At 66.4% G+C, this 56,696-nt stretch carries 53 protein-coding genes (2 of these 53 running past the window's edge); 38 read left to right on the forward strand and 15 right to left on the reverse strand.

Translation table 11 applies throughout. From position 1 onward, the window contains the following. From T331_RS0105475 to mnmE, 13 genes are all read left to right on the forward strand, one after another. A protein-coding gene (locus tag T331_RS0105475) for a class I SAM-dependent methyltransferase (protein ID WP_026439306.1) crosses the window boundary here: on the forward strand, positions 1–1,695 show its 3' portion. Its footprint begins 282 nt before the window's first position; the window shows 1,695 of its 1,977 coding nt (coding positions 283–1,977); the start codon falls outside the window, past its left edge; its stop codon occupies positions 1,693–1,695. 10 nt (positions 1,696–1,705) lie between these two features. Continuing rightward, entirely contained in the window at positions 1,706–2,740 is a 1,035-nt protein-coding gene (locus tag T331_RS0105480; protein ID WP_244876895.1) for a rhamnan synthesis F family protein, read from the forward strand. 56 nt (positions 2,741–2,796) lie between these two features. Continuing rightward, positions 2,797–3,510, forward strand: a complete 714-nt coding sequence (locus T331_RS0105485; RefSeq protein WP_211248679.1) for a lysophospholipid acyltransferase family protein — start codon at positions 2,797–2,799, stop codon at positions 3,508–3,510. Continuing rightward, complete coding sequence (locus T331_RS17440; RefSeq protein WP_051622187.1) at positions 3,507–4,175, forward strand: cupredoxin domain-containing protein; 669 nt, start codon at positions 3,507–3,509, stop codon at positions 4,173–4,175. The genes T331_RS0105485 and T331_RS17440 overlap by 4 nt, the downstream gene beginning before the upstream one ends. A gap of 133 nt (positions 4,176–4,308) precedes the next feature. Next, positions 4,309–5,196 (forward strand): cytochrome c oxidase subunit II, encoded by an 888-nt coding sequence (gene coxB, locus T331_RS17445; protein ID WP_244876896.1) that lies wholly within the window; start codon positions 4,309–4,311, stop codon positions 5,194–5,196. Positions 5,197–5,207: 11 nt separating this feature from the next. Then, positions 5,208–6,806 carry a cytochrome c oxidase subunit I gene (gene ctaD, locus T331_RS0105500; protein ID WP_008494148.1) on the forward strand — a complete coding sequence of 533 codons (1,599 nt, stop codon included), beginning with the start codon at positions 5,208–5,210 and terminating at the stop codon, positions 6,804–6,806. Positions 6,807–6,814: 8 nt separating this feature from the next. Further along, positions 6,815–7,750 carry a heme o synthase gene (locus T331_RS0105505; RefSeq protein WP_026439309.1) on the forward strand — a complete coding sequence of 312 codons (936 nt, stop codon included), beginning with the start codon at positions 6,815–6,817 and terminating at the stop codon, positions 7,748–7,750. Then, complete coding sequence (locus T331_RS0105510; protein ID WP_008494152.1) at positions 7,747–7,950, forward strand: hypothetical protein; 204 nt, start codon at positions 7,747–7,749, stop codon at positions 7,948–7,950. The genes T331_RS0105505 and T331_RS0105510 overlap by 4 nt, the downstream gene beginning before the upstream one ends. A 70-nt stretch (positions 7,951–8,020) precedes the next feature. Continuing rightward, the gene (locus T331_RS0105515; protein WP_026439310.1) at positions 8,021–8,872 is read left to right on the forward strand and encodes a cytochrome c oxidase subunit 3; all 852 of its coding nucleotides are present in this window, start codon (positions 8,021–8,023) and stop codon (positions 8,870–8,872) included. A 3-nt stretch (positions 8,873–8,875) separates the two neighbouring features. After that, the gene (locus tag T331_RS0105520) at positions 8,876–9,559 is read left to right on the forward strand and encodes an SURF1 family protein (RefSeq protein ID WP_008494154.1); all 684 of its coding nucleotides are present in this window, start codon (positions 8,876–8,878) and stop codon (positions 9,557–9,559) included. Then, positions 9,556–11,022 carry a carboxypeptidase M32 gene (locus tag T331_RS0105525; RefSeq protein WP_026439311.1) on the forward strand — a complete coding sequence of 489 codons (1,467 nt, stop codon included), beginning with the start codon at positions 9,556–9,558 and terminating at the stop codon, positions 11,020–11,022. The genes T331_RS0105520 and T331_RS0105525 overlap by 4 nt, the downstream gene beginning before the upstream one ends. After that, complete coding sequence (locus tag T331_RS0105530) at positions 11,022–12,182, forward strand: low temperature requirement protein A (protein ID WP_026439312.1); 1,161 nt, start codon at positions 11,022–11,024, stop codon at positions 12,180–12,182. Before T331_RS0105525 ends, T331_RS0105530 begins: the two co-directional genes overlap by 1 nt. Beyond that, positions 12,179–13,444: a tRNA uridine-5-carboxymethylaminomethyl(34) synthesis GTPase MnmE gene (gene mnmE / locus T331_RS0105535; protein ID WP_026439313.1), complete on the forward strand. Its 1,266-nt coding sequence runs from the start codon at positions 12,179–12,181 to the stop codon at positions 13,442–13,444. Before T331_RS0105530 ends, mnmE begins: the two co-directional genes overlap by 4 nt. Positions 13,445–13,618: 174 nt before the next feature. Here mnmE and T331_RS17450 read toward each other — a convergent pair whose 3' ends face one another. Continuing rightward, positions 13,619–14,776 carry a hypothetical protein gene (locus T331_RS17450; RefSeq protein ID WP_155992621.1) on the reverse strand — a complete coding sequence of 386 codons (1,158 nt, stop codon included), beginning with the start codon at positions 14,774–14,776 and terminating at the stop codon, positions 13,619–13,621. Then, on the reverse strand, positions 14,769–15,479 hold the full coding sequence (locus tag T331_RS0105550) for a dienelactone hydrolase family protein (RefSeq protein WP_008494159.1): 711 nt from the start codon (positions 15,477–15,479) through the stop codon (positions 14,769–14,771). The genes T331_RS17450 and T331_RS0105550 overlap by 8 nt, the downstream gene beginning before the upstream one ends. A gap of 157 nt (positions 15,480–15,636) precedes the next feature. Between T331_RS0105550 and T331_RS0105555 the strand changes: the two genes are divergently transcribed. Then, complete coding sequence (locus T331_RS0105555; RefSeq protein ID WP_155992622.1) at positions 15,637–16,134, forward strand: hypothetical protein; 498 nt, start codon at positions 15,637–15,639, stop codon at positions 16,132–16,134. A gap of 9 nt (positions 16,135–16,143) precedes the next feature. Here T331_RS0105555 and T331_RS19065 read toward each other — a convergent pair whose 3' ends face one another. Together T331_RS19065 and T331_RS0105565 are read right to left on the reverse strand one after the other, a co-directional pair. Further along, a complete protein-coding gene (locus tag T331_RS19065; protein WP_162173879.1) occupies positions 16,144–17,097 on the reverse strand; it encodes a Hint domain-containing protein in 954 nt (317 codons plus the stop codon). Between the two features lie 410 nt (positions 17,098–17,507). Then, positions 17,508–18,629, reverse strand: a complete 1,122-nt coding sequence (locus T331_RS0105565) for a type III PLP-dependent enzyme (RefSeq protein WP_026439315.1) — start codon at positions 18,627–18,629, stop codon at positions 17,508–17,510. 313 nt (positions 18,630–18,942) lie between these two features. On the opposite strand from T331_RS0105565, the gene T331_RS0105570 reads away from it, so the two are divergent. Together T331_RS0105570 and T331_RS0105575 are read left to right on the forward strand one after the other, a co-directional pair. Beyond that, the gene (locus T331_RS0105570) at positions 18,943–19,662 is read left to right on the forward strand and encodes a response regulator (protein ID WP_008494163.1); all 720 of its coding nucleotides are present in this window, start codon (positions 18,943–18,945) and stop codon (positions 19,660–19,662) included. Positions 19,663–19,679: 17 nt separating this feature from the next. Continuing rightward, a complete protein-coding gene (locus T331_RS0105575) occupies positions 19,680–21,152 on the forward strand; it encodes an ATP-binding protein (RefSeq protein ID WP_026439316.1) in 1,473 nt (490 codons plus the stop codon). Between the two features lie 261 nt (positions 21,153–21,413). Here the strand turns inward: T331_RS0105575 and T331_RS0105580 are convergent, their stop codons facing one another. The 3 genes from T331_RS0105580 to T331_RS0105590 form a co-directional block, all read right to left on the reverse strand. After that, positions 21,414–22,943 carry a CHAD domain-containing protein gene (locus T331_RS0105580; RefSeq protein WP_026439317.1) on the reverse strand — a complete coding sequence of 510 codons (1,530 nt, stop codon included), beginning with the start codon at positions 22,941–22,943 and terminating at the stop codon, positions 21,414–21,416. Positions 22,944–23,105: 162 nt separating this feature from the next. Next, on the reverse strand, positions 23,106–23,639 hold the full coding sequence (gene thpR, locus T331_RS0105585) for an RNA 2',3'-cyclic phosphodiesterase (protein ID WP_026439318.1): 534 nt from the start codon (positions 23,637–23,639) through the stop codon (positions 23,106–23,108). Between the two features lie 76 nt (positions 23,640–23,715). Then, entirely contained in the window at positions 23,716–25,482 is a 1,767-nt protein-coding gene (locus tag T331_RS0105590) for an aminopeptidase P family protein (RefSeq protein ID WP_026439319.1), read from the reverse strand. Between the two features lie 170 nt (positions 25,483–25,652). On the opposite strand from T331_RS0105590, the gene T331_RS17460 reads away from it, so the two are divergent. Further along, the gene (locus tag T331_RS17460) at positions 25,653–25,886 is read left to right on the forward strand and encodes a DUF1127 domain-containing protein (protein WP_008494169.1); all 234 of its coding nucleotides are present in this window, start codon (positions 25,653–25,655) and stop codon (positions 25,884–25,886) included. A gap of 188 nt (positions 25,887–26,074) precedes the next feature. Here T331_RS17460 and smc read toward each other — a convergent pair whose 3' ends face one another. Genes smc through T331_RS0105610 form a run of 3 tightly spaced genes read right to left on the reverse strand, consistent with a single transcriptional unit; the run spans position 26,075 to position 30,827 of the window. Further along, positions 26,075–29,605 carry a chromosome segregation protein SMC gene (gene smc, locus T331_RS0105600; protein ID WP_026439320.1) on the reverse strand — a complete coding sequence of 1,177 codons (3,531 nt, stop codon included), beginning with the start codon at positions 29,603–29,605 and terminating at the stop codon, positions 26,075–26,077. A 10-nt stretch (positions 29,606–29,615) separates the two neighbouring features. After that, the gene (locus T331_RS0105605; RefSeq protein ID WP_026439321.1) at positions 29,616–30,233 is read right to left on the reverse strand and encodes a DsbA family protein; all 618 of its coding nucleotides are present in this window, start codon (positions 30,231–30,233) and stop codon (positions 29,616–29,618) included. 60 nt (positions 30,234–30,293) lie between these two features. Then, entirely contained in the window at positions 30,294–30,827 is a 534-nt protein-coding gene (locus tag T331_RS0105610) for a DUF721 domain-containing protein (RefSeq protein WP_244876897.1), read from the reverse strand. Between T331_RS0105610 and mutY the strand changes: the two genes are divergently transcribed. The 3 genes from mutY (at position 30,725) to T331_RS19405 (ending at position 34,383) form a co-directional block, all read left to right on the forward strand. Continuing rightward, positions 30,725–31,786, forward strand: coding sequence for an A/G-specific adenine glycosylase (gene mutY, locus T331_RS0105615; RefSeq protein ID WP_026439323.1), 1,062 nt, complete (start codon positions 30,725–30,727; stop codon positions 31,784–31,786). The two genes, T331_RS0105610 and mutY, sit on opposite strands and share 103 nt — an antisense overlap. After that, entirely contained in the window at positions 31,758–32,789 is a 1,032-nt protein-coding gene (locus tag T331_RS0105620) for a dipeptidase (RefSeq protein ID WP_322786122.1), read from the forward strand. The genes mutY and T331_RS0105620 overlap by 29 nt, the downstream gene beginning before the upstream one ends. A gap of 211 nt (positions 32,790–33,000) precedes the next feature. After that, entirely contained in the window at positions 33,001–34,383 is a 1,383-nt protein-coding gene (locus T331_RS19405) for an ATP-binding protein (protein ID WP_211248680.1), read from the forward strand. Between the two features lie 224 nt (positions 34,384–34,607). Here the strand turns inward: T331_RS19405 and biuH are convergent, their stop codons facing one another. Both biuH and T331_RS0105635 read right to left on the reverse strand, forming a co-directional pair. Then, positions 34,608–35,294 (reverse strand): biuret amidohydrolase, encoded by a 687-nt coding sequence (gene biuH, locus T331_RS0105630; RefSeq protein ID WP_026439325.1) that lies wholly within the window; start codon positions 35,292–35,294, stop codon positions 34,608–34,610. 93 nt (positions 35,295–35,387) lie between these two features. Continuing rightward, entirely contained in the window at positions 35,388–36,290 is a 903-nt protein-coding gene (locus tag T331_RS0105635) for an ROK family protein (RefSeq protein ID WP_026439326.1), read from the reverse strand. 64 nt (positions 36,291–36,354) lie between these two features. Here T331_RS0105635 and T331_RS0105640 point away from each other — a divergent pair, with 64 nt between their 5' ends. The 17 genes from T331_RS0105640 (at position 36,355) to T331_RS17470 (ending at position 51,938) form a co-directional block, all read left to right on the forward strand. After that, complete coding sequence (locus T331_RS0105640) at positions 36,355–36,591, forward strand: sulfurtransferase TusA family protein (RefSeq protein ID WP_035179308.1); 237 nt, start codon at positions 36,355–36,357, stop codon at positions 36,589–36,591. Beyond that, on the forward strand, positions 36,588–37,511 hold the full coding sequence (locus T331_RS0105645) for a histone deacetylase family protein (protein WP_026439328.1): 924 nt from the start codon (positions 36,588–36,590) through the stop codon (positions 37,509–37,511). Before T331_RS0105640 ends, T331_RS0105645 begins: the two co-directional genes overlap by 4 nt. Positions 37,512–37,541: 30 nt before the next feature. Beyond that, positions 37,542–37,778 (forward strand): exodeoxyribonuclease VII small subunit, encoded by a 237-nt coding sequence (locus T331_RS0105650; protein WP_008494182.1) that lies wholly within the window; start codon positions 37,542–37,544, stop codon positions 37,776–37,778. Positions 37,779–37,782: 4 nt separating this feature from the next. After that, positions 37,783–38,694: a polyprenyl synthetase family protein gene (locus T331_RS0105655; RefSeq protein WP_008494183.1), complete on the forward strand. Its 912-nt coding sequence runs from the start codon at positions 37,783–37,785 to the stop codon at positions 38,692–38,694. Positions 38,695–38,862: 168 nt separating this feature from the next. Next, complete coding sequence (xdhA, locus tag T331_RS0105660; RefSeq protein WP_026439330.1) at positions 38,863–40,284, forward strand: xanthine dehydrogenase small subunit; 1,422 nt, start codon at positions 38,863–38,865, stop codon at positions 40,282–40,284. Next, a complete protein-coding gene (gene xdhB / locus T331_RS0105665) occupies positions 40,277–42,592 on the forward strand; it encodes a xanthine dehydrogenase molybdopterin binding subunit (protein ID WP_026439331.1) in 2,316 nt (771 codons plus the stop codon). Before xdhA ends, xdhB begins: the two co-directional genes overlap by 8 nt. Further along, positions 42,585–43,490 carry a xanthine dehydrogenase accessory protein XdhC gene (xdhC, locus tag T331_RS0105670; RefSeq protein WP_026439332.1) on the forward strand — a complete coding sequence of 302 codons (906 nt, stop codon included), beginning with the start codon at positions 42,585–42,587 and terminating at the stop codon, positions 43,488–43,490. The genes xdhB and xdhC overlap by 8 nt, the downstream gene beginning before the upstream one ends. After that, a complete protein-coding gene (locus tag T331_RS0105675) occupies positions 43,487–43,957 on the forward strand; it encodes a nucleoside deaminase (protein ID WP_026439333.1) in 471 nt (156 codons plus the stop codon). The genes xdhC and T331_RS0105675 overlap by 4 nt, the downstream gene beginning before the upstream one ends. Then, positions 43,954–44,616, forward strand: coding sequence for a cysteine hydrolase family protein (locus T331_RS0105680; RefSeq protein ID WP_026439334.1), 663 nt, complete (start codon positions 43,954–43,956; stop codon positions 44,614–44,616). Before T331_RS0105675 ends, T331_RS0105680 begins: the two co-directional genes overlap by 4 nt. Positions 44,617–44,737: 121 nt before the next feature. After that, positions 44,738–46,306 (forward strand): ABC transporter ATP-binding protein, encoded by a 1,569-nt coding sequence (locus T331_RS17465; protein ID WP_051622192.1) that lies wholly within the window; start codon positions 44,738–44,740, stop codon positions 46,304–46,306. Beyond that, on the forward strand, positions 46,290–47,366 hold the full coding sequence (locus tag T331_RS0105690) for an ABC transporter permease (RefSeq protein ID WP_008494193.1): 1,077 nt from the start codon (positions 46,290–46,292) through the stop codon (positions 47,364–47,366). Before T331_RS17465 ends, T331_RS0105690 begins: the two co-directional genes overlap by 17 nt. Beyond that, positions 47,363–48,289, forward strand: a complete 927-nt coding sequence (locus tag T331_RS0105695) for an ABC transporter permease (RefSeq protein ID WP_026439336.1) — start codon at positions 47,363–47,365, stop codon at positions 48,287–48,289. The genes T331_RS0105690 and T331_RS0105695 overlap by 4 nt, the downstream gene beginning before the upstream one ends. A 27-nt stretch (positions 48,290–48,316) precedes the next feature. Continuing rightward, positions 48,317–49,402, forward strand: a complete 1,086-nt coding sequence (locus T331_RS0105700; protein WP_051622193.1) for a BMP family ABC transporter substrate-binding protein — start codon at positions 48,317–48,319, stop codon at positions 49,400–49,402. Next, positions 49,402–49,584: a DUF4089 domain-containing protein gene (locus T331_RS0105705; protein WP_008494196.1), complete on the forward strand. Its 183-nt coding sequence runs from the start codon at positions 49,402–49,404 to the stop codon at positions 49,582–49,584. Before T331_RS0105700 ends, T331_RS0105705 begins: the two co-directional genes overlap by 1 nt. Before the next feature lie 6 nt (positions 49,585–49,590). Then, entirely contained in the window at positions 49,591–50,940 is a 1,350-nt protein-coding gene (locus T331_RS0105710) for an AtzE family amidohydrolase (RefSeq protein ID WP_026439338.1), read from the forward strand. After that, positions 50,910–51,329, forward strand: a complete 420-nt coding sequence (hpxZ, locus tag T331_RS0105715; RefSeq protein WP_244876898.1) for an oxalurate catabolism protein HpxZ — start codon at positions 50,910–50,912, stop codon at positions 51,327–51,329. The genes T331_RS0105710 and hpxZ overlap by 31 nt, the downstream gene beginning before the upstream one ends. After that, positions 51,330–51,938: a TetR/AcrR family transcriptional regulator gene (locus T331_RS17470; protein ID WP_035179314.1), complete on the forward strand. Its 609-nt coding sequence runs from the start codon at positions 51,330–51,332 to the stop codon at positions 51,936–51,938. Positions 51,939–51,942: 4 nt separating this feature from the next. On the opposite strand, the gene T331_RS0105725 is transcribed toward T331_RS17470, so the two are convergent. Continuing rightward, positions 51,943–52,890 carry an NAD(P)H-dependent flavin oxidoreductase gene (locus tag T331_RS0105725; RefSeq protein ID WP_026439340.1) on the reverse strand — a complete coding sequence of 316 codons (948 nt, stop codon included), beginning with the start codon at positions 52,888–52,890 and terminating at the stop codon, positions 51,943–51,945. 158 nt (positions 52,891–53,048) lie between these two features. Here T331_RS0105725 and T331_RS0105730 point away from each other — a divergent pair, with 158 nt between their 5' ends. Beyond that, positions 53,049–54,218, forward strand: a complete 1,170-nt coding sequence (locus T331_RS0105730) for an MFS transporter (RefSeq protein ID WP_240376607.1) — start codon at positions 53,049–53,051, stop codon at positions 54,216–54,218. A gap of 66 nt (positions 54,219–54,284) precedes the next feature. Here T331_RS0105730 and T331_RS0105735 read toward each other — a convergent pair whose 3' ends face one another. Beyond that, positions 54,285–54,797, reverse strand: coding sequence for a hypothetical protein (locus T331_RS0105735; RefSeq protein WP_008494203.1), 513 nt, complete (start codon positions 54,795–54,797; stop codon positions 54,285–54,287). 29 nt (positions 54,798–54,826) lie between these two features. Then, positions 54,827–56,696, reverse strand: partial view of an N-acetylglucosamine-6-phosphate deacetylase gene (gene nagA / locus T331_RS0105740; protein ID WP_026439341.1) — the 3' portion only. It continues 137 nt past the right edge of the window; only the last 1,870 of its 2,007 coding nucleotides appear in the window; its start codon lies beyond the right edge, outside the window; its stop codon occupies positions 54,827–54,829.

The following is a 56,696-nucleotide window of genomic DNA, read 5'->3' on the forward strand; positions in this document are numbered from 1 at the left end:
ACCTGGCCGATCGCCTCGGCGCTGGCGCGTATCGTCAAGCCGGCGGGGGCGAAGGTGCTGGAAGTCGGCGGGGCCTACGGGTTCGGGCTGGATTTCTGCGTGCATGGCAAAGGCTGGCAGGGCGTCGGGTACGATCCTTCGCCGCTGGCGGCGATCGGCGCCAAGGCGCTGGAGCTGCCGGTGATCCAGGGCTTCTTCACCGAGGAGACGCTGAAGGACGGGCCGTGGGATGTCATCGTCGGCACCGAGCTGATCGAGCATATCAACGAGCCGCCGGAATTTCTGCGGCTGATGCGCCGGGCCATCGCCGAGGACGGGGTGCTGATGCTGACCACCCCGGCGGCGGATTTCATCACCCCGGACTTGGCACCGCTGGAGCTGGACGCGCTGATCGTCCCCGCCGCGCATGTGGTGCTGCAGAGTGTCGCGAGCATGGAGCGCGCGCTGCGCGATGCCGGATTCGCGCATGTGGCGGTGCGCCAGAAGCGCTCGGCGCTGGTCGCCTATGCCTCGCCTTCGCCGCTGGCGCTGGATGAGGACCAGGGCGCGGCCTGGCGCGCTTATCGCCGCTATATGGAAGCCCGCGCCGCGCGCGCGCCGGTGGGCAGCGACATCCAGTTCGGCTTTGCCGGAAGGGCGATGTTCGACGCCGCCAACGATGCCGACGAAGCCGCCTGCGAGAGCGCCTGGGCGATGCTGAATGCAGGTGCTGCGGCCCGCTATGGCTACCGGCTGGAGGATCTGACCGCGCTGCCCGATGGGGCGGCGCAGGCGCAGCTCGAAGGGCTGGGCGAAAAAATGCCGCACGGGCTGGGCATGATCCTGTTCGCACGCGCCATGCAGCGCCTGGCCCGCGGCGAGGCCCGCAGCGCGGTGCGCCCGGTGATGGCGCTGGGGCTGCAGGCGGTGGAGGCGCTGCAGGCCGCACTCGGCCGGCGCTCGCTCGGCGATGACCTGCTCTCCTCCAGCATCGGCGATGTATTGCGGCTGGAGCTGCTGCTCTGCGACGCCGAGGCCGGCGCGCCGGGCGTGGCGGCGGCGCTGATCGCGCGTGGCGACCTGATCGGCGGCTGGCGCGGCTTCGTGGCTTTGGTGAATGCCGGGGCCATCGATCAGGCGGCGTCGCTGCGAGCCGGGCTGCTCGGCGCCGCGCCGGGGGCGGATCTGCCCGCCGGTCTGCGCCGCAACGCCCTGCTCAGCCTGGCGAATTTGCATCTCGCCCCGGGCCAGGACGCCGCCGCCGCGCTGCCGGTGGCCGAGATGCTGGCGGCGGCGGGCGAGGATGTGGAGACGCTGCGCCTTGGGGTGTTCGTGCGGCTGGTGAACGCGGCCCGGTATGAGGAGGCGCAGGCGCTGGCGCAGTCGCTTGGCCCCGTACTCGCGGCGTTGCGGCCGCCTTTCTCCCGCGCGGCGCAGGATGCGCTGTTTTCCGTCGGCATGCTTTATCTGCAGCTGCCCGATGGCCAGCGCCGCGCCGCCGCGACCCTGGCCCGGCTGCGAGAGGATCTGCTGACCCAGGCCCCGCCTGGCGGGCCGGCCCACCCGCTCTTCTGGTCAGCTTTGCGCGGCGAAGTCATCGCGCTGTTCAAGCTCGAACGCGGCGAGGAGGCGGTCGGGCTGCTGAAAGCCCATCTGGCCTCCTATGAGGATTCGCCGGAGGATCTGTGGCAGGTGCTGGATGAGCAGAGCGCATGAGGGCTGAGCTGTGAAACGCATCGCCCGCAGGGTGCTGTCCATCGGCCGCTGGTATTTCTGGGTGCCGTTGGCGCGGCTGATCGGCTGGATTCGCTCGCCCCGGCAGACGCTGAGCTCCTGGCCGGAGGCCGGTATCGCGCTCGGCCCGCGCGTGGTGCTGTTCATGCATTATGACGGCCGTGGCGGCGTGCGGGCTCAGGTCTTCAGCTATCTGCGTGCCTTGCGGGCCAGCGGCCGGGATGTGGTCTTCGTCAGCAATGCCGGCAAATTGAACGAGGTGGCCCAGGCAGAGCTGCGCGAGATCTGCGCCGGCATCATCCTGCGCCGCAATGTCGGCTATGATTTCGGCGCCTGGCGCGACGCGATCGACCGCCTCGGCCTGCCGCGCGCGGAGACCGAGGAGGTGATCCTCGCCAATGACAGCGTCTTCGGGCCGCTATTGCCGCTGGGCGATGTGTTGCGCCGGCTGGATTATACCCGCGCCGATATCTGGGGCCTGACCGAGAGCTGGCAGCTGCGCTATCATCTGCAATCCTATTTCCTGGCCTTCGGCCCCGCCGCGCTGCGCGCCAAGGCCTGGCGGAAATTCTGGAACAGCGTGCGCCCGGTGCCGGCGAAGCCGTTTATCGTGCATCGCTACGAGGTCGGGATCACCCAGGCGATGATGAAGGGCGGGCTGCTCTGCGCGGCGCTTTGGCCCTACGAGACGCTGACAAAGATGGTGAGCTTCGAGGTTTTGAAGGCGCTGGTGGCCGATGAGCAGGACGGCAATTTTGTGGACCCGGTGAATGCCGCCAGGCTGTCGCAGGTCCGAAATATCCGCGACAATATCGCGCGGCGGGTGGCGATGAACCCGACCTCCGATCTCTGGCGCCAGCTGCTGCTCACCGGCTTTCCCTTCATCAAGCGCGAGCTGTTGCGCGACAATCCCAGCAAGGTGCAGGATGTCGGGGACTGGAAGGATGTCGTGCGCGACGAGCTGGGCGCGGATCCGGGGCCGATCGAGCAGGATCTGCGGCTGATGCTGAAGGGTGGGGCGCCCTGATCCGGCTGGTCTGCCGGGCTGCTGCGACCCTGCTCTGGACGGTTTTCGCCATCGCCGTGCAGGCGGTGCTGCTGAACCTGCCAGGCCGGGGCAAGGCCTGGTTCGCGCGGCTTTACTGGCGCGGGGTGGCGCGCATCATCGGGCTGGAGCGGCGCTGCCTGGGTGGGCTGAGCCCCAGCCGGCCGACCTTGTTCGTCGCCAATCACTGCTCCTGGCTGGATATCGTGGCGCTGGGGGCAACGCTGCCGGGCTGTTTCATCGCCAAGGGTGAGGTCGCCGGCTGGCCCGGCATCGGGCTCATCGCCAAGCTCGGCCGCACCATCTTCGTCTCCCGCAACCGCGAGACGGTGGCGCAGGAGCAGCGTCTGCTGGAGGCCCGGCTGCAGGCGGGCGATAATATCATCCTCTTCCCCGAAGGCACCACCTCGGACGGCAACCGCGTGCTGCCCTTCGCCTCGGCCTTCTTCACTTTGGCTTTCGGCGCCGCCAAGCCCTGGGTGCAGCCGGTGACCATCGTCTATGACCGGCTGGAGGGCCAGCCCCTCCGCCATGCCGACCGGCCGCGGATCGCCTGGTATGGCGATATGGACCTCGCCCCGCATCTGCTGCCGCTGCTGCGCCGGCGCCGGGTGCGGGCGACCATCCTGCTCGGCGAACCGATGCCCCCGGGCAGCTATGCCAACCGCAAGCAGATGAGTGCGGCGCTGGAGCGCCAGATCAGCGCCAACGCCGCTGCACTGCGCCAGGGCCGGGAGCCGCCGGCGGCGTGAGCGCCAACCAGTTCATGCATCAGGAGCTGGCGCTGCTGCTCGGCTTTGCCGGCTGGCTCATCGTCGCGGTGCTCGGGCTGGCGGTGCTGGCGCTTTGCTATCTGGGCCTGCGCCGCCTGCTGCACAACATCCTCGCCCCGCGCGGCTTCAGCCCGGAAAAAATCACCGCCATCGGCTGGATCGTCGTCCCGCTGGCGGTGCTGCTGGTGCTGGCGATCCCGGCGGCGCGGATGCTCTATCGCGGCGATGAGCCGCCTTATCTCACCGTCAGCGTCACCGCGCATGAATGGTACTGGCATTACGACTATGTCTCCGCTCCCGGCCTGGGCTTCGATAGCCGCGCCGTGCCACGGGAGCGGCTTCCCCCCGGCGCGGTCTATGGCGATATCGCCGATCATCCGCTGGTGGTGCCGGCGGGGGAGAAAATCCGGTTTCTGGTGACCAGCGGCGATGTGATGCACGGGTTCTTCGTCTCGGCGCTGGGGCTGCAGATCTACGCCCTGCCCGGCGCCCTCCTCACCGGCTGGACGGTGATCGCCAGGCCCGGCCTGTATGACGGCCAGAGCAGCCCGATCTGCGGCGACGATCATCAGCCGATGCCGATCCAGATCAAAGCCTTGCCGTTGCCGGCCTATCGGGCCTGGCTGGCGGCGCAACGCGGCTGAGCGAGTGCTGCAAGCCGGGACACTCGCCTATTTCGCTTGATCTCCCCTGCCGCCGCCCGTATCGTTTCCAACATAAGAAGGCTTGGAAACGGCCAATGAAAATAAAGCGGGATGCAGACGCATGAAGCTGAGAGTGAAATCTGCCTTGACGTTGGCAATGCTGGCGGCGGCAAGCGGGCTATGGTGCCACGCTGGCCTGGCCCAGAGTGCCGCCCCGGACCCCACGGCGGCAGCCAATCACTATGTGGACGCGCCGTTCAACTGGCAGCTCTGGTTTCCGGCGGCCGGCAGCCCGATGCAGGCCAAGATCGACTGGCTGATGAAATATGTGCTCTGGATCATGGCCGGGGTGGTGGGTTTCGTCACCATCCTGATGGGCTATGTGATGGTGCGCTACCGCGCCGGGCGCAACCCCAAGCCCAGCCAGACCACCCATAACACCTTGATCGAGATCGTCTGGATCGTGGTGCCCTGCCTGATCCTGGTCGCCATCATCGTGCCCTCGATCAAGCTGATCTATTTCGAGGCGGATGACAGCAACCCGTACATGACCGTCACCGTCACGGCGCATCAGTGGTATTGGGAATATAAGTATGACTCCGTGCCGGGGCTTGATTATACCAGCTACATGATCCCGGATAATGAGATCAAACCCGGCGAGATCCGCCGTTTGTCGGTCGATCACCCGCTGGTGCTGCCGGTGGGCAAGAAGGTGCGCTTTGTCATCACCAGCGCCGATGTGCTGCACGGCTTCTATTTGCCCTCGCTGGGGGTGCAGAAATACGCCATCCCCGGCACCCAGCTCACCAGCTGGACCGAGATCGACAAGCCCGGCACCTATTATGGCCAATGCAACCAGATTTGCGGCCTCAACCATGATGCCATGCCGATCGAGATCAAGGCGGTGCCGCTGGCCGATTACATCGCCTGGACCAAGCAGGCGCTAACCAATTACGCGCAGACTGCGCCGGCCGCCGCCCCCGCCATCCCCCGCACCCTGTTGGCTGACGCCGCGCGCTGAGGAGCCAGAGAATGTCCATTACCGCTGACCAACATGCCCTGCACGCTCACGGCCACCATAAAAAGAGCTTCGCCGCGCGCTGGCTGATGAGCACCAACCACAAGGATATCGGCACGCTCTACATCATCATGGCGTTCATCGGCGGCTGCTTCGGCGGCGTGCTCTCGATGATCATGCGCCAGCAGCTGATGTATCCGCACAACGACATCATCACCAGCGGCAATACCTGGAACGCCATCATCACCGCCCATGGGCTGATCATGATCTTCTGGTTCGTGATGCCGGCTTTGATCGGCGGCATGGGCAACTGGTTCGTGCCGATGATGATCGGCGCGCCGGACATGGCCTTCCCGCGGCTGAATAATATGAGCTTCTGGTTCCTGGTGGCGGGCTTCGTGTTCGTGATGCTGGGGCTGTTCCTGGGCACCGGCACCGGCGCGGGCTGGACGCTCTACCCGCCGCTGGACAATGCCCAGTACTCCCCCGGCGTGGCCACGGATTTCTCGCTGTTCTCGCTGCATCTGGCCGGCATTTCCTCGCTGCTGGGGGCGATCAATTTCATCGCCACCATCCTCAATATGCGTGCCCCGGGCATGACCATGCACAAGATGCCGCTTTTCTGCTGGGCGATCCTGGTCACCGCCTTCCTGCTGCTGCTGGCGATCCCGGTGCTGGCCGGGGCCGTGACCATGCTGATCATGGACCGCAATTTCGGCACCTCCTTCTTCGAGCCTTCCGGCGGCGGTGATCCGGTGCTGTTCCAGCATCTATTCTGGTTCTTCGGCCATCCGGAAGTCTACATCATGATCCTGCCGGCCTTCGGCATCATCAGCCATGTCGTCTCCACCTTCTCCCGCAAGCCGATCTTCGGCTATCTCGGCATGGCCTATGCGATGGTGATCATCGGCTTTGTCGGCTTCGTGGTCTGGGCGCACCATATGTTCGTCTCGGCCATCTCCACCGATAGCCGGGTCTATTTCGAGGTGGCGACGCTGATCATCGCGGTGCCCACCGGCATTAAGGTGTTTTCCTGGATCGCCACCATGTGGGGCGGCTCCATCGAGTTCAAAACCCCGATGCTCTGGGCGCTGGGCTTCATCTTCCTGTTCGTCATTGGCGGGGCGACGGGCGTGGTGCTGGCCAATGCCGGGCTGGATCAGGAGCTGCATAACGACTATTTCCTGATCGCGCATTTCCATTATGTGCTCTCCATGGGGGCCGCCTTCGCCATTTTCGCCGGGTTCTATTTCTGGATCGGCAAGATGAGCGGCCACCAATACCCGGAATTCTGGGGCAAGCTGCATTTCTGGACCTTCTTCATCGGCGTCAATCTCACCTTCTTCCCGCAGCATTTCCTGGGGCTGGCCGGCATGCCGCGCCGCTATCCGGATTATGCGGATGCCTTCGCGGGCTGGAATTTCGTCTCTTCCGTCGGCTCGATGGTCTCGGGTGTTTCAACCCTGATCTTCTTTTATGTGCTTTACGCGGTGTTCACCTCGAAGCAGAAGCTTGCGGATAATTACTGGGGTGAGGGTGCGACGACGCTGGAATGGGCGGTGCCCAGCCCGGCCCCGCACCATACCTTCGAAGATGTGCCGATCATCCGTTAGGAGCCGATTTGTCCGACCACGTCTCTGAGTTCCTGTCCAACAGCCGGGCGGTGCCGCATCTGGGCGCCGAGCCGGCGGACTGGATCGCCCTGCTGAAGCCGCGCGTGGTGTCTCTGGTGGTGTTCACCGGCGCCATCGGGCTGCTGATCGCGCCCGGCCATATCAACCCGCTGATGGCGGCGATCGCGATTTTCTGCATCGCCCTTGGCGCCGGCGCGGCCGGGGCCATCAATATGTGGTATGACCGCGATATCGACGCGATCATGCGCCGCACCACCTCAAGGCCGATCCCGGCGGGCAAGATCTCGGCCGCCGGGGCGCTGGGCTTTGGTATCGTGCTTTCCGTGGTCTCGGTGCTGCTGCTGGCGATGGCGACCAATCTCTGCGCCGCCGGCGTGCTGGCCTTCTCCATCTTCTACTATGCCGTGATCTACACGATCTGGCTCAAGCGCCGCACGCCGCAGAATATCGTCATCGGCGGCGGGGCAGGGGCGTTCCCGGCGGTCATCGGCTGGGCGGCGGTCACCGGCCATATCGGCCTGCTGCCGATGGTGCTGTTCTTCATCGTGTTTTTCTGGACGCCGCCGCATTTCTGGTCCCTCGCCCTCTACGCTTCCACCGATTACGAGAAGGCCGGGGTGCCGATGCTGCCGGTGGTGAAGGGGGCGCGCCATACACGCTGGAACGTGTTCATCTACACGCTGATCCTGTTCCCGCTGGCGCTCTCGCCCTGGTTCATGGGGCTGGCGGGGGCGATTTACGGGCTGACAGCCTTGGTTCTGGGTGGCGCCTTCATCTATTACGCCTGGGGTGTGCTGCGCGACGACCAGGACGAAAAAGGGGTGAGCCTGAGCAAGGATGCCCCGGCCCGCGCCGCCTTCAAATTCTCCATCCTCTATCTCTTCCTGCTGTTTGCCGCCTGCGCGGTGGACCGGCTGGTATGAGCCGCGCCATGGCCCGCAAGCTCGATGAGATGCCCCGGGTGGAGCTTACCGAATCGCATTGGAGCGATGAGCAGAAGGCGGAGTTTCTGCGCCGCCGCCGGGCCAGGAATTTCCTGCTGCTCGCCGCCTTGGGCGGGTTCTGCCTGATCGTCTATGTGATCGCGCTGGTGAAGCTGCACGAATACGGCCAGATGTGGTGACCCGCGCCGATTAAGACACCGCCTAAAAAAGACGCCTCAAGGAAACGCCTCAAGGAAGAAAGGGAAACAGATGAGCGGCTCAATCCATACCGCGACCGACCAGGTGAAGGGCACCGTGCCCCACCCTTACCATCTCGTCGATCCCAGCCTGTGGCCGCTCTTCGGCGCCACCGCGGCGATGATCACCTTCACCGGCATCATCCTGGCGGCGCATTTTCATGATTTCATCGTGCTCGCCATCGGCGGCGTCGCGGATCTCAGCGTGATGTTCCTCTGGTGGCGGGATGTGATCCATGAGGCCCGCACGCCCGGCCTGCACAAGATCGTCACCCAGATGGGCCTGCGCTACGGCATGGCCTTGTTCATCGCCTCGGAGGTGATGTTCTTCGTCTCCTTCTTCTGGAACTATTTCAACTATTTCTTCTACCCGGACAAAATGGGCACTGCCTTCGCGCCGGTCTGGCCGCCGCAAGGGGTGACGACGATCGACCCGTTCGCGATCCCGCTTTTCAATACCATGGTGCTGCTGCTCTCCGGCACCACCATCACCTGGGCGCATCACGCGCTGCTGGAAGGGGATAACAAGAATCTGGTGCGCGGGCTTGGCATCACCATCGTGCTGGGGCTGATGTTCCTCTGCGGCCAGGCTTGGGAATATACCCATTCGCCCTTCCCGTTTTATCATGGCGGCATTTTCGCCTCCTCCTTCTTCATCGCCACCGGGTTTCACGGCGCGCATGTCATCATCGGCACGTTGTTCCTCACCGTCTGCTTCTTCCGGGCGCGGGCCGGGCAGTTCACCAAGGAGCGGCATTTCGGCTTCGAGGCCGCGGCCTGGTACTGGCATTTCGTCGATGTGGTCTGGCTGTTCCTGTTTGTCTGCATCTATTATCTCGGCCGCAGCGCGGTCACGGCGGGATAGTTCTTGCGCCGGCTGATCCTGCCCGCCGCTCTGGGGCTCGCGGCCTTCTGCGCCTTCATCGCGCTGGGCGTCTGGCAGCTGCACCGGCTGAGCTGGAAAGAGGGCATCATCGCGCAGATCCGCGCCGCGCAGGTGGCCCCGCCGGTCCCGCTCGGGCCGCATCCCGGCCCGTTCGAGAAGGTTGCCGCCAGCGGGGATTGGCTGCCGGGCAAGGCGGCACTTTACGGGCAGATCGTGCATGACGGGCCGCGCGGGCCGATCTCCGGCGGCGAGCTGATCATGGCGCTGCGCCGGCCGGATGGGCAAATTCTGCTGGTGGATCTCGGCTGGGTGCCGCAGAGCGTCCCCACCCCTCTGGCCGATCCGCCCGTCCCCCCGTCCGGCTATATCCACGCCCCGATCAGCCCCGGCTGGTTCGCCCCGCCGGACAACCCCAAGGCCCAGCATTATTACACGCTGGACCCGGCGCGCATCGGCGCCGGCATGGGGCTGCACAATGTCGCCCCCTATATGCTCATCGCGCTCGGACCGCTGCCGCCGCCGGGCAGTACGGCGCCGCAGCCGGCGCAGAATTTGCCCACCCCGCCGAACAACCATTATGGATATGCGCTCACCTGGTTCGGCTTCGCCGGGGTCCTGGTGTTCGAATTCATCTTTCTCGCACGTAAAAGGCTGCTGTCGACATGAGCGCTTACGAAGCCCTGAAATCCGCCTTCAACCGCATCGCCTGCCTGGACGAAGCCAGCGCCATGCTCGGCTGGGACGCCGCCGCGATGATGCCCGAGGGCGGCGCGGCGGCGCGCGGGGAGCAGCTCGCGGTGCTGGCCGGGCTCAGCCATGAGTTTCTCTGCGCGCCTGAGGTCGGCGAGAATCTCGCCGCCGCCCAGGCCGAAGGCTGGGACGGCAAAAACCTGGCTCTGATGCGCGAGGCGCATCTGCGCGCCACCGCCTTGCCGGGCGCGCTGGTCCAGGCGCAGGTGCGCGCCGGCCGGGCCTGCGAAACCATCTGGCGCAATGCGCGCAAAGCCAGCGATTTCGAAGCCGTCCGCCCGGCTTTGGAAGAGGTGGTGAAGCTCACCCGCGAGGGCGCGGAGATCCTCGGCCAGGCGCTGGGGCTCTCGCCGTATGACGCGCTGATGAGCCAGTATCAGCGCGGCATCGATGCGGCGCAGGCCGAGGCGATTTTCACCCGTTACGAGGCCTTTCTGCGCGAGGCGCTGCCCAAGGCCGAGGCCTTGCAGGCCACCCGCCCGCAGCAGGAATTGCCCCCTGGCCCCTACCCGGAAGCGGTGCAGGCAGCGCTGGCCCGCAAGCTCGCGCAGGCGGCGGGGCTGAATTTCAACGCCGCCCGGCTGGATATCTCCGCCCACCCGTTCTGCGGCGGCACGCAAACAGATATCCGCATCACCACCCGCTATGACGAAGCCGATTTCGCCGCCGCCCTGATGGGCGTGCTGCACGAAACCGGCCATGCGCTCTATGAGCAGAACCTCCCCGCCGCCTGGGCGCGCCAGCCGGTGGGGGCCGCGGCCGGGATGGCGGTGCATGAAAGCCAGTCCCTCATCATCGAGATGCAGGCGGTGCGCTCGGATGCGTATCTGGGCTATCTCGCCCCGCTGGCCAGCGGGGCGTTCGGCAAGGAGATCACCCTGGCCGGGCTGCAACACCGCCTGCGCCGGGTGCAGCGCAGCTTCATCCGAGTCGAGGCGGATGAGATGACCTACCCGGCGCATGTGCTGCTGCGCTTTCGGCTGGAACAGCGCCTGCTCTCCGGTGCGCTGCAGGTGAAAGACCTGCCCGGCGCCTGGAATGAGGGGCTGAAAAACCTGCTCGGCATCACCCCGCCGGACGATGCGCGGGGCTGCCTGCAGGACATCCATTGGTTCGATGGCGCCATCGGCTATTTCCCCTCCTACACGCTGGGGGCGATGGCGGCGGCGCAGCTGATGGCGGCGGCGCGCGAGGCGCTGCCGGATCTGGACGGCGCGCTGGCGCAGGGCGATCTCTCGCCGCTGACCGGCTGGCTGGCGCGGCATGTGCACGCGCGCGGCGCCTCCGCCGGCTTCAATGAAATCCTGCAAGGCGCCACCGGCGAAGCTTTGAACCCGGCCTATTTCGAGGCGCATCTCACCGCCCGCTACCTCACCTGATGCTTGCCGCCGCCTCCAGCCTGCTGCGCCGGCGCGGTGCCCCCGCGCCGGTGACGCAGATCGAGCTTTTCTTCGATCTGATCTTCGTCTTCGCCGTTACCCAGATTTCGGAATTTCTGCGCACCCACCTGAATGGTTTGGGCGCGTTCCAGGGGTTGATGCTGTTCGCGGCGATGTGGTGGTGCTGGGTCTATACCAGCTGGGTGACCAACTGGATCGACCCGGAGCGCCGCCCGGTGAAGCTGCTGTTGCTGGGGTTGATGGGCTGCGCCTTGCTGCTGGCCGCGTCGCTGCCGGAGGCCTTCGCCGAACGCGGCCTTGCCTTCGCCATCGGGTTGGGCGGGCTCAATCTCGGCCGCTCTATGTTCATGCTCTGGGCGCTGCGGCGGCATGATTCGGGAAATTACCGGAATTTCCAGCGTATTTCCATTTGGCTCGGCATCGGCGCCGGGCTCTGGCTGCTGGGCGGCCTGGCCGAAGGCAGTGCCCGCATGGCGCTGTGGATCGCCGCGCTGCTGATCGATCTTTCAGGCCCCGCCAATGGATTTTACGTCCCTGGCCTCGGCCGCTCGACGACACAGGACTGGCAGGTCGATGCCCGCCACATGGCCGAGCGCTGTGCCGGCTTCGTGCTGATCGCGCTGGGGGAATCCATCACCGTCATCGGTGCGAATTTTTCCGAATTGCACTGGGGCGCGCCAACCTACCTGGCCGCATTGCTGGCGCTGCTGGCCGCCTTTGCGCTCTGGTGGATCTATTTCAACGATGCCGCCGAGCGCACCGCCCACGCCTTCGCCCATGCCCAGGATGTCGGCAGGATTGCCCGCGCCGCCTACACCTACGCGCACGGGCTGCTGGTGGCGGCGATCATCGTCGTCGCGGCCGGCGATGCGTTTCTGCTGGAGGCGCCGTTACATGCGCCGACAATGGGGCAGGGGCTGATGCTGCTTGGCGGCCCTGCCGCCTTCCTGCTCGGCAATGGCATTTTCCGCCGCATGCTGCATCCGCGCTTCCCGCCCTCGCATCTCTACGGGTTGGGCGGCATGGCGGTGCTGGCGCTGGTTTCGCCTTTTGCCTCGCTCTGGCTGCTCGGCGCGCTGGTGCTGGCCGTGCTGCTCGCCGTCATTCTCATCTCCAACAAGCTGGTGCGCACGCCATGAGCACGATCTTCGCGCCGATCACCGGGCGCGGCGGCGCCATCTCCACGCTGCGCCTCTCCGGTCCGGACACGTTCAAAATCACCCAGGCACTGGCAGGCACTTTACCGCCACCACGGCAGGCGGCGCTGCGCAAATTGCGCCAGGGCGGCGCGCTGCTGGACGAAGCGCTGCTGGTCACCTTCCCCGGCCCGCGCAGCTTCACCGGCGAGGATGTCGCGGAACTCTCTTTGCATGGCGGCCGCGCCGTGCTGGCGGCGGTGAGTGCCGCGTTGGTTGCACTCGGCGCCCGCCCGGCCGAGCCCGGCGAATTCTCCCGCCGCGCCTTCGAGCATGGCCGCATGGATTTGTTGCAGGCGGAAGCGATGGCCGATCTCATCGCCGCTGAAACCGAGGCGCAGCGCCGCCAGGCGCTGGAGGCCGGGCTGCACGACCAGGCCGCCGATTGGCGCGAGCGGCTGCGCCAGATCATCGCCCGCCAGGAAGCCCTGATCGACTTCCCGGATGAAGATTTGCCGCCCGAGGTGGAAGCCAATCTCCTTGCCGGCATCAGCGATCTTCGCAATGAGATGCAGGCCGGCCTGCACGCCGCCCCGGCCGCAACGCGGCTGCGTGAGGGGCTGGAATTCGTCATTCTCGGCGCGCCGAATGCCGGCAAATCCACGCTGCTGAACGCGCTGGCCGGCGAAGATGTCGCCATCGTTTCGGACATTCCCGGCACCACCCGCGATGCGCTGGGGGTGCGGGTGGATCTCGGCGGCGTGCCGGTGCACCTGACCGACACCGCCGGGGTGCGCGAAACGCAGGACGCGATCGAGGCCGAAGGCGTGCGCCGTGCCAAAGCCAAGGCGGGCGCTGCGGATTTTGTCATCCTCGTAGCGCCGCCCGGGGCGGAGTTTGCCGAGGCCCCGCCCGGTGCCGCGGTGCTGCGCCTGCGCACCAAGGCGGACCTTGCTGAAAACCCAGACGAATTCTGCATCTCCGCCAAAACCGGGGCGGGCATGGCGGCGTTGCGCGCCCGCCTCGCCGAGGAAGCCGCCGCGCTGACCGACCGCCAGGGCGCAATCGCCCTGGCCCGGCCCCGGCAGATCGCCTGTGTGCGCGATGTGGTGCAGGCGCTGGATATGGCGCTGGCGCTGGCGGAACCGGAATTGCGTGGGGAGGAGCTGCGCACGGCGGCCTCGGCGCTGGCGCGGCTGGCGGGCGGGATCGGGGTTGAGGAGATACTCGACGCGGTGTTCTCGGGGTTTTGTATCGGGAAGTAGCCGGGCAGCGATCGAATAAAGTCCCCACAGACGTTGGGGGGGACAACGCCGTTGCCACCCCCCCAAACGTTTTTCGCCGCTTTTTTGAAAAAAAGCGGCCCCTCCGGCGGCTTTCCACCGCTGCTGCGCAGCGGCAAAACCTTGGCCGCCTACGCCCCCAAAAACTTTTGCTAATTAAAGCGGGTTTTTCCCCAGCGCCGCCAACCCGGCCCAGCTCGTCGCACTCAGCGAGGGCCGGCGGTAATAGTTGAAATCCGCCTCCGGCACGCCCTTCTGCAGGGAGGGCCCAATTTTCAGCCCCGTCCCCAGAACCGGCGCCACCGTCGCGTACACATAGCCCTGCGGCGACAAATTCTCCGCCACCGTCTGCAAAAATGCCGAAGCCCGCGCATCCCCCAGCCGCTTCAGCGCCAGCGCCGCGAACGCCGTGCCCTCCAGCCAGATCCCGTCCGAGGCGCTGGAAAACCCGATGCCATCGCCATGCTGCAACGCGTCCACCGCCGCCTGCGCGCTCGCTCCGTCGCCAATCCCGGCCAGATACGGCCAGATCCCGGCATCCGCCGCCAGCATCGCCCCCGGCTTGCCATCCGGCGCCAGCCCGGTCTTGAACAGATGCGCCTTCGCATCATAGGCCGCCTTCACAAATGCCCTGGCATGGGCAGCATCTTCCGCCCGGCCCAGCCGCGAGAAGGCCACCGCCAGATCGAGATTCTGCTCCGTGCTCTCCCAGGTGAGTTTCTGCTGCGCCTGATCGAACCCGTAAAACCCGCCATAATAGCCAAGCGGGGCGCGCAGCCTCTCATCCAGGAAATTCCCGGCCTTGTTCGCGGGCTGCACCATGCCCAGCGCCTGCCAGAGCAGCATCGCCCAGGCCACCGGCCCGGTATCGGTGCCGACCTGATACGGGTCCTCGTCCCACTGATTGGTCTTTTTGTTCCAGAAACCGGGCAGCTTCGCCGGGCTGGTCATCACCCCGGCGGCATAGCCGTTGCGCAATCGGCCATCGTGAAATGTCCGGTCATGCGCCTGCGCCATCGCCAAAGCCTGGCCGATGCGCAGCGCCTCATCCTGATGCCCCGCCGCGATCAGCAGCAGCCCGGCCAGCGCATTGTCGTAAACATAGGCGGCATTGGCCTGGGTCAGGTCGAAATCATCCGCCTTCGGCCCGGTCTCCACCAGATAGGAATTCAGCAGCACCGGGCCATCACCCAGTGCCGCCATCTGCCCGCGCACCGCCTGCACCAGCCGGCTGGCCAGATCCGGCGCTGCCCGCGCCAAGGCGGGCAGCGCCAAAGCCCCCGCGCAAACCGCGCGGCGTGTCAGCTTAGTCAAGGATTTCGGCGAGCAGCTCGGTGGTGTGACCATTGGCGATGGTCGCCGCGCGGGCATCGTAATGCACCCCGCCAACGCGCGCGAAGGCGTGCTGCACCTCGGGGAACACGAAAGCGTCCACCCACTCATTGCCCTCCAGCCCCTCGATCAGCTTCTCCCGCCCCTCGGCCGGGAAGAACTCATCCTCATCGGCGATATGCAGCATCAGCGGCGCCTGGATGCGGTCGAATTCCGGCAGCAGGCTGTCCAGCCCGACACCGTAATAGGACACATTCACGTCCGAATCGGAGCGCGTCGCCATCATCACCGCCAGGCGCCCGCCGAGGCAGAAACCGATGGTGCCGGCATTGCCATTGCAGCCCGGCAGCTCACGCGCCTCGGCCAGGGTGGTCTTCAGATCCTCGATGCCCTTGTCCTGGTCGAAGCGGTTCATCAGGTCGAACGCCTTCTGCCATTCCGCGTCGCTCTTGTCGGAGATATTCACCCCCGGCTCCAGCCGCCAGAACAGATCCGGGGCGATGGTGATGAAGCCCTGCTCGGCAAGCGATGCAGCCGTCTCGCGCAGGCTGTCATTGACCCCGAAAATCTCCTGGATCACCACCACCGCGCCGGCTTCCTTGCCGGCCTTGAGCCCCTTGGGCTCCCAGACGAAGGCCGAAAATTCGCCGCTCTGATCCGCCGCCTTCAGTTTGATCTCGCGCATTCTGCTCTCCGTTTTTTTGATGTCGTCCGGCCGGAATGGCCGGTCGGGGGGGAGTGTAGAAGAAGCGCGGGGAAGGCGCAAAAGCGCTTTGATGAACAAAAATTGCAATTGATAATCATTGTTAATTGTGCGAGGGTCAGGCATAGGAGGTGCAGCCATGACCCTGTTGCAAGCTGAGCCGGGTTTGAGCCGGGCGGAACGTGTGGCCTTGTGCGCATTGCGCCGGGCGGTGGGGGGGCAGGCGGGGGCGGCCAGTCTGGTCTGCCCGTTCGGGCTGGGGCGCGATCAGGCGCAGATCCATCGCGCCTTGCTGGCGGTCTGGCAGGGGCGGCAGGCGGAGTGCGCGCGGGCCTTGCCGCTGCGCCCGCCCGGCGGGTTTGCTGTCACCAAGCTGGAACGCCGGCTGCTGCGCGCGGTGGCGGCGGCGCAGAACGAAGCCTTCTGGCTGCTGGATAATTATCTCTATCGCATCGCGCTGGAGCCCGCCCAGCGCGCCCGGCTGGTGGCGGCATTGGAAGCGCTGGCGGCGGCGCTGGCGGTGCATGGCTATTGGCTGGAGGCGCCGCGTGAAACCCCGCCGCTCGCCGCCTCCGCCATGCGGGTGGCCAGCCAGCGCGGGCTGGATCTCGCCACCGCCCAGGTCGCCTGGCCGTAAAGCCCGCCTTCAGGCGGCTTGGGCCTGGCCCAGCGCCTGGCGCAACGCTGCTGGCAGCTGCCGGGCGGATTTCACCCGCGGCAGATTCATTTCCTGAATCGGCGACATCGCCGCCTGCGGGCCGCGCGCCGCCCAGTTATTAAAGGCCAGCCGGTCGATATGATCGACGAAGCTTTCCGAAGCCGCACCTTCGGCCAGCACCAGCGTATGTTCGGCCAGCTCCAGATGGTAATAGGTGAAGCGCTCCGGCATCTGCGCCTCACGCTGGATGCTGCCGCCATTCACCATCGCCCCGGCCTGCACCAGCACCCCGCCAAGCAGAAACGCATGGTCGGGCGAGCAGCGCAGATCCCGCCGTGGCAGCCCATTCCCCAGCGCGCCGGCGCGGATGCGCACCGGGCCGACACGGATCGGGTCGGCGAAGGCGCGGACAATCTGCTGCTCGCCCAGCCAGCGCAGCGGCATCAGCCGGCCATCGGCGCAGCGGATCAGATCGCCCGGGCGCAGGCTCTCCACCGGCTTTTCCCCGTCATGTGTCTCAATCAGCGTTCCGGCCATGAAGCAGACGGCCTGGCCCGTGGCGAGATCCCATTGATAGGGCGAGCTGGCGCCGGTCGTGTCATGATGCGCCGTGCCGGACGCGCCCCGGCCGAGGCTGTTGGAGTGGCTGCTGCTGGGGGTGACGAAATACCAGAGCCCGGCCCCGCCTGGCAGCGTGTTCGCGATAAAGCCGCTGACGCCGTCGATCGTGGCGGTGCCGTAATAGTAGCTCGGGAGGCTGAAATCGCCGATGTTCAGCTTGAAGCCTTCGCCGGTGATCGCGGTGTTGACGTCACCCAGCAGGTTGGCGAGGGCGCCGGTGGCGGTTGAGGTGACACTCACCGCGATATGCAGGGGGGAGAGAATGCTGGCGGTGGCGCTGCCGCCGCTCCCCGGGGTGAGCGCGATCGCATAGGCGGTCATGCCGGTTTCCGTGACTCCGCCCTTGCCGGAGCCGTCGCCATCCCCGTCCCCAAAGCCGGGCCATGTCCAGCTCCCCGGCGCGCAACCGAACCAATTGCTTGGCCAGGATGAATCGTCAAAATTTTGATAAATTGAGCCCGTTTGTAGGTTCGCCATAAAAACCTCTCTTGTTCTCAAAATTAGGTAAATTTTGAGTCAAAGTAAAATTTGAGAGACATATTTAGGGCAAATTTTGAGCAGGCGATGTTAAAAAAATAATAGATGTGTCACAAAATAAATCGCCTGACTCCGCGTTGGCGGTGTCAGGCGATTTGGTCGGCGCGTTAAATTTACTTACGCAACCTGCTGCTGCGGCGGTGCCGGGGCGCGGGGCGCCAGGCTGAGCCTTTCCGGCTCAGCCGCCACAACCCTCAGATGTAATGCTCGGCCAGCGGCGCGAAGCCGTTGAAGTTCTGGCTGGCATAGCTGGTCACGTAGGCGCCGGCGTCGTGGATCAAAACCCGGTCGCCGGACTGCAGATCGAGGGGGAGGCTGAAGGATGTCTTTTCATACATGACATCGACGCCGTCGCAGGACGGGCCGGCCAGCACCACCGGGCCGGTGGGGCCATTGCCGGCGGTGATGCGATAGCGGATCGCCTCGCCCTCGGTCTCCGCCAGCCCGCCATAGCGGCCAATATCCAGATACACCCAGCGCCGCTCATCCTGCGGCATGCGCCGGCAGACCAGCACCGCCTCTGCCGCCACCACCCCGGCATTGCCGACCATGGCGCGGCCCGGCTCGATCAGGATGTCCGGAATATCATTGCCGAAATGCGCGACCATGCTGTTCATGATGGCATCACCAAAGGCATCCGCCTCGGGCACGTCTTCCTGGTAGCGCACCGGAAAGCCGCCGCCGAGATTGAGCATCCGCATCGGCAGCCCAGCCGCCTTCAGGTCGGTGAACAGCATCGCGACTTCCGCGATCGCCAGCTCATAAGCCAGCGTGCCGGTCTGCTGCGAGCCGACATGAAAGGAGAGTCCGTGCGGCACCAGCCCCAGGGCCGGGGCGGCCAGCATCAGCTCCTTGGCCTTTTCCAGCGTGGTGCCGAATTTCTTCGAGAGCGGCCATTCCGCGCCGATATTATTCACCGCCAGCCGGCAATAGATCTTTGCGCCTGGCGCGTGCTGGGCGATCTTCTCCAGCTCCTCGCGGCTGTCGAAGGCATAGAGCGGCACCCCAGCCTTGTAGGCCGCCTGAATGGCGGAGGGCTTCTTCACCGTATTGCCGAAAGAAATCGCCGCAGGCGCGGCCCCAGCCTCCAGGCAGGACTGGATTTCGGGCCAGGAGGCGGCATCGAAGCAGGACCCCGCATCAGCCAGCAGCCGCAGGATCGCGGGCGCTGGATTGGCCTTCACGGCGTAATAGATCGAAGCCGCCGGCAAAGCCGCGCGAAGCCGGGCATAATTCTCCGCCACCTGGTCCAAATCGAGCACCAGGCACGGCGTCGCGGGCTGCGACGCCAGAAAGGAAGCGAGTTTGGGGGTCATGGCCCTCAAGTCCTTCTCTCAAATGCCCGCCTGTTCACGCGGCGGGGCAGGGTTATCGAAACGGTCGAACGAACCAGCCGACTTCCAGGTCGCCGGAGGGCTTCCCAGTCGTGCTGCCAGAACGCTTGACGCCGTTGCGTAACCGGAGAGCCGGCAGAGGCACGTACGTTGCTGCGTGAGCGCGCATTAGAGCCAACGGCCCAGGGGGGCAAGCGTTTTTTTCAGGGCCCGGACTGTTGCGGTTCAGGCCCGAATTGTCACGTATTGCAACCTCATCTGCCCAAAGCCCCAGCGGATCGCTATTGTAACAGCCATGGACACCCTGCCGCACATACTCGTCGTCGATGACGACCGTGAAATCCGCGATCTGCTGGCGAAATTCCTGGAACGCCAGCGTCTGCGCGTGACCGCCGCGCGCGATGGGAAGGAGGCCCGGCGCGCCTTCCTCAACGGCCATTACCAGCTGGTGGTGCTGGACCTGATGCTCCCCGGCGAGGGCGGGCTGGAGCTGGCGCGCTGGTTCCGCGCCGAGACCAACGTGCCGATCATCATGCTCACCGCGATGGCCGATGAGACCGACCGGATCATCGGGCTGGAGCTGGGGGCGGATGATTATGTCACCAAGCCCTTCAACCCGCGTGAGCTGCTGGCGCGCATCCGCGCGGTGCTGCGCCGCACTGCCGAGGCGGAGGACCGCGCCGCCGACCAGACCGCGAAAACCTACCAATTCGCGGGCTGGGTGCTGGAGACCGCGCGCCGGCGCCTGCTGGACCCGAGCGGCACCGAGGTCGCGATCACCGGTGGCGAGTATGATCTGCTGGTCGCCCTGCTGGACCGGCCGAACCGGGTGCTGACCCGTGACATGCTGCTGGATCTGCTGCGCGGCCGCCAGGCCGGGCCGTTCGACCGGGCGATCGATGTCGCGGTCTCGCGCCTGCGCCGCAAGCTGGAGGATGACGGGCGCAACGCCCAGCTGATCAAGACCGTGCGCGGCGGCGGCTACGTGCTCTCCACCCCCGTCGAGCGGCTTTGATCTTTCGGCGGCTGAGATTGGGCTGTTTCAGGACGCGCCTGCTGCCGCACAGCCTGGCGCGGCGGACGATTCTGTTCCTGCTGGTCGGCTTCGCGCTGATCCAGATGCTGGGGCTGCTGGTGCATACGGTGAACCAGATCAATCTGCAGCGCCTGGTCGAGGAGCAGGAATTCGCCACCCGGGCGGCGATCATCTATCGCCATATCGCCCTGGCGCAGCCGGATAACCGCGCCCTCGTGGCGGCCCGCGAGCCGGTGCCCAAGGGCGACACGGTCAGCCTGACCATGGTGCCGCCCAACCAGGGCACGCTGCCGATGCCGCTGCCGATGGCCGAGGCGGTGCGCGCCGGCATCTTCACCTATGGCATCCCGCGCCCTATCCATCCGCGCGGCATCGTGCTGCGGATCATCCCGCATCCGCTGCGGCTGATGGTCAGTTTCGGCCTGCCGGACGGGCTGTTCTTCCCGCCGCTGCCCCCGCCCGATGCCGGCCCGCCCGATCACGCGCAACCGCCAGATGGCTTCCCTGACGGCCCGCCGCCCTTCGCCTTTCCCTCGCCGGACGAGCTGATGCCGCCTTTGATGTGGCTGACGGTGACGACCGAGCTGCATCCCCCCGCCCCTTGGCGCTCGCCGGACTTCGCCACCGCCTTCATCGTGATGATGCTGCTGGGCGGCATGATGATCACGCTGGCGGTGCGGCAATTGCTGGTGCCGGTGAAAACCCTGGCCCGCGCCGCCGAATTGTTCGGGCGCGACGTGGTCAATGCCCAGCCTTTGCCCGAGACTGGGCCGGAGGAGATCGCCACCGCGGCGCGCGCCTTCAACACCATGGCGGCGCGCATCCGCCGCTTCGTCGAGGACCGCACCTTCCTGCTCACCGCCATCGGCCATGATCTGCGCACCCCGATCACCAGGCTGAAATTGCGCGCGGAATATATGGAGGATGACGAGCAGCGGGCGAAAATGCTGGCCGATCTCGACGAGATGGAGGCGATGGTCGCCGCCACTTTGGCCTTCGGCAAGGACATCACCACCACCGAGCCGCTGGCCCGGCTGGATCTGGCAAGCCTTTTACGCACGCTGGTGGACGAGGCGGGGGATCTCGACCCCGAGCGTGCCGAGACGGTGGATTATCAGGGCCCGCTGCATCTGCCCATCAACGCAAGGCCGTTGGCGCTGAAGCGCGCGCTGAGCAATCTCATCACCAACGCGCTGAAATATGGCGACGCGGCGCGGGTGCGGCTGCACCCGCCGGTGAAGGGCACGCTGCGCATCGAGATCGAGGATGACGGGCCGGGGATTCCGGTGGCGGAGATGGAGCGCGTCTTCGAGCCCTTCCACCGGCTGGAGACCAGCCGCAACCGCGAGACCGGCGGTTCCGGGCTCGGCATGTCGATTGCCCGCAACATCATCCGTGCCCATGGCGGGGACATCGCCCTGGCCAATCTGGCGCAGGGGCTGCGGGTGAGCGTGACCCTGCCGGTTTGAAAGTTTTGGGGCTGTCCCAGATAAGTTTCCGGCTCATACCTTCAACGCCTTGAAGGATCACCATTATCTCGATCATTGCAGGGTTTCGCCTTTTGCCCGTGGCGTCAAGGGGTTTACTCGCCTTCGGCGACGCGCGGCGAAGCCGCGCGCCCTTGACGCCACGGGCAAAAGGCGAAGAGACTCGGGATCGACATCATGGCCAGATGAATGAAGATCTGGGACAGACCGCAAAGTTTTTGCGGGTTTTGAAAAAATCCAGGGTCAGACGAAAAGCTTGGTGGCCTTGAATTCCGCCCAGGCGGCGTTCAGCGCCCGGGGCTCGCCCAGGGCGGCATGTGCGGTCCAGCCGAGCACGATGCCCAGAGCCCGCAGCGCCTCCGGCGTGCCGCCCTGCAACCGCGTGGCCAGCCCTTCGGCGGTCGCCATGTCGTTGAGCTTGCCCAGCTCCTCCTGCAACGCCGCGGCGGCGCGGTTGAAGTTTCGCACCTTGCCCTTCTGCGCGCACAGCCCGCCGAAAAACTCAGCCGCATAGCGCAGTTTTTTCAACTCGATGCGCACCAGATGGCGGTCATGCCCCGGCAGCGCCGCCAGATGGCGCCCGCGCTTGCGCAGCTTGCGATGCAAACGCTGCAAGCAGATGGCGCCGAAATCGCTGGCCGGGGCTGCCAGTTGCGCCAGCGCCTCCACGGGCAGGCCGCCGCGCCAGCCGCGCCTGGCGATGAAGGCCTCGGCGGTGATGATGAAGCGCGTCGTCGCCGGATCATCCAGCAGCGCGCGCACGGCATCATAGCCGGCGGCGCGATGGGTCCGGCATTGCGCCTCCAGCGCCGCGAAGCCGCGCTCCTGCGGGAAGGCATTGGCCGGCCCGTCTTGCAGCATGGCGATGAACACGTCCCAATTGCGCGCCTCGCCCATGGCGTTGGCGATGCGCTTGGCCTCCTCGCGCAGCAGCAGAAACTCCCCACATGGCAGCGCCCGGTTGAACAGCCCCAGCGCCGAGCGCAGCCGGCGCATGGCCACCCGCATCTGATGCACCGCCCCCACCTGGTCTCCATGCGCGAACACCGCCCAGTTGGCGCGGAACTGGTTGAGGCAGGATTTTATGATGTCATGCACCGCCTCATCCAGGCAGGGCGCCCCCTCCAGCGCCCCGGCAGCCTTTTGCGGCTTCAGCATCGGCCCGCCAGCCAGGCGCACGGCGCGCGGGCCGGGGAATTCCGGTTGCAGGGTCAGCGCCGCCTGCCCGGCCAGCGCCAGCGCGGCATCGGCCAGGGCGGTGGCCGGGCCGCAGAGTTCAACCTCCGCCAGGGCGATCTTCCCCCCCTCGGCGCTGAGCTGCCCGGCCTCGAAACAGAGCGTGGCCCCGGCGAAGCTGCGCGTGGTCTGGCGCAGCGTGGCGCCGGCAATCTCATAAAGCGGCGCATCCTGCAGCAGCGCGGTCAGGCTGGCCTGCCAGGCCGGGCCGAAGGCGCTCAAATCCGGGTCTTCGCCGCTCTGCGCCGCGTCCAGCCGCACCCCATCATGCAGCAGGCTGAACCGCATCCCGCGCCCCGCCTTGCGCCAGCTCAGCGTCACCCCCGCCCGCGCCAGAGCGAAATCTTCCGTATCCAGATAGCGCTCCTGCAGCCGCTTCGCCCGCGTCGGCGGGCCGAAGAGCGGGCTCTGCTCCAGCGCCTTCAGCTGCGCCGGCACCAGGGCAAAGCGCCATGTCCGGATCACAGTCTGCTCGATTTCCGCTTCCGCCACCGGCGTCTCCGGCGTCAGGGCCTCGCCCGTCACAATCGCGTCCATGCCGCAACGATACCGTGGCGGCCGCCCCCGAGTCGAGCCGAAGAAATGTGAAGATTGCCGTAGCGCGCGAGGGGCTGACGCCCACGCGCGCTCCTCATGTTTTGGCGAGCCATTTCATGTGTTTGTTCTGCCGCTGCCGCGTCAATCCAAACATATATGGCTCTAAGCCAGGGCGTATTCGGCTTCCGGCGTGTAGGTCGGCTGGTCCTTGCCCAGGAAGGAGGAGAACAAGGTCACGTTATCGGCGCGGATCGGCGCCGAGCGGTACAGATTATTCGCCTGCACGAAGCTGGTCAGCGCGGGCGTCACCCCCATATCCATCCGCGCCAGCGTCACATGCGGGGTAAAGCGCCGCTTCTCCGGCGCCAGCCCGACGCGATGCAAAGCCGTCTCCACCTTCGCTTGCAGCCGCGCCAGATGCTCATTGCGCTCCACCCCGGCATAGAGCGTGTTCACCCGGCCATTCTTCTCGAACCAGCCGAGCCCGGAGAGGGAGAAGGTAAACCCGCGTCCGCGCAGCGCGCTCAGCGCCATGTCGATCTCCTCGGCCTGCAGCCGGTTGGCCTCGCCGATGAAGCGCAAAGTGAGGTGGAAATTATCCTCCGGCACCCAACGCGCGCCGGGCAGATTACAGGAAAGCTCGCTGAGATCTTCCTTGACCTCCCAGGGGAGGTCGAGTGCGACGAACAGGCGCATGGCTTGCCCTTTCTTCAAAAATTCAGCGAATCCGCAGCTCAAAGACTGCCCGATCCACGACGCGATGGTCAAATTTTTATATGGGCGCGCAAACCAGCTTCAGCCAGGCGGCTGCTTTATCAGACAGATAAGGCGAGAGGCTGGCTTGCACCCGCGCGTGATACGCATTGAGCCAGGCCAGCGCCTCCGCCGGCAGACGCGCCGAATCGATCAGCGCACGATCAAACGGCACCAGGGTCAGCGTCTCGAAGCGCAGGAATTGCGTCTTCGCTGCGGGAAGCTCCGCCTTCTGTACCAGCAACAGATTTTCCATGCGGATGCCGTAGGCGCCGGGCAGATAATAGCCCGGCTCGTCGGAGAGGATCATCCCCTCCGCCAGCGCCACCGGCCGCGCCGCGCGCGAAATGCTCGCCGGCCCCTCATGCACCGAGAGATAGGCCCCCACCCCGTGCCCGGTGCCATGGTCGTAATCCAGCCCGGCGCGCCACAACTCCTGCCTGGCCAGCGCATCCAGATGCGCCCCCGCCACCCCTTCCGGAAACACCGCCCGGGCCAGGGCGATGGTGCCGGCCAGCACCGCCGTCACATGCGCCTTCACCGCATCCGGCGCGGGGCCGGGGCCGGTCCAGATGGTGCGGGTGATGTCGGTGGTGCCATCCAGATACTGGCCGCCACTATCGATCAGATAGACCTCATCCGGCTTGATCGCCCGGTTGCTGGCCTCGTCCACCCGGTAATGGATGATGGCGCCATTCTCCCCGGCGCCGGAAATCGCCGGAAAGCTCTCGCCCCGGAATTTGTCTTGCGCGGCGCGGCAGGCCAGCAGCCGGGATGCGGCGCTCATCTCGGTCTCCTTGCCGGTGGGCAGCGCCTCAGCCGCCCAGGCCAGGAATTCCACCATCGCCACGCCATCGCGCAGATGCGCGGCGCGCGCCCCCGCCTTCTCGGCCGCATTCTTCCGCGCCTTGGGCAGCGCCACCGGGTCTGGCCCGGGCGCGATCACCGCCCGCGCCTCGCGCAGCGCATCCGCGAACCAGGCTGGCTGACTCGCCGGATCATAGCGCACCACGCGGCCTTCCAGCGTCGCGATCGCCCCCGGCAGCGCCTCGGGTGCCGCGATGAACACTTGCGGGCCGAGATGGGCGCGCAATTCCGGCGTGATCTTCTCCGGCGCCATGAACAGTCCGGCGGTGCCGTCCTTGTGCAGCAGCGCATAACCCAGCGCGAAGGGGCAGAATTCCAGATCCGTGCCGCGAATATTGAACAGCCAGGCCAGCGAGGCGCCATCGCTCAGCACCGCGCTATCTTGCCCGGCCGCCTGCAGCGCCGCCCCCAGCCGATGCCGCTTTGCCTCGCTGCTCTCCCCGGCCAGCGCCTCCGGGTAAGGATAGGCCGGCGCCAGCGGCGGGGCAGGGCGGTCCGTCCAGATTATGTCGATGAGATTGGGCGAGAGCGGCACCATCTCCACCCCGGTAAAGCGCCCCAGCGCCTCGGCGCTGATCGTCCACGGGTCATAGCCGATCCGCCCGCCCGGTGCTGCCTCGGCCAGCCAAGCCTCGGGCTTGTCCTCGATAATGTGCCGCCGCTCCCAGGCGCTGGCATCGGTCTCCTGCTCCAACTGCAAGGTATAGCGGCCATCCGAAAACACGGCAGCTCGCGCGCCCAGCACAATCGCCAGCCCCGCCGAGCCTGTGAAGCCGGAGATGAAAGCCAGCCTCTCCCCACAGGGCGGGACATATTCACCCAGATATTCATCGGATCGTGGAATCAAATATCCATCCAGCCCGTGTTGGCGACATGAAGCGCGTAAGGCGGCGAGGCGTGTGTTATGTTCTGAAGACATGAGTAATCCCGTTGCTATGCTTCCAACGCAGGCCTGACTCGGCGTTCGCACCTGCACAAAAATTCCGCGAAATGCCCTATATGATGCCTCGAAACGGCGACGAACTGGTCGTTTCCGGAACGCAGCTGGCTCATCCCGAACCGGCCGTTCCATCAGAGAATAGGTGAATCATGTCGACGACTATCCATAACCGTACCACCCTGGGCAAGCTCGGGTCGCTGGTGATCTCGCGCGAGGCTCCTGTCGCCGCCGAGAGCAAGACGGGTGGGCTGCGCCGCTGGTTCAAGGCCTGGCAGGCCCGCCGCGCTGTCGCGAGCGAGCTCTACGCCATGAATGAGCGTGACCTGAATGATATCGGCATCTCCCGCGCCGATATCCCGACCATCCTGCGGACGGTCCGGTAACAACACGCTCCCCTTGGAGCTGGTACAATCAAGGCCCCTCGCGGGGCCTTTTTTGTGTCGCCGGCATGGGGTAGCCCCCGGCGTTTTCGCCGCTTTTTTGTAAAAAAGCGGCACCAAAAAACTTTTGATAGTTTAGAGCAATTTCAAAACTTAGAGCATCAAGCTAAAAGCTTGATGCTCTAAGTGCCTTATTCCGCCGCCATCGCGTGGCCTGGGTCCACCATGTCCATCGCCCGGTGGAAATCCACCGAGAGCAGCCGCGAAACCCCGCGCTCCTGCATCGTCACCCCGTAAAGCCGGTCCATCCGCGCCATGGTCAGATGATGATGCGTCACCACCAGGAACCTGGTCCCGGTCTCGCGCACCATATCCTCCAGCAGATTGCAGAACCGCTCCACATTCGCATCATCGAGCGGCGCGTCCACCTCATCGAGCACCGAAATCGGCGCCGGATTGCATTTGAACACCGCGAAGATCAGCGACAACGCCGTCAGCGCCTGCTCTCCACCCGAGAGCAAGGACAGCGTCGAGAGCTTCTTGCCCGGCGGCTGCGCGAAAATCTCCAGCCCCGCCTCCAGCGGGTCATCCGACCCCACCAGCGCCAGATGCGCCTTGCCGCCGCCGAACATGCGCGCGAACAGCCCCTGGAAATGCTTATCCACTTCGGCGAAGACGGTATTCAGCCGCTCCCGCCCCTCGCGGTTCAAATGCCCGATCGAGCCGCGCAATTTGGCGATGGCGGAGGTGATCTCGTCGCGCTCCTTGTCGATGGTGGCGATCGCGGCTTCCGCCTCATTCACCTCGATCTCGGCGCGCAGATTGACCGCCCCCATCTCCTCGCGCTCGCGCTGCAGCCGTTCCCAGCGCTTGCGGGCCTTGTCCTCCACCTCGGCATTCAAAACTTCCGGCGGTTCCGGCAGTTCAGGGTTGGCGCCCAGACGCTCCAGAATCCGCTCCGCCACCGTGCCCCAGGCATGGTTGGCGGCGGTGATGTTGCCTTCCTCACGAGCCCGGGCTTCGCGCGCCGCGGCCAGCTCGGACTCAGCCGCGCGGGCCAGGCGCATCGCGCCCTCATTGGCGTTCAACGCCTCCTGCAAGGCCTTGGCGGCGACGCGATGGGCTGTTTCAGCCCCCTGCAACGCCTCCTGCGCCTCTTTATGCGCGGTCTGCGCCTGCTCAGGCGCCGCATTCAGGCTCTCCAGCCCACTCTGCGCCTCGGTCAACCGGGCGGTGAGGTCTTTCAGCCGGTCGCTCGCATCGCGGCCACGCTCGCGCCAGCCTTCCAGCTCGCGGGTCAGGCTTTGCAAACGCTGGCCGCGCTGGGTCTCGGCATTGCGCAGCGCCAGCAGCCGGGCGCGGGCGGCACTCTCCGCCTGGCGCGCCTCGTTCAGCGCGTTGCGGGCCTGTTCCACCGCCAGCCTCGCCGCATTCACATCCGGCAACGCCGCATGGGTTTCGCGCAATTTCGCCAGAGCCGCCTCGGCCTCCTGCGCCTCGCTGCCCGCCTGCTCGGCCTGGGCGGCGGCGGCGGCGGCGCGGGAGGCGCCGCGCTCAGCCTCGGCGGTCAGCCGGATCGCCTCGTTGCGGGCCTTGTCGAAACGCTGCTCCGCCAGCCGGCGCGCCTCGCGCGCGGCGGTTTCGGCGGCACGATGCGCCTCGCGGGTCTTTGCTTCATTGGCGCGGGCCTCGCGCTCGGTCGCCTCGGCCTTCACCCGCTCATCGCGCGCCAGCTGCGCGGCTTCGCGGGCCACGGCGCGCTCGCGCTCCAGCTCGGTCAGACGGTTGCGCTGCTTCAGCCGCACCGCCGCCTCGGAGGCCGCCCCGGCGCGGACAATATACCCATCCCAGCGCCACAACGCGCCCTCGCGCGAGACCAGAATCTGCCCCGGCGTCAGGTTCGGCTGATAGAGATCCCCGGTCTCGCCCTCCGGCAGCAGCAGAATATGCGAGAAAGCCCGCTTCAGCGCCTCCGGCCCCTGCGCCAGCTCGGCGAAGCTCTGCAGCTTGCCGGTCGTGCTCTCCAGCGCCGGCAGCGCGCGCCAATGCCGCGCCGCGGTGAGGTCCGCCGAGGCCGATAATTCCTCCCGCAACGCCGCGCCCAAGGCCGCTTCCAGCCCTGGCGGCACGGTGATCTGATCCAGGATCGGCTGGCTCTCCCGCCCGAATTTCTGCGCCAGCAACGCCGCCAGCGCGTCATATTCGGTGCCCACCTTGGTCGCCGTGGCTTCCAGCGAGGCGGCGCGCGAGCGTGCCCCGGCCAGCTCGGCTTCCGCAACCGTCCGCGCCTCGGCGGCCTCGGCCTCCGCCTTCACCTTCGCCGCCTCGGCTTCGGTGACCGCCTCGCGCGCTCCGGCCAGAGCCGCCTCGGCATCGGCGCGCTCCGTCTCCGCCGCCGCCACCCGCTCGGGCGGGATCAGCGTCGCGGCGATCTTGTCATGCTCGGCCTTGGTCTCGGCCGCGCGCTGGCCCAGCCGACGGGCCCGGCTCTCGGCTTCCTGCAGAGCGCGGCGGGCGGCATCCGCCTCAGCGGCCAGACGGGCGGCATATTCGGTGGCCTTGGTGGCAGCCGCCTCGGCGGCGCGCATCGTCTCCAACGCCGCCTCGGCCTCATCCGCGGCCTGATCGATCGCCGCCGGCGCGGCGCTGGTTTCCTGCTGCAGCACCTCCTGCTCGGCGACCAGACGCGCCTGCGCCGCCTGCGCATCCGCCACCAGCTTTTCCGCATGGCCATGGTCGCGGCGCAGCGCCTCCAGCCGGGCCTTGGCGTCGTTCAGCGCGGCGCGGGCGCGGGCTTCCTGCTCCTTCACCTGCTCCAGCCCGATGCGCGCGCGCTCCAGCACCGTCCGCGCCTGCGCCTCCGCCTCACGCAGCGCCGGCAGATTGGTGTCGGCCGCCTCGGCCTGGGCCGCGCTTTCCGCGGCCTTCGCAGCCGCCGCCACCACCCGCGCCTCGGCGGCGGCGAAAGCGGCCTGCGCCGTCTCCCGCGCCTTCACCGAAATCGCCCGCTGAATGGACAGCAGCTCCGCCTCGGCGGCACGGATATTGCCCGAAAGCCCCTTATAGCGCGTCGCCTGCCGTGCCTGCTTGCGCAGCTCACCTAGCCGCGCCTCCAGCTGGCCTTTCAGATCATCGGCGCGCAGCAGATTCTGCTCCGCCCCTTTCAGCTTCAGCTCCGCCTCGTGCCGCCTGGCATGCAGCCCGGTGATGCCCGCCGCCTCTTCCAGCAGCGCCCGGCGCTCCTCCGGCCTGGCATTCACCAGCGCACCGACCCGCCCCTGGCTCACCATCGCCGAGGCGCGCGAGCCCGAGGCCAGGTCCGCGAACAAGGTCTGCACGTCGCGGGCGCGCGCCTCCTTGCCGTTGACCCTGTAGGCGCTGCCCGCCCCGCGCTCGATCTTGCGGGAAATCTCCAGATCCGCCGATTCCTGAAAGGGCGGCGGCGCCAGCCCCAGCGTCTCCTCCAGCGTCAGCGTCACTTCCGCCAGATTCCGCGCCGCCCGGCCGGAGGTGCCGGCGAAGATCACATCCTCCATCTCATTGCCGCGCATATTGCGGGCATTGGCCTCGCCCATCGCCCAGCGCAGCGCCTCGATGACGTTGGATTTGCCGCACCCGTTCGGCCCGACCACCCCGGTCAGACCGGGGAGGATCTCCACCGTCGTCGGGTCGGCAAAGCTCTTGAAACCGGCAATCCGCAGCCGGGCGAAACGAGCGGGCATTCAGCCTCCTTTAGCCCCCGGCCGCCTTGGCGATCAGGGCGGCGAAATCCTCGTAATCCATCGCCCCCGGATAGGTCTTGCCGTTCAGCACGAAGGACGGGGTGGCGTTGATCTTGTAGGTGGTCTCGGCTTCCTTCTGGCCGGCGAGAATCCATTTCGCCAGCGCCATGTCGTTCCAGGCCTTGTCGTAGGTCGCCTGGTCCATGCCGGCCAGGGCGGCATATTTGAAGATCGAGGCGTGATAATCCTCGCCCTGCTGGAAGGCCCAGTCATTCTGGCTGGCAAACAGCGCCTCGATGAACGGGTAATATTCATCCACCGGCAGATAGCGCGCCACCTGGGCCGCCTTCAGCGCCACCTGGTCGAGCGGGAAATCATGATAGACGATGCGCAGCTTGCCGGTATCCACCAGCTTCGGCTTCACCTGCGGCATGGTGACCGTGCCGAACTCGGCGCAATGGGTGCAGGTGAGGGAGAAGAACTCCATGATCGTCACCGGCGCGGTGGCGGAGCCGATCGAGCGCTGCGTCTCGGTGGCCGGAAGGCTGCCCGAGTCGGCCCAGGCGGCGCCTGGCATCAGCGCGCTGGCACCCACAACAGATAGTATGGAACGGCGAGTAAACTGCATGTTGTCTCCTATATCTAGTGTAGCCAAAGACCCTGCCGGGAGTCCAACCCGGCGTGCGAGTTATCCACGGGATTTTAAGCCCTGGTAGAGCCGGGCCAGCGCCTCGCCCAGCGGGCCGGGCGGCAGATCCTCCGGCGGGGCGGCGGGATGGCGCGGTTTCGGGCGGGCCGGCGGGGTGGCGGGCGGGCGCGGCGCCTGCTGCTCGAAGCGCAGCCGCTCGATCATGCTCTGCCCCAAAGCCAGGTTCAGCCGGCCGATGATCTGCGGGGCGGCGAGTTGCAGCTCCATCGCGGTCGGCCCGGTGCAGCCCAGTGTGAGCGTGCCGCCGGCGAATTTCAGCGGGGCGGCGCGCGCCGCCAGCTCGGGTCCGGCCAGCTGCGCCCAGTCCGCCATCAGCTGCGCGGCCGCGGGGGCGCGCTTGCGAAAGGCCGGACGGGTGACCGGCGCCAGCACCGCCGCGATGCCGCGCGGGCCGAAATTGCGCGGCGCAGATTCCTGCGGCACAATCGGCGCCCGTGGCGCACGCTTCTTCTTCCCCTCCTCCGGCACGCAAACTCCTCTCATGGTATCACCGCCATCGCCGTCATCTGCCATGGCGCTCGGCCCCTGGCGAGCATGCCGACCCTTACCATGTCTGGCTCTCCGAAATCATGTTGCAGCAGACGGTTGTGGCAACCGTGCGGCCTTATTACGCCAGATTTCTAGAAACCTACCCCACCGTGCAAGATCTCGCCGCCGCCAGCGTGGAGGAGGTCTGCGCCCTCTGGGCCGGGCTTGGCTATTACGCACGCGCCAGAAACCTGCATAAATGCGCGGTCGCGGTGGCGGCGCTGGGCGAATTCCCTGATTGTATCGAAGGGTTACGCGCCCTCCCCGGCATCGGCCCCTACACCGCCAACGCCATCGGCGCGATCGCCTTCAACCTGCCGGTGCTGCCCGTCGACGGCAATATCGAACGCGTCGCCGCCCGCCTCTTCGCCATCACCGACCCGCTGCCGAGCTCCAAGAAAGCCATCGCCACCGCCGCCGAGGCGCTGATGCGCGACCAGGCCGCCCGCCAAGCTCCCGGCGATTTCGCCCAGGCTCTGTTCGATCTGGGGGCCACCATCTGCACCCCCAAATCCCCCGCCTGCGCCATCTGCCCCTGGAGGGAACATTGCGCGGCCCATGCCCAGGGCATCGCCGCCACCCTCCCGGCCAAGGCGAAAAAGCCCGAGCGCCCGCGCCGTGAGGGCATCGCCTATATGCTGCTGGACGCGCAGGACAATGTGCTGCTGCTGCGCCGCCCGCCCAGCGGGCTGCTCGGCGGCATGCTGGCCCTGCCGGACACCCCGCCGGTGAAAACCCGTTGGCGCGATGCCGGCGCCATCGAGCATATCTTCACCCATTTCGCTCTGACTTTGTCCGTGAAGGTGGCCCGCGTGCCCGCTTTGCCGGAGGGCGCGCTGCATGCCCCGGTCGGCACCGCCCCGGTGCCCTCCGTCATGCGCAAGGCGCTTGACGCCGGTTGCCTGGCGCTCAACCATGCGGGGAATGGAAACCGATCCGCATAACGGCCTGCTGGCCATCGATACCCATGTCGACATCCCCTGGCCGGAAGGCCCCAGCCCGTTCGAGGACGGGCCGCGCTGTGTCGATCTGCCGAAGATGCGGCAGGGCCGGGTGGGGGCCGTATGCTTCGCCGCCTACATCCCGCAGGGACGGCGCGACGATGCCGGGCACCAGGCCGCCACCACCCGGGCGCGGGCGATGCTGGACGCCATCGCCGCCATGGTCCCGGCGGATGGCTCTGGCGGCATCTGGGCGACCAGTGCGGGGGCCATCGAGGCCGCCTTCGCCGCGGGCAGGCCGGGCATCGTCCCGGTCATCGAAAACGGCTACGCCATCGGCAAGAACCTCGCTTTGCTGGACGAGTTCGCCGCCCGTGGCATCCGCTACATGACCCTCACCCATAACGGCCATAACGAGATCGCGGACGCCGCCATCGCTTTGCCGACCTTGGGCGACCCCGAGGCGCTCTATGGCGGGCTCTCGGATTTCGGCCAGGCGGTGATCGCGCGGATGAATGAGCTGGGCGTGCTGATCGACATCTCCCACGCCTCCAAGGCGACGATGATGCAGGCGGCCCAGCGCTCGCGCACCCCGGTGGTGGCGACCCATAGCTGCATGAAAACCCTGTGCGAGCATAAGCGCAATCTGGACGACGAACAGCTCGACGCGCTGGCCGCCACTGGCGGGCTGGCGCAGATCACCATCGTCTCCAATTTCCTCCGCCCGAAAGCCCGCGCGGCGGACCTCACGGTGGAGGACATTGTCGACCATGTCGATTACGCGGTGAAACGCATGGGCATCGACCATGTCGGCATCGGCACCGATTTCGACGGCGGCGGCGGCGTGCGCGGCTTTATGAACGCCAGCCAAACCCCGAACCTGACGACGGCTTTGGCGAAGCGCGGGTATGGGCGGGCCGAGATCGAGAAAATCTGGGGCGGGAATTTTTTGCGGCTGATGCGAAAGGCTGAGGCCGTGGCGGGGGAGAAGGCGGCGGCGGAGTAGGGGCAGGCCCGGAAGGCTAGTGCGGGCCGGGAGAGGAGAAGCGGTTGCGGGGTGAGGAACGGGGCCAAACCCACGCTCGAGCCGGTAAAGGCTTCGGCGATTTCGCTCAACCACGCATAGGTACACCTCATAAGCCTGAATTGTGAAGGTTGAGCTTAAATTTTTGATGCTATACTCTTCCGAATTGTGAACGATTTTGTTGGAGTTTGTCGTGGAAATTGCCCTTAAGAACCTCGATCGTGAGGCATATGAGGAACTGCTTACTATCTCCGAGACGCACTTCGTAGATCTCAAGAGTACAGAGATTTTGCCTGCAAAATTGACGAGGACTATATCGGCATTTGCGAATACTGGGGGTGGCGAAATTTACGTTGGCATTGAAGAAATGGAGGGCGCCGACGGCAAGGAGCGCATATGGAATGGTTTCTCTGATCAAGAGGCTGCAAATCCGATATTTCAAATGCTTGAACAACTAAACCCTCTTGGAAACAACTATGCTGCAGAATTCATAAGCAGCCACGATGCTCCCGGAATTTTACTGCATCTTACGATTTTTAAGACAGCAGATATCGTGTTTGCTACCGAGGGCAAAGCTTATGTCAGGAGAAATGCTCAGAATCTTCCTGTCACAAACGATCAAGCGCTTGAACGGCTGCGATATGACAAGGGGGTAAAATCATTTGAGGACGAGGTCGTCAATATTGAAAAAAAAGAGGTTGATAATTCGAATACAATAATCGAATTCCTTTTGGATACGATACCAACAAGCGAGCCCGCTATATGGCTTGAAAAGCAACGAATTCTAATTGACAACAAACCCACTGTAGCTGCTGTTCTGCTTTATTCCGACAACCCGCAAGCTGTGCTCCCCAAGAGGTCTGCGGTAAAGATCTTGCGCTATCAGACGAAGCACGATGCAGAAAGAGATTTTTTGGTATTTGACCCGATTACGGTTGAGGGGCCTCTCTATGAATTGATTTACGCGGCCGTGGATCGGGTAAAGGAGATCATAGAAGGTATGGAGAAAATCGGTCCATCAGGCATGGAAAAAATCATTTATCCCGAAGAAGCGCTGCATGAGTTGCTGACAAACTCGGTGCTGCACCGTGATTATAATGTTGCGGCGGACGTCCAGGTGCGCATCTTCGATAATCGAGTTGAAATAGAAAGCCCTGGTCGCTTGCCTGGCCACGTGACTGTCCAAAATATATCTAAAACTCAATTTGCTAGAAATCCGAAAGTTGTTCGTCTAATTAATAAATTTAAAAACCCACCAAACAAAGATGTTGGGGAGGGAATTAATACCGCATTCGAATCGATGGGCAAGTTACGCCTAAAAGAGCCGTCTATCGAAGAATTAGATGATTCCGTTCTAGTTACGTTAAGACATGAGAGTCTCGGCTCTCCGGAGCAAATCGTATTAGAGTATCTGAAGAACGAAAAGGAAATTACCAATGCGATTGCCCGAGATTTAACTGGCATAAAATCTGAAAATTCGATGAAGCAAGTATTTTATCGTTTGCGAGAACGAGGGCAACTCGAACAATCGCCAAAGGTGGCTGGAAAAAAGCCGTCGTGGCGAAAACCTGAATAGAAACGAGGCCGGGTAGATGATGGCCGCTGCTGCTGGTATCATCAGTTATCCGGGTTAATCCCCGGGTTCACCAGCGCAGCATCTTTCTGAATGAAGCGTTGTCCCTTCACGACTGCTCTGGAATGACCGCTATCGCGTATCGGCGATGCCCTTGAAGTGACCGTCACAAGCGTAAAGTGGTCGTTCCTTAGTGATGTCGTCTAAACCTGCGCCTCCAAGCCCCCCTACACCCCCGCCAACAACGCCCCCGAATCCGCCACCGCCCCAAACACCCCGCCCTGCATCGTCACCATTTTTAGCGCCGCCGCATGGTTCCCCGCATCCGTCGCCGCACAGCAATCCTCCAGGATCACGCACTCAAATCCACGATCATTCGCCTCGCGCATGGTCGTATGCACGCACACATCCGTGGTAATCCCGGTCAGCACCAGATTGCGGATGCGTTTCTGGTTCAAAATCAGCTCCAGATCCGTCGCGCAGAACGAACCCTTGCCCGGCTTGTCGATGATGATCTCGCCCGGCAGCGGCGCCAGCTCGGGAATAATCTCCCAGCCTGGCTCGCCGCGCACCAGAATTCGCCCGCACGGCCCGGCATCGCCAATCCCCGCCCCGATCTGGCGTGAGCGCCAGCGTTTATTCGCCGGCAGATCCGCCAGGTCCGGCCGGTGCCCCTCGCGCGTATGGATGATCGTATAGCCCCCCGCCCGCATCGCCCGCAGCACCGCCTGGATCGGGCCGATCGGCGCGCGGGTCAGCGCGATGTCATAGCCCATCTTGTCCACATACCCGCCCGGCCCGCAAAAATCCGTCTGCATGTCGATGATCACCAGCGCCGTGGTCTGCGGTCCCAGGCTGCCATCATAGGGCCAGGGATAGGGGCGGGCGGTGATGCTGCGGGTCGGCTGGGTCATGGCGGTCCTTGCGCTGGAAATGCAGCGCCGCCGCAAAGGCCGCGCATGAGGCGGGTGAAGCAATCCGCGTGCCAGCGCTGCACCGCGTGGCGTTCAGCCCTGCGGCGCCGGCCACAGCCAGGCCGCCCCGCGCACCCCCGAACTATCCCCATGCTTCGCCTTCACGATGTGCGGCGCCACCTGGTCCGAGAACACATAAGGCCGCATCAACCCGGGCAGCTGCTCATAGAGATGCGCCATATTGGACACCCCGCCGCCGAGCACGATGCAGTCCGGGTCGAGCAGATTGGTGATCACCGCCAGCGCCCGGGCCATGCGGTCCGCGTGCCGGGCCAGCGCCGCCTGCGCCTTGTCGTCCCCGGCGGCGGCGCGCTCGGGCAGCGAGCCGGCATCGTGATAGCCCGGCCCGTCACATTCGCGCGCCAGCGAGGGGCCGGCCAGATACAGCTCCAGGCAGCCGCTCTGCCCGCACCAGCAACGCGCCAGCGGCAGCTCATCCTCCCGTGGCCAGGGCAGGGGGGTATGGCCGAACTCCCCGGCCAGGCGGTGCCGCCCTTCCAGTATCCGCCCATTCACCACAATCCCCGCCCCGGTGCCGGTGCCGATGATGATGCCGAACACCACCCCCGCCCCCGCCGCCGCGCCATCCACCGCCTCGGAGAGGGCAAAGCAATTGGCGTCATTCGCCACCCGCACCTCGCGCCCGAGCAAGGCGGCCAGATCGCGGTCGAAGGCATGGCCGTTCAGCGCGTTGGAATTGGCGTTCTTCACCAGCCCGGTGGCGGGCGAGATGCAGCCGGGTATCCCCACCCCAACCGTGCAAACCTGCCCGCTCTCCTGCTCCGCCTCGGCCACCAGCTCGGCGATGTTGCGCAACGCCGCCGCATAGCCGGGCGGGGTCGGGCGGCGGCGGCGCAGTATTTCGCGGCCATCCTGCGCCAGCAGAATGATTTCCGTCTTGGTGCCGCCGAGATCGATGCCGATGCGATGGGTCATAAGCCGGGTTCTGGGCCGAAACCTCATCTTGCTCAAGCCCGCGTGAAGGCGCATGATTCGCGCCATGGGAGAAACTCTAATCGACGCGCAATACCAGAAATCGCCCATCCCCGTGCTGCGCGCCGCCCGCGCCCTGCGCGCCATGGCGCCCGGCGAGAAATTGCGCATCCTGGCGACGGACCCAGGGGCGGTGGCGGATTTCCGGGACTTCTGCAAAACCAGCGGCCATGCCTTGATCGCCGCCAGCGAGGTCAAGGGTGTGTATAGCTTTTCGCTGAAACGCGGCGGCCAGCCCGGATGAGCGTGGCGCTGTTCACGCATCCGGCGGCGTTGGGGCATGATACCGGCCCGGACCATCCCGAATGCGCGGAACGGCTGCGCTACGTGCTGCGCGCCCTGGACGCGCCGGATTTCGCGCACCTGCTGCGCGAGCTGGCCCCCTTGGCCACGCCGGCGCAGCTGAAGGCCGCGCATGACGCGGATTACATCGACGCCGTGCTGGGCTGGTCCGGCGAACCCGTCCGGCAGATCGACGGCGATACGGTGTTCGGCCCCGGCACGCTTGAGGCCGCCTTGCGCGCCGCCGGGGGTGCGGCGGCGGCGGTGGATGCGGTGATGGAAGGCTGGGCCCAGGCCGCCTTCGTCGCCATGCGCCCGCCCGGCCACCATGCCGAGGCCGACCGGCCGATGGGCTTCTGCGTCTTCAACAACGCCGCGGTGGCCGCCCGCCAGGCGCAGCGCCAATGGGGCCTGACGCGCATCGCCATCGTCGATTTCGATGTGCATCACGGCAACGGCACCCAGCATATTTTCAGCGCGGACCCGCAGGTCTTCTACGCCTCCTCGCACCAATCACCCTGCTTTCCCGGCACCGGGGCGCAGAGCGAGACCGGGATGGGCAATATCCTCAACATCCCGCTGCCGCCCGGCGCCACCGGCGAGGTCTTCCGCGCCGCCTGGAGCACGGCCCTGCTCCCCCGCCTGGCGGATTTCGCCCCGCAGATCTTGATCCTCTCCGCCGGCTTCGATGCCCATGCCGCCGACCCGCTGGCGCAGCTGCGGCTGAAAGAGCCAGATTTTGCCTGGGCCACGCGTGAATTGCTGGCCATTGCCGATGCGCATTGCCCCGGCCGCGTCGTCTCGCTGCTGGAAGGTGGCTATGATCCCACCGCTTTGGCGCAAAGCTGTGCTACGCATGTGCGCGCGCTGATGCGGTTGTGATTCCCGCGCGGCGCGGCTACGGGAGCATTCATGACTGATCAATCCGATATTGCCGCCCTCTCCTTCGAGGACGCCCTGGCCGCCCTGGAAGCCATCGTGCGCGGGCTGGAATCCGGCCAGCAGAAGCTGGAAGATGCGATCACCGCCTACGAACGCGGGGCGGCGCTGAAGAAACATTGCGAGGAAAAACTGGCCCAGGCGGAAGCCCGGGTGCAGGCCATCGTGGCGCGGGCGGATGGCTCGCTCGCCCTCAAGGACGGAGAGTAAGACCATGGCGCTTGATGTGGTACCCAAGCCGGACGCGCTGGGCGAGGCGCTGGCCGAGGTGGCAAGGCTGGTGGAGGCGCAGCTCGACGCGCTGCTGCCCGTGCCCGAGACCGCCGAGGCGAAGCTGATGGAAGCCATGCGTTACGCCGTGCTGAATGGCGGCAAGCGCATGCGCGCCTTTCTGGTGATGGAGGTGGCCAGGCTGTTCTCGGTCAACCGCACCTGTGCCGCGCGCGTCGCCGCCTCGGTGGAGATGCTGCACGCTTACTCGCTGGTGCATGACGACCTGCCGGCGATGGACGACGATGATCTGCGCCGCGGCCAGCCCAGCTGCCACAAGAAATTCGACGAAGCCACCGCGATCCTGGCCGGCGATGCGCTGCAGACCCGCGCCTTCGAGGTGCTGGCCGAGGAAGACACGCATGGCGATGCCGAGGCGCGCATCGAGCTGGTGCTGGCACTGGCCTCGGCTTCGGGCATGCGCGGCATGGTCGGCGGGCAGATGATCGACATGCAATCCGAGGGCAAGGAACTCTCGGGCGCCGAGATCACCCGGCTGCAGGCGCTGAAGACCGGCCGGCTGATCCAGTACGCCGCCGAGGCCGGGGCGATTCTGGGCCGTGCGCCCACCGCCCAGCGCCAGGCGATTGTCGCTTATGGCCGCGATCTGGGTGCCGCCTTCCAGATCTATGACGATGTGCTGGACGAGACCGCCACCGCCGAGGAAATGGGCAAGACCGCCGGCAAGGATGCCGCCTCCGGCAAGGCGACCATGGTCGCGGTGCTGGGGCTGGAGCGCGCCCGCGCCCAGGCCGAGCGCCTGGCTGAGCAGGCCGCGGCGCATCTGGAGAGCTTTGGCGAGCGCGCCGCGCTGCTGCAGGCGCTGGCCCGCTTCACCGTTTCACGCAAGAGCTGAGCGCGCTTTCAGCCGGTTGCCCAAAACCGCGCCGTGGGTGGAATCTGAAACAGGCAGGGCCGGGTTCGGTCCTGCCTTTTTAAATGGCCGGGCGGGCAACTTACCGTTGACAGGCCGGGTGGGTGGGGTGGACACTCCGCGGGTTGGGACGGGTGTGGAGTAGAGCCAATGAGCGTGCGGTTCCTGCTGGATGGCGAGGTGATCACGCTGGACGCGCCCGACCCCACCGGCACGCTGCTTGAATTTTTGCGCGGCCCGCTGCGCCGCACCGGCACCAAGGAAGGCTGCGCCGAGGGCGATTGCGGCGCCTGCACCCTGCTGCTGGGCACGCTGGCAGGCGAGGGGTGCAGCGCGCGCATCGCCTGGCGGGCGGTGAATAGCTGCATCATGTTCCTGCCGATGCTGCATGGCAAGGCGCTGCTCACCATCGAGAGCCTGGGCGGCGCGCATCCGGTGCAGCGCGAAATGCTGGAGCGGCACGGCTCGCAATGCGGCTTCTGCACGCCGGGCATCGTGATGTCGCTCTATGCGCGCAGCATCGGCGCGCTCGGGGCGGAGCAGAGCGTGGCTGATTGCCTCGCGGGCAATCTCTGCCGCTGCACCGGCTATGGGCCGATTCTGGCGGCGGGTGCGGCGGTGGCTGCGGCCCCGCGTGACGATGCGGCCATTATCGCAGCGCTGCGAAAACTGCGCGACGCTCCCGGCGCGATCAACTATCAGGGCCGCCGCGCCTTCCTGCCGCAAACCGTCGAGGAGCTGGCGGCACTCTATCTGGCGCACCCCCAGGCGCGGCTGGTGGCAGGGGCGACGGATGTCGGGCTTTGGGTGACCAAGCAGCAGCGCGTGCTGGACGAGCTGATCTTCATCGCCGACATCGAAGCGCTGCGATTTATGGAGGAGACGCCGGACGGGCTGCGCCTCGGCGCGGCTTTGCGCTATGCCGAGGCGCAAGCCGCACTGGCGCGGCTGCATCCGGCTCTGGGCGAGCTGGTGCGGCGGATCGGCGGGGCGCAGGTGCGCAATGCCGGGACCATCGGCGGCAATATCGCCAATGGCTCGCCGATCGGCGACATGCCGCCTTCCCTGATCGCGCTGGGGGCAACGCTGACGCTGCGCCGGGGGGCGGAACGCCGGACCATGGCGTTGGAGGATTTCTTCCTGGCCTATGGCAAGCAGGACCGCCAGCCGGGCGAGTTTGTGGAAAGCCTGTTCATCCCCCGGCCCGAGCCTGACGCGCTGATCCTGATTGCGAAATTATCGAAGCGCTTCGATAGCGACATCGCCGCCGTTTGCGGGGCGATCCATCTGCGGGTGGAGGATGGCACCATCACCCAGGCGCGGCTGGCCTTTGGCGGTATGGCCGGCACGCCGAAACGGGCGGCTCATGTTGAGGCGGCGCTGACCGGCGCGCCCTTTACCGCAGCCGCGCTGGAGGCGGCGGCATCGTTGATCGGGCAGGATTTTGCGCCGCTTTCGGATGTGCGGGGCACGGCTGCCTATCGCCTCACCGTGGCGGCCAATCTGCTGCGCCGGCTCTGGGCGCAATCCCAGGGCGAAATCGCCAGCGTGCTGGAGCTGGCCGATGGCTGACCGCGAGATCCAGACCCTGGGCGCCGTCTCCCGCCCCTTGCCGCATGACAGCGCCGCGGCGCAGATTTCCGGCACCGCGCTTTATGCCGATGATGTGCCCGAGGCCGCCAACATTCTGCATGGCGCCTTCGGCCTTTCCACAATGGCGCATGCGCGGCTGACCGGGCTTGATCTCTCTGCCGTGCAGTCCGCCCCCGGCGTGGTGGCGGTGTTTTCCGCCATCAACATCCCCGGCAAGAACGATGTCAGCCCCTTCGCCGGGGATGACCGGCTCTTCGCGGAAGATGAGGTGGTCTATCACGGCCAGGCTTTGTTCCTGGTGGTCGCCAGCTCCCATCAGGCGGCGCGGCGGGCGGCGAAACTGGGCAAGGCCGCGTATGAGCCGTTGCCGCCCTTGCTTTCCATTGCCGAAGCGCTGGCGGCGGACAGCCTGATCGAACCCGCCCAGAGCATGGGGCGTGGCGATGTGGCGGCGGCTTTGGCGGCGTCGCCCCATCGGCTCTCCGGCCGGCTGGCGATGGGCGGGCAGGATCATTTCTATCTCGAAGGCCAGATCGCGGTGGCGACCCCGCAGGAGCAGGGGGGCATGCATGTGCTCTCCTCCACCCAGCATCCGAGCGAGGTGCAGCATATCATCGCCCGCGTGCTCGGGCTGGCCGATGCGCAGGTGACGGTGGAGGTGCGCCGCATGGGCGGCGGCTTTGGCGGCAAGGAGACCCAAGCCTCCTTGTTTGCCGCCGGGGCGGCGCTGGCGGCGGCGGCGGCCGGGCGGCAGGTGAAGATCCGCGCCGACCGCGATGACGACATGGTGCTCACCGGCAAGCGGCATGAATTCGAGACCGGCTACGAGGTCGGGTTCGATGAGGAGGGGCGGATCGAAGCGGTGTCGATGGAGCTGGCCTCGCGCTGCGGCTGCTCGGCGGATCTCTCGCAGGCGATCAATGACCGGGCGATGTTCCATGCGGATAATTGTTATTTCTACCCGGCGGTGAAGATCCTCTCGCACCGGGCGAAAACCCATACCGTCTCCGCCACCGCCTTTCGCGGCTTTGGCGGGCCGCAAGGGATGATCGTGGCGGAGCGGATGCTGGACCATATCGCCCACGCGCTGGGCAAGGACCCGCTTTCGGTGCGGCTGGCCAATCTCTACGGGCCGGGGCGCGATCTCACCCCTTATGCGATGCAGGTGGCGGATAATGTCGCCCCGCAGATCATCGCGGATCTGGTGGCCAGCAGCGATTATACGGCGCGGCGCGCGGCGGTGGCGGACTGGAATGCGCGCCATCGCATCATCAAGAAAGGCATCGCGCTGACGCCGGTGAAATTCGGCATCTCCTTCACCACCACCCATCTCAACCAGGGCGGGGCGCTGGTGAATATCTATACGGACGGCTCCATCCTGCTGAACCATGGCGGCACCGAGATGGGGCAGGGACTGATGATCAAGGTGGCGCAGGTGGTGGCCGATGTCTTCGCGGTGCCAGTGGCGCAGGTGCGCATCTCCTCCACCCGCACGGACAAAGTGCCCAACACCTCCGCCACCGCCGCCTCCTCGGGGTCCGACCTCAACGGCATGGCGGCCTTCAATGCGGCGGCGGCGATCCGCGCCCGGTTGGTGGAGTTTGCCGCCGGGCATTTCGGGGTGGAGGAGGAAGCGGTGCGCTTCACGCCGGACGGGGTGGTCGCCGGGGCGCAGATTGTGAGCTTCGCCAGGCTCTGCCAGCTGGCCTATCTGGCGCGGGTCTCGCTCTCCGCGACCGGGTTTTATGCCACCCCCGCCATCCATTATGACCGCGCCAGCCATACTGGCCGGCCTTTCTATTACTTCGCCTATGGCGCGGCGGTGGCGGAGGTGGCGCTGGATACGCTCACCGGCGAGCATAAGGTGCTGGCGGTGGATATTCTGCATGATGTCGGCAAATCGCTGAATCCGGCGATCGATCTCGGCCAGATCGAGGGCGGGTTCATCCAGGGCATGGGGTGGCTGACCACCGAGGAGCTGGTGTTCGACGCCGATGGCCGGCTGCTCACCCATGCGCCCTCGACCTATAAAATCCCGACCGCCTCGGACCGTCCGGCGCGGATGAAGATCGAGCTGTGGGCGCCGGGAGAGAATGCCGAGCCGACCATCCATCGCTCGAAAGCCGTGGGCGAGCCGCCGTTCATGCTGGCCAATGCAGTGTTCTGCGCCCTGACCCAGGCGGTGGCGGCGAGCGTGCCGAGCGGCGGGTTTCCGGCTTTGGATGCGCCGGCGACGCCGGAGCGGATTTTGGCGGCGATTGCGGCATTGAGGGCGGGTCATGGCTGAGTGGATCGAAGCGCTACGATCCTGGCTGCCGCGTGGTCCCGTGGCGCTGGTCAGCGTGCTGGCAACCGAAGGTTCGGCGCCGCGCGGGGCGGGGACGAAGATGCTGGTGTCTGCCGAGGCGATTTTCGGCACCATCGGCGGCGGCAAGCTGGAATTCACCGCCATCGCCCAGGCAAGGGCGGCGTTGGGGCGGGCACCGGGGAGCTGGGCGGTGCAGGATTATCCTTTGGGGCCGCTGCTCGGCCAATGTTGCGGCGGCCGGGTGCGGCTGCTGGTCGAGCATCTTAACCCGGCTTCCTGTGGGTTTTTGCAGGCGGAGCCGGGGGAGACGCTGGTGGCGAGGCTGGCGGAAGGGCGCATCGAGCGGGCCTATGGCGGGCGGTTGGCGACATCGCTGCCTCCCGCGCGCGGGGCGTTGCCGGGGGCGGGGGCAAGCTTTGTCGAGCCGGTGGAGATCACCAGCCGGCCTGTGCTGCTGTTCGGGGCCGGGCATGTCGGCCAGGCGATGGCGCGGGTGTTTGCCGGGCTGCCGCTTTCGCTCGGCTGGTTCGATGTGCGGCCGGAGCTGGCCGGGCTGCCCGGGCTGGTCTGCTGCACGGCGGAGGAGATGCAGGCGCTGCTGGCAGAGGCGCCGCCGGAGGCGGCGGTGCTGGTGCTCACCCATGACCATCAGCTGGATTATGCCCTGGTGCGCGCCGCCTTAAGCGGGCCGGCCGGGTTTGTCGGCATGATCGGCTCGGGCACCAAGCGGGCGCGGTTTCTCGCGCGGCTGGCCGCCGACGGGGTGGACCCGGCGCGGCTGACCTGCCCGATCGGTTTGGCGGGGGTGGCCGGCAAGCAGCCGGAGGTGATCGCGGTTTCGGTCGCGGCACAGCTTTTGAGCCTGGGGGTGGGATGAGCGCGGATGAGGATTTGCTGCGGCGGAGTTTCGCGGTGGCGGCAAAGGCGCGCGAGGCGGGGTGCCACCCGTTCGGCGCGCTGCTGGCCGGGCCGCAGGGCGCGGTGCTGATGGAGCAGGGCAACGGGTTTCTGCCCGACCATGACATGACCGGCCATGCCGAGCGCATTTTGGCCGGGCGGGCCAGCATCGCCTATGGCAGCAAGTTCTTGGCCGATTGCACGCTCTATTCCAGCGCCGAGCCCTGCGCGATGTGCGCCGGGGCGATCTATTGGGTCGGGATCGGCCGGGTGGTTTATGGGCTGAGCGAGGCGGCGCTGAAGGCGCTGACCGGGGACCATGCGGAGAACCCGACGCTTGATCTGCCCTGCCGCACGGTGTTCGCCGCCGGGCAGCGGGCGGTCGAGGTGGTCGGCCCGCTGCTGGAGGATGAGGCGCTGGCGCTGCATGACGGGGTTTGGGCATGAGCCGGGAGATTGAAGCCAGGCCCGCGCCCTTTGTGCTGGATATCGGCCGCGTGGCGCTGGTGATCATCGACATGCAGCGGGATTTTCTGGAGCCGGGCGGGTTTGGCGCGGCTTTGGGCAATGATGTGACGAAGCTGCGCGCCGCCATCGGCCCCATCGTAACCGTGCTGGCGGCGGCCCGGGCGGCAGGGATTTTGGTGGTGCATACACGCGAAGGGCACCGGCCGGATCTGGCGGATCTGCACCCGGCCAAGCATCGGCGGGCGTCGGGGATCGGCAGCGCCGGGCCGATGGGGCGGATTCTGGTGCGCGGCGAGGCCGGGCACGGCATCATCGATGATCTGGCGCCGGCTGATGGTGAGCCGGTGGTGGATAAGCCGGGCAAGGGCGCGTTTTACGCCACGGATCTGGAGACGATCCTGCATAAGCGTAGCATCACCCAGCTGATCCTGGCCGGGGTGACGACGGAGGTGTGCGTGCATACCACGCTGCGCGAGGCGAATGATCGCGGCTTCGAATGTCTGGTGCTGGAAGATGGCACCGCCTCCTACTTCCCGGAGTTTCATCGCGCGGCACTGGAGATGGTCGCGGCCCAAGGCGGCATTTTCGGCTGGGTCGCGGCGAGTGCGGATGTCGCGGCGTCGCTGGCAGGGGCCTGATTCTATTGCAGCTTCGTGTCAGTCTGGCTACGCTTTGGGCAGGATGGGTTGCCTGCTTCATAGCCATTGCCGGTTGCGGGCGGGATCGATGCTGGCCTGAATATTGCTTGGAGGTTGCGCGATGGCCCCTGGTTTGAACCGCTCTGTTGCCGAAGACGCGCCATTGCTGGCGCTGCGGGGCATCGTCAAGCAATTCCCCGGCACGCTGGCGAATGACCATGTGGACCTGACCATCGGCCAGGGCGAGATCCATGCGCTGCTGGGCGAGAACGGGGCAGGCAAATCGACGCTGGTGAAGATCATCTACGGGGTGATGAAGCCGGATGCGGGGAGTCTGCGCTGGCGGGGACAGGAGGTGGCGATCAACAGCCCGGCCCAGGCGCGCGCGCTGGGCATCGGCATGGTGTTCCAGCATTTCTCGCTGTTCGAGGCGCTGACGGTTTCGGAGAATATCGCGCTGGGGCTGAATGATCCGAAGGACCGGGAGAATCTGGAGGGCCGGATTGCGGAAATTTCCAGCCGCTACGGGCTGCCGCTGGGCCCGCATAAGGCGGTGCATGATCTCTCCGTCGGCGAGCGCCAGCGCATCGAGATTGTGCGCTGCCTGCTGCAGAACCCGAAATTGCTGATCATGGACGAGCCGACCAGCGTGCTCACCCCGCAGGAGGTGCAGGCCTTGTTCGCCACGCTGCGGCGGCTGCGCGCCGAGGGCTGCTCGATTCTCTATATCAGCCACAAGCTCGAAGAGATCCGCAGCTTGTGCGAGGCGGCGACGATCATGCGGCTGGGCAAAGTGGTGGCGCAGTGCGACCCGCGCGAGAAGACCGCCCGCGAGCTGGCCGAGCTGATGATCTCGGCGAAGCTGAAAACCCAGGATTATTCGCAGAAGCACAGTGCCCAGGGGCCGGAGCGGCTGGTGGTGAGCAAGCTGACCATCCGCTCCAACCAGCAATTCGGTACGGATTTGAAGGAGATTTCCTTCGCCGTGAAAGGCGGGGAGATTTTCGGCATCGCCGGGATCGCCGGGAATGGCCAGAGCGAGCTGATGGATGCGCTTTCGGGTGAAATTCCCGCCGGCGCGCCGGGCAATATTCTGCTGGATGGCGCCCCGGTGGGGCTGGAGCGGCCGCGGGCGCGCAGGCGGCGCGGCGGCTGTTTTCTGCCCGAGGAGCGCAACGGCCATGGCGCGGTGGGCGGGATGAGCCTGGCCGAGAACGGCTTTCTCTCCGCCCATATACGCGGCGCGCTGGGGCGGTTTGGGCTGATCAACAGGCGCCGGACCCAGGAATTCGCGGCCAAGGTGATTTCCACCTTCGATGTGCGCACCACCGGGCCGCTGGCGGAGGCGCGCTCGCTCTCCGGCGGCAATCTGCAGAAATTCCTGGTCGGGCGGGAGGTGTTGCAGCAGCCGGGCGTGCTGGTGATCTCGCAGCCGACCTGGGGGGTGGATGCCGGGGCGGCGGCGGCGATTTACGAGGCCTTGGTGGCGCTGGCCCAGGCGGGCACGGCGATCGTGCTGATCTCGCAGGATCTGGACGAGATTTTGCTGCTGTGCGACCGCATCGCGGTGATCGCGGCGGGGCGGCTTTCCGAGGCGATGGATGTGAAGGATGCGACGATCGAACGGATTGGCCTGTTGATGGGCGGCACGCAGACGGGGCGGGAGGAGGAGCATGTTGTTCCGGCTTGAACCGCGCGGCGAGCGCTCGGGCTTCTGGTCCATCGGCTCGCCGGTGCTGGCGATTTTGCTGACCATCGTGACGATGATGGTGATCTTCGCGCTGCTCGGCAAACCGCCGGTGCAGGGGATCGAGACCTTCCTGATCACCCCGATCGCCAATGTCTCGGGCCTGTCCTCGCTGGCGGTGCGGGCGGCACCTCTGATCATGATCGGGGCGGGGCTGGCTTTGTGCTACCGGGCGAATGTCTGGAATATCGGCGGGGACGGGCAGTTCACCATGGGCGCGCTGGCCGGGGCCGGGGTGGCGCTGGCGCTGCCCAATGGCGCGTTCTGGTGGGAATATCCGCTGGTGCTGGCACTCGGCGTGCTGGGTGGCATGGTCTGGGCCGGGCTGGTGGCCTGGCTGAAGCTGAAATTCAACGCCAATGAAATTCTGACCTCGCTGATGCTGGTCTATGTCGCCAATCTGATCCTGGTCTGGCTGGTGACCGGGCCGTGGCGCGATCCGCAGGGCTTCGGCTTTCCGCAATCGGCGATGTTCGGGGCGGGGGCGACGACGCCGGATTTCGGCAGCACCTCCATCCATCTCGGCTGCGCGCTGGCGCCGGTGCTGGCGCTGGTGCTGTGGCAGATTCTGGGGCGCTCGGTGCTGGGGTTTCAGCTGCGGGTGGTGGGGCAGGCACCGCGGGCGGCGCGCTTTGCCGGGTTTTCCAATGCAAGGCTGACCTGGATCGCGCTTTTGGTCTCGGGCGGCTTGTCCGGGCTGGCGGGGATCATCGAAGTCACCGGGCCGATCGGGCAGCTGACCACCACCATCACCCCTGGCTATGGGTTTTCCGCCGTCATCGTCGCATTTCTGGGGCGGCTGCATCCGGTGGGGGTGATTTTCGCCGGGCTGCTGCTGGCGCTCTCTTATCTCGGTGGCGATGCGGCGCAGATCAATCTCAACATGCCCAACGCCATCACCGGGATTTTCCAGGGCGTGCTGCTGTTTTATCTGCTGGGGGCGGATGTGCTGATCCTGCACCGCGTCCGGCGCATCCGCCCGCGCGCGACGGAGGCCGCATGATCCTCTCCATGGTCACAACCTTGGCGATGTCCGTCGTCGCCGCCTCGACCCCGTTGCTGATTGCGGCCTCCGGCGAGCTGGTGGCGGAGAAATCCGGGGTGCTCAATCTCGGCGTCGAGGGGATGATGCTGGTCGGCGCCATCGCCGGTTTCGCCACCGCGCATCATAGCGGCAGCGCCATGCTGGGGGTTGGGGTGGCGGCGCTGGCGGGGATTGGCATCGCGATGATCTTCGCGATGCTCAGCCTCTCCTTCCTCGCCAACCAGGTGGCGACCGGTCTGGCGCTGACGATTTTCGGGCATGGTTTCGCGGCCTTGCTGGGGGCGGGCTATGTCGGCATTTCCGCGCCGGTTTTGCACCCGATCGCGATCCCGCTGCTGAGTGCCATTCCGGTGCTGGGGCCGGTGTTGTTCGATGAAAACATCCTGGTCTATTTCGCCTTCATCATGCTGGCGGTCATCGCCTGGTTTCTCAACAAGACCCATGCCGGGCTGATCTTGCGCGCGGTGGGGGACAGCCACGATGCCGCGCATGCGATGGGCTATCCGGTGCTGCGCATCCGCTACGCCGCGGTGGCGTTTGGCGGGGCGATGGCGGGGATCGCCGGGGCGTATTTCTCGCTCTTCTATTCGCCGCTCTGGTCGCAGGACCTCACCGCCGGGCGCGGCTGGATCGCACTGGCTTTGGTGGTGTTCTCCGCCTGGCGGCCGCTCTGGCTGCTGGTCGGCGCCTATCTGTTCGGCGGCATCACCTTCTTCTCGCTGTATGTCCAGGGGCTGGGGATTTCGGTGCCCTCGCCCTTGGTCTCCGCCTTGCCTTATGTCGGCACCGTGCTGGTGCTGGTGCTGATCTCGCGCGATGCGCGGCGCATCCGGCTCAACCAGCCCGCCTGCCTGGGCAAATATTTCCACGCCACAGCCTGAGCTTCACGAAAAGGAAGGAGCAACATCATGTCTTCACTCAAACGCCGTGGCTTTACCGCCATGCTGGGGGCCTCGGCCCTGGCCGCACCCGGCATTATCGGCGCCGCCCGCGCCGCCGCCCCCTTGAAGGTGGGGTTTGTCTATGTCGGCCCGGTCGGGGATTTCGGCTGGAGCTACCAGCATGATATCGCCCGCAAGCAGGCGCAGGCGGCTTTGGGGGGCGCCATCGAGACCTCCTTCGTCGAGAACGTGCCCGAGGCGCCGGAATGCCAGGCGGTGTTTGAGAGCCTGGTCGCCTCCGGCCATAAGCTGATCTTCGGCACCTCGTTCGGCTATATGAACTACATGGTGAAGGTGGCGGCGAAGCATCCGGATGTGATGTTCGAGCATTGCACCGGCTATAAGCAGGCCAAGAACCTCGCCATCTATGACATCCGCTATTACCAGGGCCGCTATATCCAGGGCGTCATTGCCGGGCATATGTCGAAGACCGGCAAGATCGGCTATGTCGCCTCCGTGCCGATCCCGGAAGTGGTGCAAGGCATGGATGCGGTGCTGCTGGGCATGCGTTCGGTGAACCCGAAGGCGCAGCTGAAATTCATCATGGTCGATAGCTGGTACGATCCGGGCAAGGAAGGCGATGCCGCGAAGGCGCTGATCGACCAGGGCTGCGACGTGCTGACCCAGCATACTGACAGCCCGGCGCCGCTGCAGGTGGCCGCCAGCCGCAACATCCCGGCCTTTGGCGAGGCGACGGACATGATCAAGTTCGCGCCGAAGAACCAGCTCACCGCCGATGTGAATGAATGGGGCGGCTATTACATCAAGCGCTGCAAGGCGGCCCTGGCCGGCACCTGGAAGACCGAGAATACCTGGGGCGGCTTCGCCGATGGCATGCTGGCCATGGCGCCCTACACCAACATGCCCGACAGCGTGGCGGCGGCGGCGAAGCAGGCGGTGGCGGATATTTCCTCCGGCAAGAACAAGATCTTTGTCGGCCCGCTGACCGACCAGACCGGCAAAATCTTCCTGCCCGCCGGCCAGGTGATGGATGACAACACCCTGACCGGGCTGCAGACGCTGGTGCAGGGTATCGACGGCAAGCTCTCCTGATGAGCGCGCCGGACGAAGCCGCCTATCTGGCGGCGGCGTCGAAATTGCTCGGGCTGCCGATCCGGCCCGAGCACCAGGAGGCGGTGCAAACCGCCTTCGCCGTGCTCTGCGCCCAGGCGGCGCTGATCCGGGATTTTCCGCTGCCGGCGCAGACCGAGGCGGCGCCGCGTTTTACCCCCTGAGGCGATATGGAATTTTTTGAGCTGAGCGCGGTGGAGATCGCCACGCGGGTGCGGGCGGGCAAGCTCTCCGCCTCGCAGGTGCTGGCGGCGCATATCAGGCGCATCGAGGCGCTGGACCCGGTGCTGAACTGCTTCACCAGCAAAACCTTTGAGCGCGCGCGGGCCGAGGCGGCCTGGGTGGATGCCACGGTGCAGGCGGGCGGCGATCCCGGTCCGCTGGCCGGGGTGCCGTTCGCGGTGAAGAACCTGTTCGACATTGTCGGGCTGCCGACGCTGGCGGGCTCCAAAATCCGGCGTGAGGCGGCCCCGCCCAAGCAGGATTCGCCGCATGTGCAGCGGCTGAACGAGGCCGGGGCGGTGCTGCTCGGGGCCTTGAACATGGACGAATTCGCTTATGGCTTCGTCACCGAAAACGCCCATGACGGGCCGACGCGCAACCCGCATGACACCACGCGTATCGCCGGCGGCTCCTCCGGCGGCTCGGCGGCTTCGGTGGCGGCGGGGTTGTGCGTGCTGGCGCTGGGCTCGGACACCAACGGCTCGATCCGCCTGCCCGCCGGGCTGACGGGCATTTACGGGTTGAAGCCGAGCTACGGCCGGGTGACGCGGGCGGGGACGTTCCCGTTCGTTGACAGCTTCGACCATATCGGCCCGTTCGCGCGTTCGGCGGCGGATCTGGCGCTGGCTTATGATGTGCTGCAGGACGAGGATGAAGCCAGCCCGGTTCTGGGCGAGGCGGCCGATGCGGCGCGGGTGGCGGTGCTGGATGACTGGTTCCAGCACGGGGCCAGTGCTGAGATGCTGGAGGCGGTGCGGATCGTCGCCGATGCGCTGGGTGGCACTGACAGCGTGACCTTGCCGGAAGCGAAGCGGGCGCGGGCGGCGGCGTTCTGCATTTCCGCCTTCGAGGGTGGGCAGCTGCATAAGCCCAACCTGATCGCAAGGCCGCAGGATTATGATCCGGCGACGCTGCCGCGCCTGATCGCGGGGGCGTTGCAGCCGGCGGAGACGATTTATCAGGCGCAGCGTTTTCGCGCCTGGTTCCGGGAGCAGGCGCTGAAATTGTTTGAGCGCCATGATCTGCTGCTGGCACCTGCCACGCCGATCACCGCACCTTTGATCGGCCAGCCAAGTTTCGAGCTGGCCGGGGAACAGGTGCCGCTGCGGGCCAATATCGGGCTTTATACTCAGCCGATCAGCTTCATCGGGCTGCCGGTGGTGTGCGTGCCGGTGGCCTCAGCCAAGTTGCCGCGCGGGGTGCAGATCATCGCCGCGCCTGGGCGTGAGGCGCTGGCGCTGGCGGCGGCGGCGCGGCTGGAGGCGGCTTGCGTGCTGGCGGCTGCGGTGGTCGGGTGATCATCGACGAGCCGGCGGCGAAGGCCGAGCTGGAGGATTTGTTCGCCGCCTATGAGCGGGCCTTGATGAGCAATGATATCGAGGCGCTGAACGGGTTTTTCTGGCCGAGCCCGCAGGCGCTGCGCTTTGGCGATAACGGGGCGGCTTATGGGATCGAGGAGATCGCCGCGTTTCGCCAAGGGCGGGCGGGCGGCTCGCCACAGCGCCGGCTGATCAATACCCGCATCATCGCCTTCGGGCCGGACCACGGGGTCGCCACCACCGAATTCCAGCGCGAGGGCGAGGCGCGGCGTGGGCGCCAGACGCAAATCTGGGTTCGGTTTCAGGATCTTGGCTGGCGAATCGTCAGCGCCCATGTCTCTCTGGTAACGACCGACACCGGAGCCTGAATGCCGCAAGCTTTGTCAGAAGACCGTCTCGCGGAAACCCGCGAGAAAATCGTGCGCGTGGCCGAGCGCCAGGCGGTGGCGCAGGGGCTGGAGAATGTCTCCACCCATTCGATCGCGCGGGAGCTGGGCTGGTCCGCGACGGCGCTGTATCGCTATTTTCCGAACAAGGAGGCGATTTTGGCCGCCGCCCGGGCGCGGGCGCTGAACCGGCTCTCCGAGGCGCTGGAGGCGGCCATCGGCGGGCCCGGCGATGGCTGGGAGATTTCGCGTGCGGTCGGGGATGCGTATGTCGCCTTCGCCTTCGAGAATCCGGATGCCTACCGGCTGATCTACGCGCTCAACCAGCCGGACCCGGACGAGTATCCGGAATTCAGCGCGGCGCTGGCGCGCGCCCGGGGGAACATGACGCTCTATGTCGAGCGCATGGTGGCGCAGGGCGGGCTGGAGACGGATGCCAGCGTGCTCGGGCATCTGTTCTGGGCCGGGCTGCACGGGCTGATCACGCTGGAAATGACCGGCAAGATCCGCTCCGAGACGCTGAATTTCACCAGCTTGCGCCATGAGATGATGCGCGCTCTGGTGCGCGGCACCCGCCCCAGGCCGGATTAGCGGATCAGGCGTTCGTCTCGGCGCCGAGGTGCGCCAGCGCGGCCTGGTATTCATCGCGCAGCCGGGCGATCAAGGTGGCGGCAGGGAGGATATCGCGCACCGCGCCGATGCCCTGGCCAGCACCCCAGATATCCCGCCAGGCCTTGCTGCCATTCACCACCTGGCTCCATTCCATTTTCGCCGGGTCGGCGCCGGCCAGCAAGGCCGGGTCCAGCCCCGCCGCCTTGATGCTGGGGATCAGGTAATTGCCGTGCACCCCGGTGAAGAGGTTGGAATAGAGGATGTCCTTGGCGCTGCTCTCCACGACCATTTGCTTATAGGCGGCGGGGGCGTCGGCCTCCTGCGTGGCGATGAAGGCGGAGCCGATATAGGCCAGATCCGCCCCCAGGGCGCGGGCGGCGGCGATGGAGCGGCCATTGGCGATGGCGCCGGAGAGCGCCAGCGGGCCATCGAACCAGGCGCGGATTTCCTGCACCAAGGCGAACGGGTTGATGGTGCCAGCATGGCCGCCGGCCCCGGCGGCCACCGCGATCAGCCCATCCGCGCCGCGCGCGACGGCTTTGTGGGCAAATTCATCGTTGATGACATCATGCAGCACCAGCCCGCCATAGCCATGCACCGCCTCATTCACCTCCGGCATCGCGCCGAGCGAGGTGATGATGATGGGCACCTGATATTTCACGCACAGCGCCAGATCCTCCTGCAGGCGGGGATTGGTCTTGTGGACGATGAGATTGACCGCGAAGGGGGCGTCCGCGTCGGTCAGTTCCGCGCGCAGGCGGATCAGCCACGCCTCCAGCACGCCGGAGGGCCGGGCGTTGAGTGAGGGAAACGCCCCGACGATGCCGGCTTTGCATTGCGCGATGACCAGCTCCGGCCGGGAGATGATGAACATCGGCGCGGCGATGGCGGGCAGAGACAGGCGGGGTTCCAGCCAGGCGGGCAGGGTCATGGGCACGGTTCCTTGGAATAATGGCGATTATTAACGCCGTTAACCATAGCCAGCCATATTTTCCCGGGCAGGGCAAGGGCTTGACCGGCGGCGCGCATCCTCCCACATGGCGGCAAGCCCCGTCCTGGGGCCTTCCGAACAAATCGAGTATGGGGCTGATGGATCAAAACCTCCCGCGTGCGGGCAATGCCGGGCTGGCCTTGCTGGCGCTTTCCACAGGCGGGTTCGCCATCGGCACCACCGAGTTCGGCACGATGGGGCTGGTGCCCTATTTCTCGCAAGGGCTGCATGTGGATATCGCCCAGGCCGGGCGGGTGATCAGCGCCTATGCGCTGGGGGTGGTGGTGGGCGCGCCGATCCTGTGCGTGGCGGCGGCGAAGCTGCCGCAGCGGCGGCTGCTGATCGGGCTGATGGTGCTGTTCGCGCTCGGCAATCTGCTCAGCGGTCTGGCGCCGAGCTTTGGCTGGATGCTGGTGTTCCGTTTCCTCGCCGGGCTGCCGCACGGGGCGTATTTCGGCGTCGCCTCGCTGGTCGCGGCCGAGCTGGTGCCGGCGGAGAAGCGTACCCAGGCGATTGCCAGCGTCATCACCGGGCTGACGGTGGCGACGATTTTCGGCGTGCCGCTGGCCAATGCCATCGGCCAGTTGCTGAACTGGCGGCTGGCCTTCGTGCTGGTGGCGGTGCTGGCGCTGGTGACGGCGGTGATGGTGTGGAAGCTGGTGCCGCGGCGCGATAATAGCGGGGAGCCCGCGAAGAATCCGCTGGATGAGCTGGACGCGCTGAAGAACAAGCATGTCTGGCTGACGGCGGCGATCGGCGCGATCGGCTTTGGCGGGATTTTCGCGGCCTATACCTATTTCGCCTCCACCTTCCTGCAGGTGACGCATGGCGCGCCTTATCTGGTGCCGTTGGTGCTGGGCTGTTTCGGGGTGGGGATCACGGTGGGGAATATCCTCACCGCGCGCTTCGCCGACAAGGCGCTGATGCCGACGGTGGCGGGGGTGCTGATCTGGAGTGCGGCGGCGCTGGCGCTGTATCCGTTGATGACCGGGCATGTCTGGAGCATGTGCCTGGCGGCCTTGCTGATCGGCGGCGGCGGCGGGTTGGGCTCGCCCTTGCAGGCGCGGCTGATGCTGGTGGCGGGCCGGGCGCAGACGCTGGCGGCGGCGCTGAACCAGAGTGCGATGAACGTGGCCAATGCGCTCGGGCCATTGCTGGCGGGGGTGGCGATCAGCCTGGGGGCGGCGCTGCCGCAGACCGGGCTGGTGGGGTGCCTGCTGGCGCTGGCCGGGCTGGTGATGTGGTGGCTGGCGCTGCGGGCGGTTTAAAGACGTGGGGTGTTTTTGAAAAAACACCCCACACCCCCAAAAACTTTTGCAAATTTACGTGGGGGCTCAGCGCACCGGGATGGTGGCGTAGCGCAGCTCGCCCACCCGCTCCAGCGGCGGCGCCTCGCGGCAGCAGATCAGCCAGTAGGGCAGCACCAGCAGCAGCGTCCAGGCGAAATTGCCGATCAGCTGGGCATGGGCTTCCAGCGGCCATTGGGTCGGGAACAGCACCAGATCCAGCAGCCACAAGGTTCGCCAGAGCAGCCCCGAAAGGCGCACCGCCGGGGCGACATGGGCGCGCCGGCCGGTGCGGGCCTGCTGGCTGTTGATTTGCAGATGCGCGGCCCCGGCCATGATGCCGAGGCAGATCATGTCTTCGAAAAAATCTGAGGTGTAGGGGCGGTCGAACAGATGCACCCAGAGCAGCCCGGCGAGGGCGCCGGCGCCGGTGGAGATGCGGGCCAGGGTGAAAAGCGGCAGGCCGAACAGCCAGGCCGCGTAATCGACCCCCGGCTGCAACAGCCGGTCTATGATGAAATCGTCCGCCTTTCTTGCGAAACCGATGATATTCCCGGCCATTTCTTCGTCCCGTCAGACCGAATCCACGCTCAATCCATAGTCAAAGCCCGCCGCAGCGAGCCACCCGCCGCGTCCAGCCTCGCCCGCGCCAGATCCGGCGCCAGGCCAAGCCTGATGGCCAGCACGGCAAGTTTAACATGCATGTCGCACGCCTCCAGTTCAAGGCTTGCGGTTTGCTCATCCACGCCGGTCAGCCCGGTCACCATCCGCACCGCCCGGCGGCGCAGCTTGGCGTTGCTGGCCCGCATATCCACCATGAAAGGTCCAAAGGTTTTGTTAAGACGGATCATCACGGTGGAGGAGAGGATGTTCAGCGCGATCTTTTCCGTGGAGCCGGCGGAAAGGCGGGTGGAGCCGGCGATGATCTCCGGGCCGGAGAGGATTTCCACGGCGATCCGCGCGGCGGCCGCCATCGGTGAGGCCGTATTGTTGACGATGGCGCCGGTGAGCCCGCCCAGCCCGCCGGCATGGCGCAGCGCCGCCAGCGTGTAAGGGGTGGAGCCGGAGGCGGCGATGCCGACCAGCGCGTCCCTCTCGCAGAACCCCTGCGCGTCGAGGGCGGCGCGGGCGGCGTCCTCGTCATCCTCCGCGCCCTCGGCGGCCTGGATGAAGGCGCCCTCGCCGCCGGCCAGCAGCGGCACGATCAGCCCGGGCTCGACCCCGAAAGTGGGGCGGCATTCCACCGCATCCAGCAGCCCGAGCCGGCCGGAGGTGCCGGCCCCGGCGTAAAACAGCCGCCCCCCCGCCGCGAGCCGGGCCGCCACGGCATCCGCCAGCCGGGCCAGGGCCGGGGCGGTGCCGTTCAGCGCGCGCTGGGCGGTGGCTTCCTGGGTGAGGAAGAGGCGGATGATCTCCTCGGTGGGGCGGGCTTCCAGGTCCAGCAGCTCCAGGCGCGGGGCCTCGGTGCCGCGCGGCTTGGTCGGGCTGCCGGGCTGGCCGGCCTGCCAGACCTGCAAGGCCTGGAAATCCTCCGACCACCAGACCAGATCCGCCGCCGCCCCCGGCGCGATGCGGCCAAGGTTGAGGCCGAGCGCGTCGGCGGGGCGGGAGGTGGCGGCGGCGAGCGCGGTCTCCGGGGCGATGCCCCAGCCGATCAGCCGGCGCACCCCTTCATCCAGCGTGATCGCGGCGCCGGCGATGGTGCCATCCGCCCGGTGGCCGACGCCATCCGCCCCGAGAATGGCCGTCGCGCCGCCAAATTCCAGTTCCGCGCCAGGCTCCAGCCCGGCCAGAGCGATGGAATCCGTCACCGCGATGGCGCGCGGGCAGGCGGCGAAGGCGATCTGCAGCAAAGCCGGGTCCACATGCACGCCATCGACGATGAGGCAGGGGGCGAGAAGCGGGTCGGTGAGGCCGATGCCGGGCGCGCCGGGGGCGCGGTGGCCGAGCGGGGATTGGGCGTTGAAGAGATGCGTCACCAGCCGCGCCCCGGCCGCCACCCCGGCGCGCATCTGCGCGGCATCGGCATTGGTGTGGCCGAGCGAAACGCGGATGCCCGAAGCTGTGAGCTTGGTGATGGCGGGCAGGGCGTGCTCCAGCTCCGGGGCCAGGGTGAGCAGCTTCAGCACGGCGGCGGCGGGGCCGTCCAGCAGCTCATCCAAAGCCGCCTGGTCCGGCAGGCGCAGCCAGTCCGCGCGGTGGGCGCCGCGTTTGGCGGGGGCCAGGAACGGGCCTTCCAGATGCAGCCCGAGCAGGCCCGGGTGACGCGCCATGGCGGCGCGCAGCCGGGTGGCGGCTTCAGCGATGGCCGGCAGAGGCTGGGTGATGATCGTGGGCAGCACGGAGGTGACGCCGCGCGCGGCGAGGCCGGTGGCGAATTTGTCCCATTCCGCCGGCGTGGCGCTGGCGCAATCCACCCCGAAGGCGCCGTTATTATGCAGATCGATCAGCCCCGGCCCA

This window comes from Acidocella facilis ATCC 35904 (genome assembly GCF_000687875.1).
GTDB lineage: Bacteria > Pseudomonadota > Alphaproteobacteria > Acetobacterales > Acetobacteraceae > Acidocella > Acidocella facilis.

Coding starts and splice junctions, on each gene's coding strand:
- xdhA (WP_026439330.1), top strand. CDS start 38,863: ATGAGCGTGCGGTTCCTGCTGGATGGCGAGGTGATCACGCTGGACGCG.
- T331_RS0105650 (WP_008494182.1), top strand. CDS start 37,542: ATGACTGATCAATCCGATATTGCCGCCCTCTCCTTCGAGGACGCCCTG.
- xdhC (WP_026439332.1), top strand. CDS start 42,585: ATGGCTGAGTGGATCGAAGCGCTACGATCCTGGCTGCCGCGTGGTCCC.
- T331_RS0105730 (WP_240376607.1), top strand. CDS start 53,049: ATGGATCAAAACCTCCCGCGTGCGGGCAATGCCGGGCTGGCCTTGCTG.
- thpR (WP_026439318.1), bottom strand. CDS start 23,639: ATGCGCCTGTTCGTCGCACTCGACCTCCCCTGGGAGGTCAAGGAAGAT.
- T331_RS0105515 (WP_026439310.1), top strand. CDS start 8,021: ATGAGCGGCTCAATCCATACCGCGACCGACCAGGTGAAGGGCACCGTG.
- T331_RS0105640 (WP_035179308.1), top strand. CDS start 36,355: ATGGGAGAAACTCTAATCGACGCGCAATACCAGAAATCGCCCATCCCC.
- T331_RS0105690 (WP_008494193.1), top strand. CDS start 46,290: ATGTTGTTCCGGCTTGAACCGCGCGGCGAGCGCTCGGGCTTCTGGTCC.
- T331_RS0105695 (WP_026439336.1), top strand. CDS start 47,363: ATGATCCTCTCCATGGTCACAACCTTGGCGATGTCCGTCGTCGCCGCC.
- T331_RS0105530 (WP_026439312.1), top strand. CDS start 11,022: ATGCTTGCCGCCGCCTCCAGCCTGCTGCGCCGGCGCGGTGCCCCCGCG.
- xdhB (WP_026439331.1), top strand. CDS start 40,277: ATGGCTGACCGCGAGATCCAGACCCTGGGCGCCGTCTCCCGCCCCTTG.
- T331_RS17460 (WP_008494169.1), top strand. CDS start 25,653: ATGTCGACGACTATCCATAACCGTACCACCCTGGGCAAGCTCGGGTCG.
- mnmE (WP_026439313.1), top strand. CDS start 12,179: ATGAGCACGATCTTCGCGCCGATCACCGGGCGCGGCGGCGCCATCTCC.
- T331_RS0105735 (WP_008494203.1), bottom strand. CDS start 54,797: ATGGCCGGGAATATCATCGGTTTCGCAAGAAAGGCGGACGATTTCATC.
- T331_RS0105605 (WP_026439321.1), bottom strand. CDS start 30,233: ATGCAGTTTACTCGCCGTTCCATACTATCTGTTGTGGGTGCCAGCGCG.
- T331_RS0105705 (WP_008494196.1), top strand. CDS start 49,402: ATGAGCGCGCCGGACGAAGCCGCCTATCTGGCGGCGGCGTCGAAATTG.
- T331_RS0105510 (WP_008494152.1), top strand. CDS start 7,747: ATGAGCCGCGCCATGGCCCGCAAGCTCGATGAGATGCCCCGGGTGGAG.
- smc (WP_026439320.1), bottom strand. CDS start 29,605: ATGCCCGCTCGTTTCGCCCGGCTGCGGATTGCCGGTTTCAAGAGCTTT.
- T331_RS0105565 (WP_026439315.1), bottom strand. CDS start 18,629: ATGACCCCCAAACTCGCTTCCTTTCTGGCGTCGCAGCCCGCGACGCCG.
- T331_RS0105610 (WP_244876897.1), bottom strand. CDS start 30,827: ATGGCAGATGACGGCGATGGCGGTGATACCATGAGAGGAGTTTGCGTG.
- T331_RS0105590 (WP_026439319.1), bottom strand. CDS start 25,482: ATGTCTTCAGAACATAACACACGCCTCGCCGCCTTACGCGCTTCATGT.
- T331_RS0105645 (WP_026439328.1), top strand. CDS start 36,588: ATGAGCGTGGCGCTGTTCACGCATCCGGCGGCGTTGGGGCATGATACC.
- T331_RS0105555 (WP_155992622.1), top strand. CDS start 15,637: ATGACCCTGTTGCAAGCTGAGCCGGGTTTGAGCCGGGCGGAACGTGTG.
- T331_RS0105710 (WP_026439338.1), top strand. CDS start 49,591: ATGGAATTTTTTGAGCTGAGCGCGGTGGAGATCGCCACGCGGGTGCGG.
- ctaD (WP_008494148.1), top strand. CDS start 5,208: ATGTCCATTACCGCTGACCAACATGCCCTGCACGCTCACGGCCACCAT.
- T331_RS0105725 (WP_026439340.1), bottom strand. CDS start 52,890: ATGACCCTGCCCGCCTGGCTGGAACCCCGCCTGTCTCTGCCCGCCATC.
- T331_RS0105570 (WP_008494163.1), top strand. CDS start 18,943: ATGGACACCCTGCCGCACATACTCGTCGTCGATGACGACCGTGAAATC.
- T331_RS0105550 (WP_008494159.1), bottom strand. CDS start 15,479: ATGCGCGAGATCAAACTGAAGGCGGCGGATCAGAGCGGCGAATTTTCG.
- T331_RS0105620 (WP_322786122.1), top strand. CDS start 31,758: ATGCGGGGAATGGAAACCGATCCGCATAACGGCCTGCTGGCCATCGAT.
- T331_RS0105580 (WP_026439317.1), bottom strand. CDS start 22,943: ATGGACGCGATTGTGACGGGCGAGGCCCTGACGCCGGAGACGCCGGTG.
- T331_RS0105680 (WP_026439334.1), top strand. CDS start 43,954: ATGAGCCGGGAGATTGAAGCCAGGCCCGCGCCCTTTGTGCTGGATATC.
- T331_RS17465 (WP_051622192.1), top strand. CDS start 44,738: ATGGCCCCTGGTTTGAACCGCTCTGTTGCCGAAGACGCGCCATTGCTG.
- T331_RS0105675 (WP_026439333.1), top strand. CDS start 43,487: ATGAGCGCGGATGAGGATTTGCTGCGGCGGAGTTTCGCGGTGGCGGCA.
- T331_RS0105635 (WP_026439326.1), bottom strand. CDS start 36,290: ATGACCCATCGCATCGGCATCGATCTCGGCGGCACCAAGACGGAAATC.
- T331_RS0105700 (WP_051622193.1), top strand. CDS start 48,317: ATGTCTTCACTCAAACGCCGTGGCTTTACCGCCATGCTGGGGGCCTCG.
- T331_RS0105655 (WP_008494183.1), top strand. CDS start 37,783: ATGGCGCTTGATGTGGTACCCAAGCCGGACGCGCTGGGCGAGGCGCTG.
- T331_RS0105525 (WP_026439311.1), top strand. CDS start 9,556: ATGAGCGCTTACGAAGCCCTGAAATCCGCCTTCAACCGCATCGCCTGC.
- biuH (WP_026439325.1), bottom strand. CDS start 35,294: ATGACCCAGCCGACCCGCAGCATCACCGCCCGCCCCTATCCCTGGCCC.
- T331_RS17470 (WP_035179314.1), top strand. CDS start 51,330: ATGCCGCAAGCTTTGTCAGAAGACCGTCTCGCGGAAACCCGCGAGAAA.
- T331_RS19065 (WP_162173879.1), bottom strand. CDS start 17,097: ATGACCGCCTATGCGATCGCGCTCACCCCGGGGAGCGGCGGCAGCGCC.